The sequence below is a fragment of the Bradyrhizobium ivorense genome (genome assembly GCF_900696085.1).
Classification (GTDB): Bacteria; Pseudomonadota; Alphaproteobacteria; order Rhizobiales; family Xanthobacteraceae; genus Bradyrhizobium; species Bradyrhizobium ivorense.
Genome location: NZ_CAADFC020000030.1, coordinates 57,672 through 112,518, shown reverse-complemented (window position 1 = coordinate 112,518; position 54,847 = coordinate 57,672). Strand labels below are relative to the sequence as shown.

Sequence of the window (54,847 nt, the reverse complement as noted above, 5' to 3'; positions counted from 1 at the left end):
TCGAGCCGCCGGCATAGGCGGCATAGCTCGGGATCGTCACCGTCGCGAACACGAAGATGATGGTGAGGCCGGCCAAGAGGATGTTCAGCGCGATCTCGTTCGGCGTCTTCTGCCGCTCGGCGCCTTCAACCAGCTTGATCATGCGGTCGATGAAGGTCGAGCCTTGGGCTGCGGTGATGCGAACGCGGATCCAGTCCGACAGCACCTGGGTGCCCCCGGTGACCGCCGAACGGTCGCCGCCGGATTCGCGGATCACAGGCGCGGACTCGCCGGTGATGGCGGCCTCGTTGACCGAGGCGACGCCTTCGATCACCTCGCCGTCGGACGGGATGTTGTCGCCGGCCTCGACCAGCACGACGTCGCCGACCTTCAGCGAGGTGCCGGGCACCATGCGATAGGTCCGGTCGGTGCCGGTCAGGAGCTTGGCCTGGCTCTCGGTCCGGGTCTTCTTCAGCGATTCCGCCTGCGCCTTGCCGCGGCCTTCGGCGACCGCCTCGGCGAAGTTGGCGAACAGCACCGTGAACCAGAGCCAGATGATGATCTGGAAGGTGAAGCCGAGATTGGCGCCACCGGTCACGAGGTCGCGGACGAAGATCACCGTGGTCAGCGCGGCCACCACCTCGACGACGAACATCACGGGGTTCTTCGCCATCAGCCGCGGATCGAGCTTGACGAACGCCGACGCGATCGCCGGCACCAGGATCTTCGGGTCGAGCATGGTCGACGCCGTCACCTGCTTCTGCAGTTTCATGGTTTCCATGGATGTCACTCCGGACGTATCAGGTCAGAACAGGGTGTGGGCGTTCATCGCGAGGTGCTCGACGATCGGCCCGAGCGCCAGCGCCGGGAAGAAGGTCAGGCCGCCGATGATCAGGATCACGCCGATGACGAGGCCGACGAACAGCCCGCCGGTGGTCGGGAACGTCCCGACCGAGGCCGGGATCGACTTCTTCTCCACCAGCGAGCCCGCGATCGCCATCGCCGGCACGATCATGAAGAAGCGGCCGACGAACATCGCCATGGCAAGCGTCAGATTGTAGAAGAAGGTGTTGCCGGTCAGGCCGGCGAAGGCCGAGCCGTTGTTGGCGGTCGCCGAGGTATAAGCGTAGAGCACCTCGGTGAAGCCGTGCGGGCCGGGATTGGCGATCGAGGCCACCGCCGACGGCAGCACCACCGCGACGGCACTCCAGCCGAGATACATTAGCGGCAGCACCAGGATCGCGAGCATCGCCATCTTGACCTCGCGCGCCTCGATCTTCTTGCCGACATATTCCGGGGTGCGGCCGACCATCAGGCCGGCAACGAAGATCGCCAGCACGACGAACAGCAGCATGCCGTAAAGGCCGGCGCCGACGCCGCCGATGATCAGTTCGCCGAGCTGCATGTTGATCAGCGGGATCATGCCGCCGAGCGCGGTGAAGCTGTCATGCATGGCGTTGACCGCGCCGCAGGATGCCGCGGTGGTGATGACGGCGAACAGCGAGGACGCGACGATGCCGAAGCGGACCTCCTTGCCCTCCATGTTGCCGCCGGTCAGCCCAAGCGCCTGCAGGGTCGAGGTGCCGTTGGCTTCGGCCCAATAGGTGACGGCGACGCCGGCGATGAACAGGATGCCCATCACGGCGAAGATCGCCCAGCCCTGGCGCTCGTTGCCGACCATGCGGCCGAACACGTTGGTGAGCGCAGCGCCGATCGCGAAGATCGAGACCATCTGCACGAGGTTCGACAGCGCGGTCGGGTTCTCGAACGGGTGCGCGGCGTTGGCGTTGAAGAAACCGCCGCCATTGGTGCCGAGCATCTTGATCGCGACCTGGGAGGCCACCGGGCCGAGCGCGATGGTCTGCTTGCCGCCCTCCAGCGTGGTGGCGTCGACATAAGCGCCGAGCGTCTGCGGCATGCCCTGCGAAACCAGGAACAGCGCATAGACGATGCAGATCGGCAGCAGCACGTAGAGCGTGCAGCGCGTCACGTCGACCCAGAAACTGCCGACGGTGCGCATCGAGGAGCGCGAAAAGCCGCGGATCAGCGCCACCGCGAGCGCGATGCCGGTCGCGCTCGACAGGAAGTTCTGCGGGGTCAGGCCGAGCATCTGGACCAGATAAGACAGCGTGCTCTCGCCGCCGTAGTTCTGCCAGTTGGTGTTGGTAAGGAACGAGATCGCGGTGTTGAAGGAGAGGTCCTCGGCGACCGCGGACTGTCCGGCCGGGTTGAACGGCAGCACGGCTTGCAGCCGCATCAAGCCGTAGATCAGGAAGAACGCGCCGACATGGAACAGCAGCATGGCGACCGCGTAGGTCAGCCAGTGCTGCTCGCGCCGCTCGTCGACGCCGCCGACCCAGTAGATGCCGCGCTCGACCGGCCGCAGCACCGGCGAGAGGAAGGTGCGCTCGCCGCTGAACACGCGGGTCATGTAGCCGCCGAGCGGTTTGACCAGCGCGGCGACGATGGCGCAGAACAGAATAATTTGAATCCAGCCGATGACGGTCATCGAAGTCAAACCTTTCGAATGGGCGCGTGACGCAGCAGCGACGCGAACACGCCGAGCAACAGCCCGGTCAGCACCGCGTCGGCGACGAGGATCTGGCAAAGTGCGAGCATGGCTGATGCCTAGAAGCGTTCGGGGCGCAGCAATGCGTAGGTGAGGTAGAACAGCAGGCCGAGCGAGACGAGGCCGGCGAGCGAATAGTCGAAGATCATCGCCGCCTCCCTTACAGCCGTTCGCAGGCGTAGGCGTAGCCGATGCCGGCCGCGAACAGGCCGATCGCAAGCGCCGCCATGACAATGTCCATCATGAGAGACTCCTATGCGTCACAGGCCACGGGAGGCGCATAAGCACCCCGTGCCGGATTGCCGTGAAGTGCCATCCGGGGCATAGGTTTTCGAGAGGGCGCGCATAAGCACGTTATAGGAATCCTATAAGTGCCAGCCCTGCGCAGGCCGCAACGGTAGCGTCATGCGACGCGCAATTGCAGATGACATCGCTTGACCGATATCCCTTGACCAATTCCGGGATTGGACGGAATTGGCCGGAAACGCTCACCTAGCGGAGGATATGCGCTATGGCGCGAGCTCCCAGAGCTTCACCTTGTTGTCATGCCCGCCGGTGAGCGCGAGCTTTCCGTTGGGCAAGAAGGCGACGCACGACACGAATCCGTGACCATGGTCGAGCGTATCGAGTTCCCTTCCGGTATTCACGTCCCAAAGCTTCGCGGAGAAGTCCTCGCTGCCAGACAATGCCAGGCTGCCGTCGGGCGAGAACACGACGCTGGTCACGTTCCTTGAATGACCCGGGAGGTCGAACTTGCGGATCGAGTCACCGGTCTGCGCGTTCAGGGTCTCCAGCTTGCCGTGGATGTTGCCCGTCAGCACGACACCGTCATCCGGGCCCATCGCAACGGCGGAGTAGACCCCATTCTGAGACGTCTTCAACGACGCCCGGTCATTGAGGAGATCGTAGACGATGATGTTGGGTTGGCCGGGCTCGTGGATCGAAGCCGCGAACCGTCCGCCCGCCGACAGCGATGGTGAGGATATCGGCCCGCTCTGCAGATCGTGCTCCATCTTCAGCGCGAGCGCCGTGTCGAAGCGCGAATAGCGATGACCATGCGTGAAGAGAATGAAGGATCCATCACGGGAAAAGACGACACTGGTGCCGCCGAAGGGCGTTTCGACTGTGCCGATCTGCCGGCCGGCCTCGATGTCCCACAGCAGCAAATAGTGATGGGTGGCTGCCGCAAGGAAAAATCCTTCCGGAGACAACGCCACCCCGCTGATTTCATCCTGGTCATCGACCGGGGAAAACGTGTGGAGCAGCCCGCCGGATTGCACGTTCCAAAACCGCACACCGTCAGTCATGCGGCCGGTCGTCGACGCCATTCGCTGACCGTTGCCCGAGACCGAGATCGAACGAACCGGATCTGATCCCGCGATAAACTCTTGGACAAGTCGGGCCATTTCAGACACCTCCATTGACTGAGCCGCAAATGACCGGGGCGGCAGATCCCACGGGATTGCGTAACCACGAAACGACGGTACGCATGCGTTCTCGAGCGGCGACGGTTCGCGGGAGATGCCACCTGGCGTCGGCCTCCCCAGCTCGTGAAACCATAGCGCCGCGTCAGCGTGGCATCAATCTCAGGTAGAACCATATGACTGATAGTCGCATGGGGTTGACACCGTCTTGGCGACGCTAGAGGGCGGCGTGCTCGGATGCTGGCGCAGACAGCTGCCCACGAGCCCGGCGAATCGCAGCCGAAACTGGCGGTGCTCGATCCGGCCCGCGCACGGACGACGGAACCTTTATGGAATCCCTATATCTCGGCCCCTGCCCTCATCTCGTATTCAAATGGCGGCCCAGTCATTTTGGGCGTGCGGCCAACGTGTTGGGCCGCGCGTGAACGAGATCAAGTCATGTCACTGTATGCACAACACACCTCCACCGCGCTCGCCGAGCGGCTGCGCGACGCCTATGCGGTCACGGCCGAGTTCATGGCCGACATCGTCAGGCAAAGCTGCCGGCGCTTTCCCTCGGCCGGACAGAGCGTCAAGAGCTCGCGGGTCGAGCGCCTGATTCTATCCGGCGCATGGACCGATGCGGCGCTGGCGCTGATCGATCTCGAGCTGCCGCAATGGCAAGTCCGCCGCCTGGTCTATGACGAGGGCGAGTGGCACTGCGCGCTGTCGCGGCAACGCGAGCTGCCGGACTGGCTCGACCAGTCGGTCGAAACGAACCACGCGGATCTCGCGCTCGCGATCCTGAGCGCCTTTGTCGAGGCGCAGCGGATCAGCGCGCCCGAGAGCCGGCCCAGCGTGCCCAGCGTCCGCCGCGACGCCGGCGCGCTCTACGAGCCGCTGCTCACCGACAATTTCGGCTGACGGCGGCACCGCCATGGGCGCCAAGGATCTGTCGCGCGCGCTGCGCCCGGTGCAGGTGCTGGTCAGGTTCGGATTCCGCCTCGCCATCATGACCGGCCTTGCCATGTTCGCCAATGTCGGCTTCGGCAAGGGCCTGGTCGTGCTGTTGTGGATGTCGGCGCTGATCTGCGCCGTGGTCGCCGTTGTCAGGCGCGAGCCGCCGTTTACCGCCCAGCTCAATCACTGGGACGAGATGGCGGGCTATGCCGCGCTGTGCGCGCTCACCACCGGCATCGTGCAGCGGCTCTGAATTCCTCCCTCAAAATCCTATGCCGTTCCTATGAAGTCGCTCGGCTGTCGCGCTCGATTTCATATCCCTGACATCACACACTGATCGCGTGAATGTCATTACAAGGACTAACCAACGTGAAACTCGTCGAACCTCCTTCGTGTAGTACAGCGTCTTCCATTGTCTTCATCGGCCGCAACCGTCGCGGCCAGTGGGTCGCCCAGCAACAGAACGGCCTGTTTGGCGGCCTGTTCGTCAACCGCGCCCAGGCCGTCAAATACGCGCTGTTCGAGAACGGCCAACACCCCGAAATGATCATCGAGCTGTCGCGTGAGATCGAGCTCGATATGGCCGGCGAAGCCGCCACCTTCCCCGCACGCCGCGTGGCTTGAGCCACCGATGACATCGCGCGCGGCCTCGGCCGAATGGCTGTCGGGTTTCATTCCCGATCTTCCGACCCCTTTCAACGATCGCGGCGAGATCGACATCGCCGCCTTTGGCCGGCTGTGCGAGCGCCAGGTCGCGGCCGGAGCCACCGCGCTGGTGGTCGGCGAAACCGCCGGCGAGAATGCGACGCTGGAATTTCTCGAGCGCGAGCAGCTGGTCCGCATCGCCGCCGGCATTGCGCGGGGGCGCGCGCGCATCATCGCCGGCGCCGGCTCGAATGCGACCGACCGCGCCGTCGCGTTCACCCGCGCCGTGGAGCAAGCCGGCGCCGACGCCATCATGACCGTCGTGCCCTATTACGTCAGGCCGATGCCGCAGGGCATGGCGGCGCATTTCCGCGCCGTCGCCGCTGCGACGACGCTGCCGGTCATCCTGCACGATATTCCCTCGCGCACCGTCAAGGGCCTGCCCGACGACACGCTGGTCGAGCGCGGCCTCGCCGCAATTCGCCGGCCTGCGCGACGGCAGCGGCGACCTCGCCCGGCTGCTGCGGCTGCAGCCGCGGCTGCCGGCGGCGTTCCGGCTGCTGACCGGCGACGACGCGACGTCGCTCGCCTGGCTCGCCGCCGGCGGCCATGGCTGCGTCTCGGCGATGACCAATGTCGCGCCCGATTTGTGCGTGGCCGTGTACCGCAATCTTCGCGAAGGCCGTCTGCAGCCGGCGCGTTATCTGCACCGGCGGCTGGTGCCGCTCGCCACGCTGCTCGAGCGCGAGCATCCCGCCGCCCTGAAATTCGCGCTGGCGCTGCTCGGCTTCATCGAGCCGGCAACGCGGCTGCCGATCGCGCCGCTCGACGCCGCGGCGAAGGCCGAGGTCGCGGACGCGATGTCCTGCCTTGCCGACGAGTACCTCGCCGCCGCGCAGTGAGACCGGCCAACGCTGCCATCGCAACGCACAATGGCCCGCTTGCACAGTGCCGTGACATCACGCCCATATTGAGCTTGGCCCGCGGCGCCCCATATCCTCGGCAAGGGAGTGCTTGCCGTGCAAACGCTAAGGGCGGCCCTCGTTGCGGCGATAGCGATCGTTGCTCTGTCTGTATCGATCCGCCCCTGCGGCGCGGAGGAGAACAGCCGCCTTGCCCTGACCATTGCGATCGACGGCGCGATCGGGCCAGCGTCGGCCAGCTATGTGAAGAGCGCATTGGCAAAAGCCGCCGAACGCCGCGCCGAAGTCGTCGTGCTGCGCCTCAACACGCCGGGCGGCCTCAACACCAGCATGCGCGAGATCATCGCCGACGTGCTCGCCTCGCCCGTTCCTGTCATCGGCTATGTCGCGCCGTCCGGCGCCCACGCGGCGAGCGCCGGCACCTACATCCTCTATGCGACGCATCTCGCGGCGATGGCGCCGGGCACCAATATCGGCGCCGCGACGCCGGTGCAGATCGGCGGCGCATTTCCGGGCCTGCCCGGCGCGCCCGACAAGGACGGCAAGGACAAGAAGGACGAGCCGAAAGATGCCATGTCGGCGAAGGCGACCAACGACGCCGTCGCCTTCATCCGCAGCCTCGCCGAGCTGCGCGGCCGCAACGCCGACTGGGCCGAGAAGGCGGTGCGCGAGGCCGCCACGCTGACCGCCAACGGCGCGCTGCAGGCCAAGGCGATCGAATTCATCGCACGTGACGAGGCGGAGCTGCTCAAGCAGGTCGACGGCCGCGAGGTCGAGGTCGCCGGCGGCAAGACGCAGCGCCTCGCGACCAAGGATGCCACGCGCGAGGCGATCGATCCTGGCTGGATTGCGCGCTTCCTTGCTGTCATCACCGACCCCAACGTCGCCTTCATCCTGCTGATGGTCGGCATCTACGGGTTGATCTTCGAGTTCATGTCGCCCGGCTTGATCGGCCCCGGTGTGGTCGGCACGATCTGCCTGCTGCTCGGCCTCTATGCGCTCAATCTGCTGCCGGTCAACTATGCCGGCTTCGCGCTGATGCTGGTCGGCATCGGCCTGCTTGCCGTGGAGGCCTTCACCCCGACGGTCGTGGTCGGCGTCGGCGGGCTGATCGCGTTCGTGCTCGGCGCGCTGATGCTGTTTCGGATCGAGGCGCCCGGCTACACCCTGTCATGGTGGGTGATCGGCATCACCACCGCGGCCTTCGCCGCCTTCCTGGTGGCCGTGCTCGGCGCGCTGCGCCGCGCCGCCAAGGGACCGGTGCTGACCGGCGCGCAGGCAATGCAGGGCCTGTCCGCCGAGGTGCTCGACTGGTCCGGCACCTCAGGCCACGTCTTCGCCAATGGCGAGCGCTGGCAGGCGCGCGGCGCCGAGGCGTTCAGCTCAGGCGACAGGGTCGAGGTCGCCAATATCATCGATTTGACGCTGGTGGTGCGGCGCGCCCCGGTCACCGGCGAGGGAGGCTCAGTATGATGCTCGATTATTTCACCTATGCGGCGATCGCGCTGCTGGTCGTGATCTTTCTGTCGCAGGCGATCCGCGTGCTGCGCGAATATGAGCGCGGCGTCGTGTTCACGCTCGGCCGCTTCACCGGCGTCAAGGGCCCGGGCCTGTTCCTGCTGATTCCGGTGGTGCAGCAGCTGGTGAAAGTCGATCTGCGCGTGGTGGTGCAGGTGGTGCCGCCGCAGGACGTGATCTCGCGCGACAACGTCTCGGTCAAGGTCAACGCCGTGCTGTATTTCCGCATCGTCGACCCCGAGCGCGCCATCATCAAGGTCAGCGACTACATGGCCGCGACCAGCCAGCTCGCCCAGACCACGCTGCGCTCGGTGCTCGGCAAGCACGAGCTCGACGAGATGCTGGCCGAACGCGACCGGCTGAACGCCGATATTCAGGAGATCCTCGACAAGCAGACCGACGTCTGGGGCATCAAGGTCACCGGCATCGAGATCAAGGATGTCGATATCAATGAGACCATGGTGCGGGCGATCGCCAAGCAGGCCGAGGCGGAGCGGCTGCGGCGCGCCAAGGTGATCAACGCGATGGGCGAGCAGCAGGCCGCCGAGAAGCTGGTCGAGGCCGGACGGATCCTCGCCCAGGAGCCGCAGGCGATGCAGCTGCGCTATTTCGCGGCGCTGCACGACATCGCCAATGAGCGTTCATCGACCGTGGTGTTTCCGCTGCCGATGAACCTGCTCGATCACCTGACGCGGCGAAGCGAGGCGACCTGACCGCCTTGATGCTTGGCCCGCCAGGCCGGTCCGGGTCCGCGCATGTAACGGGCCTCGGGCCGGTAGACGGTGATCGGCTCCTCGCCGATCCAGGCGAGGAATTTGAACAGCTGCTCGCCCGCGCGGCGCAGCACGGTGACGGCAGCGGTCGACAGAGCGGCGCGCATCTCAGTAATCCCACTTCTCGCCGAGCACGACCGGCGGCCGCGGATATTTCTCGGCGTCGCTGCCGAGCATGCCGATATTCAGGTTCATCTTGGCCCAGTCCTCGTGGCCGCGATGCAGCAACAGCTCGTTGCGCAGCCGGTGGATCTTCGCCGCCGCGATCGAGCGGTGGATGGTCCGAAACACGGCACGGATCCGCCTGAACATCCGCCGCAACGGCAAGCGAGTGGATGCCGAGGCCTCGACCATTCGGACATCGTGTGAATACAGCAAGGTCATGTCCCACCTTCCTTCCTGCGGTGCGCATCTCGGCGCACCGCGTCACCCCGGAAGATGCTGAGACGGACGTAGGAATTCGAGATGGCCCCGGAACAAGCCGCATAGCCGCGGCATAAAGGGGCGCACCTGCCGGTTTCGCCAAATCGGAACATTATGACGGTTTTTACGGCCGATCCGGCCCGCCCCGACGGGCGGTTTACGGTCGGCGGCAAGACCGGTAACCTCACCCCCAATACGACATGGAGAGTGCCATGCGGTCCAAGGACCCGATCAACTGGATGCTGTCTGACGCGATCGAGACGCTGGCCCGGGCCGAGCGCATGCACCAGCGGTTCCTCAACCTGCATCCCCAGACCGGCAACCGCGAGCCGAGCTGGGAACCGCCGATGGACGTCATCGAGACCGACGACGAAATCCTGATTTTCATCGCGCTGCCCGGGGTCGACCCCGATGACGTGGAGACCGCGCTCGACGGCGCGACGCTGGTGATCAGCGGCCGCCGCACCTTGCCCCCCGAGCTGCGCGATGCCCGCATCCTGCGTCTCGAGCTGCCGCAGGGCCGGTTCGAGCGCCGTATCGCGCTACCGACCGGCCGCTACACGATCAACCGCTTCACCGCGCATGGCTGCGTCGGCCTGCGGCTTGGCAAATCGCGTTGAGGATTTCGACATGGCTGCTTCCGACATCTCAACCGCTGGATCCGCATCGTCGCCCGACCGCGCGACGTCGATACCGATCGATGCGCTGATCCTCGTGCCGGCGCGCAACACCGTGCTGTTCCCGAACGTCATCATCCCGATCACCATCGGGCGGCCGAAATCCATTGCCGCCGCCCAGCAGGCGGTGCGCGAGCAGCGCCAGATCGGCATCCTGCTGCAGCGCGACCCCGAGATGAACGATCCCGGCCCAGACGACCTCTACCGCATCGGCACCGTCGCCAACATCGTGCGCTACATCACCGGGGCCGATGAGACCCATCATCTGGTCTGCCAGGGCGTGCAGCGCATGCGCGTGCTCGACTATCTGCCGGGCACGCCGTTCCCGGTGGCCCGCGTGCTGCAGATCCCCGAGCCGACCACGACCTCGCCCGAAATCGAGGCGCGCTTCCTCAATCTGCAGCGGCAGGCGCTGGAGGCCGCGCAGCTGCTGCCGCAGGTGCCGCAGGAATTGATCGCCGCGCTGCAGGGCACCACCTCGCCCGCGACGCTGGCCGATCTTGCGACCTCCTACATGGACATCAAGCCGCAGGAGAAGCAGGACATCCTCGAGACCATCGACCTTGCGGCCCGCATGGACAAGGTCTCGCGCCATCTCGCCGAGCGCATCGAGGTGCTGCGGCTGAGCCAGGAGATCGGCCAGAAGACCAAGGCCGCGTTCGACGAGCGGCAGCGCGAGGCGATCCTGCGCGAGCAGATGGCGACCATCCAGCGCCAGCTCGGCGAAGGCGACGGCAAGGCCGCCGAGGTGGCCGAGCTGACCAAGGCAATTGTGGAAGCGAAGATGCCGCCGGAGGCCGAGGGCCAGGCGCAAAAGGAGCTGCGCCGCTACGAGCGGATGCCGGAGGCCGCGGCCGAATCCGGCATGGTGCGCAGCTATCTCGACTGGCTGATCGACCTGCCGTGGGCACTGCCCGCGGAGAAGCCGATCGACATCGCCGAGGCGCGCAAGATCCTCGACGAGGATCATTATGGGCTGGAGAAGATCAAGAGCCGGATCATCGAGTATCTCGCGGTACGAAAGCTCGCGCCCGGCGGCAAGGCGCCGATCCTCTGCTTCCTCGGCCCGCCCGGCGTCGGCAAGACCTCGCTCGGCCAGTCGATCGCCCGCGCGATGGCGCGGCCGTTCGTCCGCGTCAGCCTCGGCGGCGTGCATGACGAGGCCGAGATCCGCGGCCACCGCCGCACCTATATCGGCGCGCTGCCCGGCAACATCATCCAGGCCATCAAGAAGGCCGGCGCGCGCAACTGCGTGATGATGCTGGACGAGATCGACAAGATGGGGCGCGGCATCCAGGGCGATCCCTCGGCCGCGATGCTCGAGGTGCTCGACCCCGAGCAGAACGGCACCTTCCGCGACAACTATCTCGGCGTGCCGTTCGACCTCTCGCACGTCGTCTTCATCGCCACCGCCAACATGCTCGACGGCGTCCCGGGGCCGCTGCTCGACCGCATGGAGCTGATCAGCCTCGCCGGCTACACCGAGGAGGAGAAGCTCGAGATCGCAAATCGCTATCTGGTGCGCCGCCAGCTCGAGGCCAACGGGCTGAAGGCCGAGCAGGTCGAGCTCGATCCGGAGGCGCTGCGGCTGGTGATCAAGAGCTACACCCGCGAGGCCGGCGTGCGCAATCTGGAGCGCGAGATCGGCAAGGTATTGCGCAACGTCGCGGTGCAGATCGCCGAAGGCAGCACCAGCCACGTCAGCATCGCGCCAAAGGACATCGTGCCGCTGCTCGGCCAGCCCAGGTTCGAGAACGAGATCGCGATGCGCACCAGCATTCCGGGCGTCGCCACCGGCCTCGCCTGGACCCCGGTCGGCGGCGACATCCTGTTCATCGAGGCGTCACGCACGCCGGGCCGCGGTGGGCTGATGATCACCGGACAGCTCGGTGACGTGATGCGCGAGAGCGTGCAGGCCGCGCTGACGCTGGTGAAGAACCGCGCCACCCAGCTCGGCATCGATCCTGCCGTGTTCGAGAAGAACGACATCCACGTTCACGTCCCGGCGGGCGCGACGCCGAAGGACGGGCCCAGTGCTGGCGTTGCGATGTTCACCGCCCTCACCTCGCTGTTGACCGATCGCACCGTGCGCAGCGACACCGCGATGACCGGCGAGATCTCGCTGCGCGGCCTGGTGCTGCCGGTCGGCGGCATCAAGGAGAAGGTGGTCGCCGCCGCCGCGGCAGGGCTGACCCGCGTGATGCTACCGGCGCGCAACAGGCGCGACTACGACGACATCCCGGCGAGCGCCCGCGAGAAGCTGGAGTTCATCTGGCTCGAACGGGTCGACGACGCGATCGCGGCGGCGCTCGAGACAGCCAAGACGACGCCTGCCGCCGCGGAGTAATCGCTGCGGCAAGGCCATGGTGAAGTTCACAGAAGGTGTTGATTGCCGTCGGCGTTGCCACGGATATTCCATGAAGCCTCATGCGAGAGATGGCAGGGAGGGCCCGCATGCCAGACGAAGCCGCCAATGCAATCGAAGCCGGAATCCGGTCGGCGTTCACCGCCTATTCCCGAGACGATGACCCGGATTGGCGGAGCTCGTGCTGGATCAAGCCGGATGAATGCTCCCATCTGGCAGCGAGCATTTTGAAGGAGCTGGCGGCCAGAGGCTTTGAGATCGTCAAGAAGCCGGCTTGAGCCGCTGATCCGGCAATATGTTGGCGCCCGGTGCGCCGCGTGAACCATCACAAAAAAATCGCGGCTGTTGCCGAAGCCGTTTCGCGGCCGGCGTCGGCGACGCAGTGACTTGTTTTGTGGGGCCAAACATTTGATGTTTGCGGCCAAAGCGGCCATGCCGAGAACGATCCGATTGAAATTCATACTAAAGAGACACAATTGCACGTGTCGACAAGGCGGCATCATCGCCTCATAATTGCGGCCGCGCATCGCGACAACCGGATGATCCAGCGCCAGCCGCCTTGCTTTTCTGGCGGGCGCCCGCCCGGCCGCATTTTGGAGTATTTGGAATAATGTACATTGAAGGAACCGACGGTCCCGACGTCTTCACCCCGTCCTATGGCGATGTCGTCTACGGGCGTCTGGGCAATGATACGGTCCAGGTGGGCGGTGGCGTCTGGATGGCGTACTCGAACTATAGTTACGCGCTCGATCCGCCACGTTACAACCTCTTTGCGGATATCGATGGATCAGCGGTATTCACCATCTCTTCGGTTTTTTATGACTACGTCACTCTACCTCCGCCCGGTCCGCAGACGCATGTCTCGGCTGTGATGATGTACGGGGTTGAGAACTTCAGCTTCGTGGGCACGCATGATCCGGCGCCGCCGGGCCAACCTTACTTTCCCTACTATACGGTTTATGGAACAGATGATGTTCTGACGATCGGAGACCTGTCGTCGACAGCGCTGACAGGGCAAATCTATTTCGACGGCGGATCCGGAAACGATCTTCTCGACGCGCATGCGACGGGGACCGCGATCTTCGCGTTGGGTGGAACGGGTGGCGACACGCTGATCGGCGGATCGGGCAACGACACGCTACTCGGCCAGGATGGCGTCGACGTGCTCTATGGCGGAGCGGGTAACGACACGCTCTATGGTGGGGATGGCAACGACACCCTGTTCGACAGCGGCGGGTTGAACACGCTGGTCGGGGGCGTCGGCGACGACTATTATTCCAGCAGCAACGGCTCGGACACGATTTTCGAGCAGCCAGACGAGGGCTACGACACCCTCACGACCACGGCGACGTTTGTCGTGCTGGCGCCCAATGTCGAGAAGCTTTTCTATCTAGGGCCAGCAGACTTCATCGGCATCGGCACCGCCGGCGACGACTGGATTCAAGGGAATACCGGCAACGACTATCTGATCGGTCTCGACGGCAACGACACGCTGTACGGCGGCGGCGGTTCGGCAAATACGCTGCAGGGCGGCAAGGGAGACGACACCTATCTCGTCGAGAGCCCCGGCGACACGCTGGTGGAATTCGCCAATGAAGGCCATGACACGGTCCAGACCACCCTCACCCAGTTCACGTTGCCGACCAACTTCGAGGATTTGCTCTATTCCGGTTCGTTCAATTTCACCGGGACCGGCAATGCTGCCGATAACCTCATTCGGGGAGGTACTGGCAACGACCTCCTCTACGGCGGTGCCGGTAACGACACGCTGATCGGCGGATGGGGCGGCGACGAACTGACCGGCGGCAGTGGCGCGGATCATTTCGTCTTCACGACCACGAACGACGGTGTCGACCTCATTCACGACTTCAACCGCGCCGAGGGCGACAAGATCGACGTCTCGAAGATCATGAGCTTGCTCGGCCCGGTCGGCGCCGATCCGTTCACGAACGGCGTGCTGACATTTGAGCCGATCGCTTCCTTCGGCAGCACCGGCGTGCCGGCGACGCGCGTCGTGCTCGATGTCGACGGATCAGCCGGCTTCTTGAAGCCAGGCACATTGTTCGTCGCAATCGGCAGCACCACGTTGTTCGACCACAGCGATTTCATCATCGCGTAGTACCGGCTTGCGGCAACGAACGCGTCTAAAAAACTGTAGGAATCGAGGCGTCTCCACAGCGAGGCGCCCCGCACGGCACGGACCGCAAAGCGGCCCGTGCGCGTTGACGGCCGCCTATTCGGTGCTAGCCTCGCCAGGAACAAATCGCCGCAGGGCGGGTTCAAAAAACCGTCGACAAGGGTGGACGCCATGAACCTCGTATCACCGACCGCCGTAACTCCGGAGCCGGTTTCCAGCGATGGCGTGATCGCAGCCGGCGTCTATGTCGAAGGACGGCGTATCGCCAACATCGCGATCGACGAGGCCGCGAGCTGGCGCAACAAGCCCGACCATGTGGTGTGGATCGGGCTGCACGAGCCGGAGACCGCGCTGCTGAAGAGCCTGCAGCGGCAGTTCGAGCTGCACGACCTTGCGATCGAGGACGCCGACCACGCCCATCAGCGGCCGAAGATCGAGCAATATGGCGATGCGCTGTTCATCGTGGCGCGGACCGCGCAGCTCGATGGCGAGAGCATCGCGTTCGGCGAGACGCATCTGTTCGTCGGCGAGGGATACCTCGTCTCGGTCCGGCATGGCGCGTCGACGTCCTACACGCCGGTGCGCGAGCGCTGCGAGAGCTGCCCGCGCGCGCTCGCCCGCGGCGAGGACTACATCCTCTATGCGATCCTCGATTTCATCGTCGACAACTACTCCCCGGTGATCGAGACCATCCAGGACGAGGTCGAGGCGATGGAGGCCGAGGTGCTGGCGAGCGCGATGACGCGGGCGCAGATCGAGCGGCTCTATCTGCTGCGGCGCGACCTGATGCGGTTGCGCAATGCGGTCGGGCCGCTGGTCGAGGTCTGCCGCAGGCTGGAGCGCGACAACCTGCCGATGATCCGTCCGACGATGCGTCCGCTGTTCCGCGACGTCACCGACCACGTGCGCACCATTCAGGAGCAGATCGACTCGCTGCGCGAGGTGCTGGCATTCGCCTTCGAGGCGAGCCTCTTGGTCGGCCAGGCGCAGGAGACCGCGATCTCGAAGAAGCTCGCCTCTTGGCTTGCGATCGTCGCGGTGCCGACCGCGATCGCCGGCATCTATGGCATGAACTTCAAGAACATGCCGGAGCTGCAATGGGAATACGGCTATTTCGCCGTGATCGGCGTGATCGTCGCGATCTGCACGATGCTGTTCTGGCGCTTCCGGCATTCAGGGTGGTTGTAGGCCGCGCCTGTTGCCGCGGTGCCTGCCTCCATCAATCATCTCGCCCGGGGCCACCCCTCTCCCCAACCCTCCCCCGCAAGGGGGGAGGGAGCCTGAGCATCGTGCTCGCCTTACGATGCGCAGGAGCAAAGAACGTTTTTGTCGGCCAAGATTCGTAAGGGAGGCAAGGGCGGAAGGGTTCCCTCCCCCCTTGCGGGGGAGGGTTAGGGAGAGGGGTGGCCACACGGCGTGTCTCTCGACGGCTCGCGTCAGCGACGCCAACCGCCGCCGTCCCCTACTCCGCCGCCGAGCGAAACTCCGCCTTCTCGGCGCGCACGGCGCAGAACTTGAACTCGGGGATCTTGCCGAACGGGTCGAGCGCCGGATTGGTCAGCAGGTTCGCGGCCGCCTCGGCGTAGCAGAACGGCATGAACACCATGTTCTCCGGCACGTCGCGGTCGGCACGCACCTTGACCTCGACGGCGCCGCGGCGGGTCTCGAGACGGATGAAGTCGCCGGGCGCGAGCCCTTTCTTGCGCATGTCCTTCGGCGTCATGAACGCGACCGCCTCGGGCTCGATCTGGTCGAGCACCTGGGCGCGACGGGTCATCGAGCCGGTGTGCCAGTGCTCGAGCACGCGGCCGGTCGACAGCACCATCGGATATTCGTCGTCGGGCAGTTCGTCCGGCGGGATCACCTTGGCCGGCACGATCTTGCCGCGGCCGCTTTCGGTCGGGAAACCGGTGGTGAAGATGATCTCGTTACCGGGCTTGTCGGGATCGTCGACTGGATAGGTCACCGCGCCCTCGCGCACCAGGCGCTCCCAGGTGATGTTCTTCAGCGACGGCATCAGCTCGGCCATCTCGGTGAAGACTTCGCCCGGCCCCGCATAATTCCAGGGCAGCCCCATCCGCTTGCCGATCTCCTGGATGATCCAGAGATCCTGCCGTGCATCGCCCGGCGGCTTGATCACCTCGCGCGCGAGCTGCACGCGGCGATCGGTATTGGTGAAGGAGCCGGACTTTTCGGCGAACGCCGAGGCCGGCAGGATGACGTCGGCGTGGAACGCGGTCTCGGTAACGAACAGGTCCTGCACCACAAGGTGATCCAGCCTGGCCAGCGCCTCGCGCGCATGCTGCAGATCCGGATCGGACATCGCGGGATTCTCGCCCTCGACATACATGCCGTGGATTTCGCCGGCATGGATCGCGTTCATGATCTCGACCACGGTCAGTCCGCGAACCGGATCGAGCTCCTGGCCCCACAGCTTCTCGAAGGCGCCGCGCATGTCGTCGCGGCCGACTGGCTGATAGTCCGGCAGGAACATCGGGATCAGGCCGGCGTCGGAAGCGCCCTGCACGTTGTTCTGGCCGCGCAGCGGATGCAGCCCGGTGCCGGGACGGCCGACCTGGCCGGTGATCAGCGCCAGCGCGATCAAACAGCGCGCATTGTCGGTGCCGTGGACATGCTGGCTGATGCCCATGCCCCAGAAGATGATCGACGATTTGGCACGGGCGTAGGCACGCGCCACCTCGCGCAGCGTCTCCGCGGGAATGCCGCAGATCGCTTCCATCTTCTCCGGCGGGAAGTCCTTGATCTTCTCCTTGAGCTCTTCAAAGCCCTCGGTGTAGCCGGCGATATACTGCTCGTCGGTGAGGCCTTCGGCGACGATGGTATGGATCATCGCGTTCAGCATCGCGACGTCGCTGCCCGGCTTGAACGCAAGGTGCTGCGTGGCGTGGCGCGACAGCGCCTGCCGGCGCGGATCCATCACATACAGCTTGGCGCCGCGCTTGGCGGCGTTCTTGATGAAGGTCGCGGCGACCGGATGGTTCACGGCCGGATTGGCGCCGATCACCCAGATCACCTCGGCGTCGGCCGCGGCGGCGAACGGCGCCGACACCGCGCCGGAGCTCAATCCCTCGAACAGCGCCGCCACCGACGAGGCGTGGCACAGCCGGGTGCAGTGGTCGACATTATTCGAGCCGAAGCCGGTGCGCACCAGCTTCTGGAACAGATAGGCTTCCTCGTTGGAGCCCTTGGCCGAACCGAAGCCGGCGAGTGCCTTGACGCCCTTCTCGTCGCGGATCTTCTTTAAGCCATTGGCCGCGAGATCCAGCGCCTCTTCCCAGGTCGCCTCGCGGAAATGGGTGTAGGGATTGGCCGGATCGACCTGGTCGTTGGCATCCTTCTTGACGCCCGGCAGCCGCACCAGCGGCTTGGTCAAGCGGTTGGGATGATGGATGTAGTCGAAGCCGAAGCGGCCCTTGACGCACAGCCGGTTGTGGTTGGCGGGACCGTCGCGGCCTTCCGCATAGATCACCTTCTCGTCCTTGACCTCGTAGGTGACCTGGCAGCCGACGCCGCAATACGGGCACAGCGAATCCACCTTGCGGTCGGGATAGGTGACGCGGGTCTGCTGATCGTCGAGCATCACCGAGGGCATCAGCGCGCCGGTCGGACAGGCCTGCACGCATTCGCCGCAGGCGACGCAGGTCGACTCGCCCATCGGGTCGTCGAAGTCGAACACGATCTTGGATTCATGGCTGCGATACGCCATGCCGATGACGTCGTTGACCTGCACCTCGCGGCAGGCGCGCACGCACAGGCCGCACTGGATGCAGGCGTCGAGATTGACCCGCATCGCCGGATGGCTGGCATCGGTGGTCCAGCGCTCCGCGGCCGGAAAGCGGCTCTCGGTGACGCCGGTCTTCTCCGCCCAGTGCCAGAACTTCGAATCCGGATCGTGCGAGGTCTCGCGCGCCGGCTGGTCGGCGACCAGAAGCTCCATCACCATCTTCTGCGCGGCGACGGCGCGGGCGCTCGCGGACTTGACCTTCATGCCGACCGACGGCGTGCGCTTGCAGGACGCCGCCAGCACGCGCTCGCCCTCGATCTCGACCATGCAGGCGCGGCAATTGCCGTCGGGCCTGTAGTCCGGCGCCGGCGAGTAGCAGAGATGCGGGATCTCGGTGCCCTGACGTTTCGCGACCTGCCAGATGGTTTCTCCGGCGTTGGCCTCGACCTGCTTGCCGTCGAGCTCGAACGTAATCTTGGTCATTCGGCAGCTTCCTTGAACTCGTCGGGGAAGTATTTAATCACCGATGTCAGCGGATTGGAGGCGGCCTGGCCGAGGCCGCAGATCGAGGCATCGCGCATCGCTTGGCTCAGTTCGTCGAGCAGGGCCCGGTTCCAGACCGGCCGTTCCATCAGCTGCGCCGCCTTCTGGGTGCCGGCGCGGCACGGCGTGCACTGGCCGCAGCTCTCATCCTCGAAGAAACGCATCAGGTTCAGCGCCGCGAGGCGGACGCTGTCCTGCTGCGACAGGATCACGATCGCGGCCGAGCCGATGAAGCAGCCGTATTTCTCCAGCGTGCCGAAATCGAGCGGGATGTCGTCCATCGACGCCGGCAGGATGCCGCCGGACGCGCCGCCTGGCAGATAGGCGCGAAAGCTGTGGCCGTCGGCCATGCCGCCGCAATATTCATCGATCAATTCGCGCACCGTGATGCCGGCCGGCGCGAGCTTCATGCCGGGATTTTTCACCCGGCCGGAAACCGAGAAGCTGCGCAGGCCGTGGCGCTCGTGGCGGCCGTGGCTCTTCCACCAATCGGCGCCCTTCTCGACGATGTCGCGCACCCACCACAGTGTCTCGACATTGTTGATCAAGGTCGGCAGGCCGAACAGGCCGACCTGGAACGGATAAGGCGGCTTGTGCCGCGGCAGGCCGCGCTTGCCCTCGATACTCTCGAGCAGCGAGGATTCCTCGCCGCAGATATAGGCGCCGGCGCCGCGGCGCATATGCAGCCGCGGACCGCCGGCCGGGAGCTTCGCAATCTCGCGCGTCAGAATCTCGCGCGACGCCGGATATTCGTCGCGGATGTAGATGTAGATGTCGGGCGCTTCGACGACATGGGCGCCGATCAGCATGCCCTCGAGGAAGCGATGCGGATCGGTCTCGAGATAGTAGCGGTCCTTGAAGGTGCCGGGCTCGCCCTCGTCGCCATTGATCGCCATTAGCCGCGGCCCAGGCTCGCCGAGCACCGCGCGCCATTTGCGCCCCGTGGGGAAGCCGGCGCCGCCGAGCCCGCGCAGGCTGGCATCATCGAGCGACTTCAGCAGGTCTTCTCTTGCCAGCTCGCCCGAGCGCAGGCGGTTGAGCAACGTGTAGCCGCCGTCGGCGACATAGGCGTCGTAGCCGATATAGCTCGGCAGATGCGTATGGGTGTCGCCGGCTTTCGCCGTGGCCAGCACATTGTCGACGGTGGCGTGGTCGACGAAATTGTGGCCGACCTCGGCGGCGGGCGCGGTGTCGCAGCGGCCGACACAGGGCGCGCGCACAACGCGGATGCCGGGACCGGCCTTGTCCTGCAGCTCGGCGAGCAGCCGCTCGGCGCCCAGCATCGCGCAGGTCAGCGAATCGCACACCCGGATCGTCAGCGGCGCGATGTCCGGCTCGCCCTCCTTCACGACATCGAAATGCGCGTAGAAGGTCGCGGTCTCGAACACCTCGGCGAACGACAGCTTCATCTCGTCGGCGAGCGCTGCGAGATGCGCGGCCGAGATCTGGCGATAGTGGTCCTGGATCAGGTGCAGGTACTCGATCAGCATGTCGCGCTGCCGCGGCCGGTCGCCGAGGAGCTGCTCGATCTCGTGCGCGGCGGTCGGATCGACCTGGCGGCCCTTCGGCGTGGCCTTGGCCCGCTTCCGCCCAGCGCCGGGGTGCTCGAAGCTGCGGACCTTGTGAACGTCATCGGTCGTCATCAGGGCGTCTCGTTTCCTGCTGCCAGATCAACAATCTAGCTGTTGGCATACCAGATGCCAAGTAAATTCGAACCGTTCCAAACAGGATTAAGGGGCGCCATTGTCACGCCCCTTGAACCAACGCGTTCCGGACCGGCCGGTTCTCGGGTTCCCGTCTCAGGTCTTCCTCAGGTCTTCCTCAGATCTTGGTCATGCATTCTTCGATGTAGAACCAGCGGTCGTCGCCGGTGAGGCCCTTGGACTTCACCTCGGCGCGGCAGGCCTTCAGCTTGGGCCTGTTGGCCCGCCACTGCGCTTTCATGGCCTTCAGCTTCTCCATGCTCAGCTTCATCTTCGACGGCTTGGCGGTGGTCGCGGCCGGCGCCGTGGTCTGGGCCGAGGCGGCGTGAAGGCCCAGGGCGAGCAGCGCGGCAGCAAGGCAAATGCGAAACATCGAGATCCCCAGTTCTATTTTTTGTTCGTTCGAGAAAAGCGCGAGAAAAATTCAAAGGCCGCAGGTTGCCGGTGATCGGCAACCTGCGGCGCATAGCGGTCAGAGAATTTTGACCGCGCTGAGCAGCGTCATGTAGATGCCCCAGGCCAGCGGAATGCCGACGAACAACCAGAACAGCGCTGCCTTGGCGTCCAAACCGCCCCTGCCGATGCCGAACGAGCCGGTCGCACCATTGCCGCCGGTCGCGGTGGCCTCCTGCAGCTTGGCCACCTCGGCGTCGCTCATGTGCCACTTCGCATCGACCGGCTTGATCAGATAGTTGCAGATGAAGCCGGCGATCAGCATCGCGCATAGAATGTACATCGTGGTGTTGTAGAGCTGGTCGCGCGGCACACCGGCGGCGAGCTGGAATTCACGGATATAATTCACCACCACCGGGCCGATGATGCCGGCGGTCGACCACGCCGTCAGCAGCCGGCCATGGATAGCGCCGACGAACTGGGTGCCGAACATGTCGGCGAGATAGGCCGGCACGGTGGCGAAGCCGCCGCCATACATCGACAGGATGATGCCGAAGCCGAGCACGAACAAAAGCTTCGAGCCCATCGCGGCGAAGGTCGGCGCCAGCGCATAGAGCACGATGCCGAGCACAAAGAAGGTGTAGTAGGTGTTCTTGCGGCCGATCTTGTCCGACAGCGAGGCCCAGAAGAAGCGGCCGCCGATGTTGAACAGCGACAGCAGGCCGGCGAAGCCCGCGGCGATCGCCGCGATCTGCGCCTTCTGCGCGGCGTCGAGCGCGTTGAAGCCGACATTGGGCAGCCCGATCAGCTTGCCGGCGAAAATCTCCTGCAGCATCGGCGAGGCCATGCCGATCACGCCGATGCCGGCCGACACGTTGAGGCACAGCACCCACCAGATCAGCCAGAACTGCGGCGTCTTGTGCGCATTGTCGAGATGGACGTTCTTGCTCGAGATCATCGCGTTCGCCTTGGCCGGCGGCGTCCAGCCCTCGGGCTGCCAGCCGGTCGGCGGGATTCGATAGCGGAATGCGCCGATCATCATGAACACAAAGTAGATCGCGCCCATGGCGAGGAAGGTTTCCCAGACGCCGGCCGTGGTCGGGGTCCTGAAATAGTTCATCAGCCTGTCGGCCAGCGGCGCGCCGATCATGGCGCCGCCGCCGAAGCCCATGATCGCCATGCCGGTCGCCATGCCGCGGCGGTCCGGGAACCATTTCACCAGTGTCGACACCGGCGAGATGTAGCCGAGGCCAAGCCCGACGCCACCGATCACGCCGGCGCCGAGCCACATCAGCCAGAGCTGATGGATGTAGACGCCGATCGCTGCCAGCACGAGACCGCCGCACCAGCACAGCGCGGCGACGAAGCCGGCCTTGCGCGGGCCGACCTTCTCGAGCCAGCCGCCCCAGATCGCGGCGGAGACACCGAGCAGCACGAAGAACAGCGTGTACATCCAGCCCAGGCTCGCGACCTTCCAGTCGCAGCTGGTCGTGAACAATTCCTGCACCAACGAAATGTCGGGGCAGGCCTTCGGCGCGGTGAGCCCGATCGCGCGCGACAGCGGCAGCCAGAACACCGAGAAGCCGTAGGCCATGCCGATGCAGAGATGGATGCACAGCGCCGCCGGCGGCACCAGCCAGCGGTTGAAGCCGGCGGCCGCGATCGTGCGTTCCTTGTCGAGGAAACCTGCGCCTGCTCCGGATACGGTCCCGGCGCTGCTCATCGTCGTCATTGAAATCCTCCCCTGCAGCCCGCTCTCATATGCAGCGGGTCTGCGTCATCGATCCCGTCTAAGCCCCTCGCGGCGTAACCGTCACGGTGTTGCGCCACGAGCTTCCCGGCATGCGCTGGGACCACCACGCGCATTCCGGGAGTCTAACCCTCGGCGCGACCGGCTATGCCCGATCACGCGGCCTAGTCTGGAAACTGGCCCACCCTCGACGACTGCGCACCTCTTCCGGGCGCGGCTGCATCTCCACAGCGTCGTGGAGATTATCAATTGGCGCAGAAGTGGAATAGGTGTCGATAGGTAAAAGGTCGGATCAACTGCGCGTATCAAGTACGCGGCGATGCATTATTTGACTTGTCTATCGTGCCATTCGTCTTCTCAATCAAGAACACGATGCGCGCGTCGCTGCGTTCGGTGATCTCGACCTTGTCGCCGGTCTCGCGAATGAGATTGGGGATATCGATCACCGAGAGCGGATCGGTGCAGTGCACTTCGAGGAAATCGCCTGGCGTCACGCTCTTGAGCGCCTTGCGCGTCTTCAATGCCGGCAACGGGCATTTCAGGCCGGTGAGATCGAGCTTTGTCGTGGTCATGGGCCGACCATGACGGAGCATTCCGGCATCGTCAACGCGAGGCCTTCACAACAGACTTGCATACGACAGGAAGCCGACCATCTGCCCGGGCTCGACCCGCGTTACCTGCTCGCCCAGTTCGACCAGCCCGTCGGTGTCGACCAGCGACGACAGCAGCCCGGCGCCTTCGCGCGGAAACTTGACCGCCTCGCGCGCGCCGTCGCCCGCCACGCGCAGGCTGACGCGGACATATTCGCGGCGCGCGATCTTCTTCTTGTAGCTGAAGGCCGCGCGCACCGGCAGCGGCGCCAGCGGCTCCTGCCGCGCGCCTGACAGCGCCAGCACGGTCGGGCGCACCACATGGACGAAGGTCACAAAGCTCGCCACTGGATTGCCCGGCAGCCCGATCAGCGGCGTGCCGTTGATGATGCCCATCGCGACCGGCCGCCCCGGCTTGATCGCCATCCGCCACAGCACCAGCTTTCCGACCGCCTCGACGCCGGCCTTGACGTGATCCTCCTCGCCGGTCGAGACGCCACCGGTGGTGAGAATCAGATCATGGCTACCTGCAACCCTCTGCAGCGCCGACGCCAGCGCTGCGCGCTCATCGCGCAAGATCCCGAGATCGCTGACCTCGCAGCCGAGCCGGCGCAGCATCGCCATCAGCATGAAGCGGTTGGAGTCGAACAGCTGCGGAGCCGCGCGTACCTCGCCGGGCGAGACCAGCTCGTTGCCGGTGGAGAACACCGCCACCCGCAGCCGCCTGACCACGGTCAGATCGGTCAGCCCGAACGCCGCCGCCAGCGCAACATGCTGCGGCCGCAGCCGTAGCCCTTCCTGCAGCGCAACATGCCCGAGCGGAATATCCTCGCCGGCCGGGCGAACATTGGCGCCCGCCTTTAGTCCGGCCGGCAGCACCACCTTGCCGCCCTCGAGCCGGACATCCTCCTGCATGAACACGGTGTCGGCGCCGTCGGGCATCGGCGCGCCGGTGAAGATCCGCATCGCCTCGCCGCGCTTCACCGCCGCCGGCGCGGAGGCGCCGGCCTGGATGCGGCCGGACAGCGGAAACGCCTGCGCGTCCGCCGCCGGCAGATCGCCGCTCGCGACCGCGTAGCCGTCGACCGCCGAGTTGGTGAAGGGCGGCAGCGGCAACGGTGCGGCGATATCGCCGGCGAGCACGCGGCCATCGGCCGCCGCGAGCGCAACGGTCTCGGTCTCGACCACGCGCGTAACGCGCTCGGCGATCAGGCGCACCGCCTCGTCCACCGACATCATCGGTCCGCCAAAGGCAAAGCAATCGTCGGACAGTTGCGCCATTCCGCCTCGTCAGCTCCCGGCCGAAGCCACGTCCAGCACGTCCTCGATGGCGATCGCGGAGCGCAGCATCAATTCCGCCACCTCCTCGATGTCGTCGAGATGGGCGATCGGCAGCGCCGTTTCAACCGCGACGTCGCTGGCGATGCCGACGATGCTCGCATCGTCGGGAAACAGCAGCGGCTTGCCGTTGCCGGTGCGATGCACCTCGATCTTGTTGATCGGCTCGCGCTTGAAGCCTTCGACCACGACGAGGTCGACCGGCGCCAGCTTGGCGAGCAGCTCCGGCAGCCGTGGCTCGGCGGCCCCGCGCAGCTCGTGCATCAGCGCCCAGCGCCGGGTCGAGGACACCAGCACCTCGGTCGCGCCGGACTGCCGGTGCACCCAGGAATCCTTGCCCGGCACGTCGACATCGAATTCGTGATGGGCGTGCTTGATCACGGAGACGCGCAGGCCGCGGCCGAGCAGATACGGGATCACCCGCGACAGCAAGGTGGTCTTGCCGGCGCCGCTCCATCCCGCGAGGCCAATCACTTTCATTCGAACTCGATCTCCATAACGGAACCCGCTCTCACCCCGTCATTGCGAGCGAAGCAAAGCAATCCACCTATCCGCCCGCGGAGGCATGGATTGCTTCGTCGCCTCGCTCCTCGCAATGACGGCCTCTGGCCGAGGTTTCATTCTATTCTTCACATGCTTATATCGGCTCTGAGCCCTTGTCATGCTAGCCTGACCAACATGATGAAGATCGAGAAAGCCCCCGTTCCCCTGATCGTCCCCAATCCGGACGATCCGCGCCTGACCGAGCGCGTCGCGGGCACCGACCAGACTGGCGCGGCGGTCGAGATCCGGGTGCCGGTGGAGCGGCCACTGACGCTGTATCTCAATGCCCAGGAGATCGTCACCATGATGACGATCGGCGACTATCCGGAATATCTGGCGCTCGGCTATCTGCTGAACCAGAACATGCTGAAATACGACGATGTCGTCACCGAGGTCGAGTATCACGACGACCTCGACGTCGTGGTGGTGCGCACGGAGCACCACACCAATTTCGAGGCCAAGCTGAAGAAGCGCACCCAGACCTCGGGCTGCGCGCAGGGCACTGCGTTCGGCGACCTCCTAGAGGCGGTCGAGAGCGTGGCGCTGCCGAAGGCCGAGCTGCGCACGTCGTGGCTGTACCAGATGACGCAGACCATCAACACCATGCCTTCGCTCTATCTGGAGGCCGGCGCGATCCATGGTTGCGTGCTGTGCAAGGAAGGCACGCCGCTGTGCTACACCGAGGACGTCGGCCGTCACAACGCCGTCGACAAGATCGCGGGCTGGATCTATCGCCACGGCGTCGATTCCGGCGACAAGATCCTCTACACCACAGGCCGGCTGACCTCGGAGATGGTGATCAAGACGGTGCGGATGGGCATTCCGATCCTGGTGTCGCGCTCGGGCTTCACCGCCTGGGGCGTCGAGCTGGCGCGGCAGGTCGGGCTGACCTTGATCGGCCGCACCCGCGGCAAGCGCTTCATCGCGCTGTCGGGACAAGAGCGCATCGTGTTCGACCAGAACCTCGACTATGTCGAGGAGGAGTCGGCGCGCCACAAACGCAAGGGCGAAGCGCGTGACGACTGAGGCGATGCGCGCGGATGCGATTCCCGGCGTCCTGCTGGCCGGCGGCCTGGCGCGGCGGATGGGCGGCGGCGACAAGCCGATGCGCACCATCGGCGGCCGCACCATTTTGGAGCGCGTCATCGCGCGGCTGAGGCCACAATGCAGCGAGCTGATCCTCAACGCCAATGGCGATCCCGCGCGCTTTGCGGCGTTCGGCCTGCCCGTCATCGCCGACACGGTTGCGGATTTTCCCGGCCCGCTCGCCGGCATCCTCGCCGCGCTCGACTGGGTCGCCGCCAATCGCCTCGATGTGGCGCTGGTGCTGAGCGCCGCCGCCGATTGCCCGTTCCTGCCGCGCGACCTGGTGGCGCGGCTGCATCAGGCATTGATCGAGCAAAACGCACAGCTTGCGGTCGCAGCCTCCGACGGCCAGTCGCATCCGGTGATCGGACTGTGGAGCGTCGCGCTGCGCAACGAGTTGCGCGACGCGCTGGTCGTCGAGGACGTCAGGAAGATCGACCGCTGGACCGCGCGCTACCGGCTCGCCACCGTGAATTGGCCGGCGGCGCCGCTCGATCCGTTCTTCAATGCCAACACCATGGACGACATCGCCGAGGCCGAACGGCTCGCGGCGCTGGACGAGAGGCGTTGATAGGTTTCGCGCGCTCTACCCGTCCGAACTGAATCCCATCCAAAACTGTCATCGCCCGGCTCGACCGGGCGATCCAGTACGCCGCGACCTCTCGGTTCAATCACTGGCGTCTCTGGAATACTGGATCACCCGCTTTCGCGGTTGATGACACCGAGTTAGCTGATTGACATCCGGCCAACACCAACCCCGTCATCCTGAGGCGCGAGCCTCTTCGGCGAGCCTCGAAGGATGCACGGCCCGGCTGGTGGCCGTCGATCCTTCGAGGCTCGCCAAGCGGCGCAATTGCGCCGCTGGGCTCGCACCTCCAGCGACAAAGGCTTCGCCTTTGCGCGGGGATGACGGGACTAACAGGGGCGAAACCCGTCGCACCTATGCCGGCCGGAACCCTGCCGCCGTCAACGCGGCGCGGCCTTCATCCGATGCCAACGCGTTGAGGAACGCCTGCACCGCCGGGCGCCGCTTGCTCGCTGCGACCAGGGCGAAATCGTAATGTTCTTCGGCGAGCGGAATGAAGCCGAGGCCCGAGGCATGCGCGACCGGCGCGATGGTCATGCCCCAGTCGGCGCGGTGTTGCGCGACCGCGGCTGCGACGGCGTTGTGCGAGCGCGGCTGGTTCCAGTAGCCGTCCGGCCGGCTGCCTGCCAGCAGCCGGTCGATCAGGATGCGGGTGCCGGCACCCTGGTTGCGGTTGACCATGATGCAGGCGGGATCGGCCAGCGCGGCGCGCACCGCCTGCTGCGCATCCAGGCCGGCGAAGCGCGGATCGTCCTTGCGGAACACGATGCCCTGCATGCGCCGCCAGCCCGGCACCAGCTCGAGGCCGTCGGTGAGATAGGGCGCGTTGTAGGTCTCGGTCTTGTCGTCGAACAGATGGATCGGCGCCAGATCGCACTCACCGCGCTTGGCGGCGGCGAGGCCGCCGAGGCTACCGACCGCGATCGAGCGCACGATCAGGCCGGCACGTGCCAGCGGCGCGGTGACCAGATCGAGCCCGGTGCAATGGCTGCCGACGATGACGAGATCGGGCACCCGCACATGCGGCGTGAACAACGTCACTTCCGTGTCGCTGCCGGCCGGCATCTGGTCGGCCAGCGCATCGATCTTCAAGAAACCGTCGGCCTGCGCGAACGACGTGATCGCGCCGGAGCCCTTGCCGCTCGGATAGGCGATCAGGGTGTCGCTGCCTTCGACCAGCGACACCATCACGAACTCGGTGCGGCCGAGCTCGGAGGCGATGCGCACCGGCACCTTCGCCGTCACCTTGGCGTCGGAGCGCGGTGGCAGTCCGGCCATCCGGCGCAGCACCGGCACGATCATGTCGTGGAAGGTGAACATCGCCGAGGTCGGAAAGCCCGGCAGGATGATCACGGGCTTGCCGTCGCAGACCGCAAGGCACAGCGGCTTGCCCGGCTTCAGCGCGACGCCGTGCGCGATGATGCCGGGCTTGCCGAGCCGCGCAATGATCCGGTGCGAAACATCGCCGGCGCCCTTGGAGGTACCGCCCGACAGCACCAGCATGTCGCTGCCCGCCAGCGCGTTGCGCATCGCGGCTTCGAGCTCGGCCTCGTCGTCGGCGATCGCGCCGAGGAAATGCGCCTCGCCGCCGTTCTCGGCGATGGCCGCGGTGACGATCGCGCCGTTGGTGTCGTAGATCGCCGCCGGTCGCAGCGCCTCGCCGGGCTGCACCAGCTCGTCGCCGGTCGAGAGGATCGCAACCCGCGGCCGGCGCGCCACCTGGACATCGGCGATGCCGCAGGCGGCCAGCATGCCGATCTCGCGCGAGCCGATCACGGTGCCGGCGCGCAGCAGCGCCTCGCCGCGCGCGATGTCGGAGCCGGCATAGGACACGAACTGGCCGGGCGAGGCCGCGCGCCGCACCTCGATCGCACGTTGGCCGGCGGGCTGGGTGTGCTCGACCATCACGATGGCATCGGCGCCGCGCGGCACCGGACCGCCGGTCGCGATCGCGGTTGCAGTGCCGGACAAAACCGGCCTCGTAGGCGCGGTGCCGCAGGCAATGGTCTCGTCGTTGAGCAGGAGCTGCACCGGCGCCGCTTCACCTGCGCTCGCGAGATCGGCGGAGCCCACCGCAAAGCCGTCGACATTGGAGCGGTCGAATGGCGGCACGTCGATCGGCGCCACCACGTCTTCCGCCAGCGCGCAGCCGAGCGCATCGTCGAGCCGCCGCGGCTCCGACGGCAGGTCGCGCGGGAACAGTGCGGCCTCGAACCGCGCCAGCGCGTCCTCGCGCGACAGGATGGTCAGGAACTGGTCCTGATCGAGGGACGGGCTGGGTTTCGGCGTAGACGTATTGCTCATCTCGGGAACTCACTCCCGCAACATATAGGCATCAACGACCGTCCCCGCAGCAAAGCCCTCGGCGGATCCGGGCACGATCAGCACCGCCTCGGCACGCGCGATCGCATCGAGCGATAGGTCGCCGATCGCGAGCGTCGTCCACGAGTCCTGCTGACACATCAGCAGCGCGACCTCGGCAATGCCGACGCTGGAGGCGATCTTGCGCGCTATCGGCAACGCCTGCGTCTCGCGCGGGCGCCGGCCCGACAGCCGATCAAGCACCGGAAGCGTCAGCGCCCACCATACGGCGAAAGCCTGATCCGGTGCGCCGGGCAAGGCGATCACCGGCGTCGTATCGATCCGGCCGACTGCCGCGGTGCGTCCGGGTTGCAGCGCGATGCCGTGCGCGATCACCTCGCCGCGCGCGGCCAGCGCCGCCGCCGCGGCATCGCTGCGGCCGACGCCGCTGCCGCCGATCGTGATGAGCAGATCGCAGCCGCGCGCATCGAGCGTCGTCGCGATCGCCGCCGCATCGCGCCCCGGCGCCTCCGTGCGCGTGACATCGGCACCGGCCAGACGCGCGGTCTCGGCAATGAACGGCGCTGTCACCCCGCCGCCGGGAATGTTGACCATGCGAAGCTGCGGCCGCCGCACGCGCAGCGTCGCAAGTCCAGCGGTGTGCGCGAGCAACAGGTCGCGCGGCCGCACCGGCTGTCCGGCTTCCGTCAGCGGGCGCCCTTCGGCGATATCGCTGCCAGCACGCCGGACGCCCTGCCCCGGGATCGCCTCCGTCAACACCTGTGCAAGCGGCCCGGAAATATCGACCGCATCGGCATCGACCACGCAGTCGGTGCCGGCGGGCATCGCGCTGCCGGCCTCGACCCAGACCGGCGGCGCGGCCAGCGGCAGCGGCGCGTAGGACGACGCCCCGACCAGATCGTTGGCGCGCATCGCCCAGCCGTCGAGGGTTGCGACGTCGTGCGGCGGATGCGCGCACAGCGGCGGCATCTCGGCGGCGATGCAATGCAGGGCCTCAGTCAGCGGCAGCTCGACCGCTGCCACCGGTGCGACATTGCGCAGCACGGCGGCCAGGGCCGCATCGAGCGGGGTGAGCGAGGCCGGCAGGCGCTGGGCGGTGATCATGGCCCGCTATGGACTGAATCGGCGCGGAAAGAAACCGCTTTGCAACATGCCGGACGACCGCAATTAGACCGAAGGCGCGTTGACGCGGACCCCGAACTAGTTGCAAAAGAAACCAATATGGCCGGGTCCCCAAGAGCCCGGCACAAGCAATAATGGGCCAATGCGCCAATTCACGGAGGGAGACGGAATGATCACCAAGAAACTTGCCTTGTTCGGGACGCTGGCGGCAGCGCTGCTGGCCTCCCCGGCCGCGTTGGCGCAGGTGTCCGACGATCTGGTCAAGATCGGCGTGCTGACCGACATGAACGGCCCGGCCTCGACGCCGACCGGACAGGGCTCGGTGACTGCCGCGCAGATGGCGGTCGACGATTTCGGCGGCAAGGTGCTGGGCAAACCGATCACCGTGGTCGTCGGCGATCACCAGCTCAAACCGGACATCGGCGCGAGCCTCGCGCGGCGCTGGTATGACGTCGATCAGGTCGACCTGATCGTCGACGTGCCGGTCTCCGCGGTCGGACTCGCGGTGCAGAACATCGCCAACGAGAAGAAGAAGCTGTTCATCACGCATTCGACCGGTGCGACCGATTTCCACGGCAAGTTCTGCTCGCCCTACACCATGCAGTGGGTGTTCGACACCCGGGCTCTCGCGGTCGGCACCGCGCAGGAAGTGGTGAAGCGCGGCGGCGACAGCTGGTTCTTCATCACCGACGACTACGCCTTCGGCCACTCGCTGGAGAAGGACGCCTCCGCCGTGGTGACCAAGAACGGCGGCAAGGTGCTCGGCGCGGTGCGCCCGCCGTTTGCGACGCCGGACCTGTCGTCCTTCATCCTGCAGGCGCAGGCCTCGAAGGCCAAGATCATCGGCATCGCCGGCGGACCGCCGAACAACACCAACGAGATCAAGACCGCCGGCGAGTTCGGCGTCTTCGCCGGCGGCCAGCAGATGGCCGCGCTGCTGGCGCTGATCACCGACGTGCACTCGATCGGGCTATCGGCCGCGCAGGGATTGCTGCTGACCACCTCGTTCTACTGGGACATGGACGACAAGACCCGGGAATGGTCAAAACGCTATTTCGCCAAGATGAACCGGATGCCGACGATGTGGCAGGCCGGCGTCTATTCCTCGGTGACGGCGTATCTCAACGCAGTCAAGGAGGCCGGCACCGACGAGCCGCTCAAGGTCGCGGCTAAGATGCGCGAGAAGCCGGTCGAGGATTTCTTCGCCCGCAACGGCAAGCTGCGCGAGGACAATCTGATGATCCACGACCTCTGGCTGGTGCAGGTCAAGACCCCGGCGGAGTCGAAATATCCGTGGGACTATTACAAGATCCTGGCCAAGATCTCCGGCGAGGACGCGTTCGGTCCGCCGGATCCAGCCTGTCCGTTGATCAAGAAGTAGGCGAATGGCGAGTAGCGAATGGCGAATAGTGGGTGGCAAGTGACGAGCGGATACGACCATTCGCTATTCGCTACTCACTATTCGCCCGCTTCATTTGGCCACGCCGATCTCTCTGAAGTACCGGAGCACCCCAGGATGGATCAGATCGGCGGCCGGCGCCGCGGCAACGGTGTTCGCCGCCGTGGTCTCGCAGGCCTGCGCGAGCTTGTTGCAGAACGCCGCCTCGGCGCCGTGCAGCGTTTTCGCCAGCCGATAGGCGACGTCGTCGGGCAGGCTCTCGCGCACCAGGATGTAGCTCCAGGAGCCGACCGAGGCGATCGCTTCGGTCTGCTTCGGATAGCTGCCGGCTGGCACCGTCAGCGGTTTCAGAAAGGTGTGCTTGGCGCGGATTTTCGCGATCTCGCCGGCGTCAGGCACGATGAAACGGGCACCGCTCGCGCTCTCGGCCATCGCCGTGAATCCGGGCCAGCCGATGCCGCCGCCCCACAGCGCCGCGGCGCGGCCGTCCTGCACCATTGCCGGGCCGTCGCCGGCGCGATCGAGATAGATCGACTTGAAGTCCTCGTCCTGCTTCAGCCCGATGCCGTCGAGGATGTAGCGCGACAGGATCGGCAGGCCCGAGCCCTTGGCCCCGAACGCGACTGATAGCCCGACCAGATCCTGGATCGTCCGGTAGGGGCTGTCGGCGCGGACCACGAACATGCCCGGGCTGGAATACATCGCGGTGAGGATCTTCAGCTTGGTCGCCTTCGGCCGGCCGATGCCCATGAAGGCCTCGTAGGACGGTTCGCCCGCGACGGTTGCGATATCGATGGTGCCGGCCTCGAGCAGCGGGATGTTCTCGTTGGAGCCCTTGGTGTTGCGCGGCTCGATCGACAGCGTCGGGTCGGCCGCGTTCATGACCTCGGCGAAGGCATTGCCATAGAGCGGAAAGCCGCCGCCCGGCGTCGCCGTGCCGAAACTGATCGTGGTCTTCGACATGGCGTTATTCCCCTCTTGACTTTTCTCTTGCGCCATCGCGCCGCCCGCGAGCAGCAACGCGCCGGCGCACATCATAACAGTGAATTTCATCTCGAGCCTCAAGCAGCATTGCACACAGGCCAGACGATGGTTGCACGGCTGATGCCATAGGCAAAGCCGGCGTTTTGTGAAACCATGCCGACAATGGTTCAAAAGAAAATGACGGGGGAACGATGATCCGGTTTATGCGCGTGGCCTTGCTTGGTTTGCTCTGCTGCCTTGGTACTGTCGCCCCCACCTCCGCCGCCGACTATCCGAACCGTCCGGTGCGCTGGCTGATCGGCTTTGCCGCCGGCGGGCCGGTCGACATCGTGGCGCGCATCATGGCGCAGTATCTGTCGGATCATCTCGGCCAGCAATTCGTGGTCGAGAACCGCACCGGCTCCGGCGGCAACATCGCGGCGGCCGCCGCGATCAACGCGCCGGCCGACGGCTATACGCTGCTGTTCGTCGCGCCCAACAATGCGATCTCGACCTCGCTCTACAAGAAGCTGCCGTTCGACTTCCTGCGCGACACCACGCCGGTCGCCAGCATCATGCAGCTCACCAACATGCTGGTGGTCTCCAACGCGATGCCGGTGAAGACCGTCAAGGAGTTCATCGACTACTGCAAGGCCAACCCGGGCAAGATCTCCTACGCGTCGTCCGGTAACGGCACCTCGGTGCACATGTCGGCCGAGCTGTTCAAGGCGATGACCAAATGCGAGATGCAGCACGTGCCGTACCGCGGCTCGGCGATCGCCTTTCCCGACATCATCTCCGACAAGGTGCAGCTGATCTTCGACAATCTGCCCTCGGCGCTGGAGCAATCGCGCGGGGGCAATGTCCGCGCGCTCGGCGTGACCTCGCCGCAGCGTTGGCCCAGCGTGCCCGACGTGCCGGCGATCGCCGAGACCGTGCCGGGCTTCGAGTCGGTGGGCTTCTACGGCATCTCGGCGCCGAAGGGCACGCCACCCGAGATCATCGAGGCCCTCAACAAGGCGGTCGGCGAGGCCCTGAAGGACCCCAAGCTGGTGGCGCGCCTCGCCGAGGTCGGCGGCATTCCCAAGCCGATGAGCCCGGCCGAATTCGGCAAACTGGTGGCCGACGAGACCGAGAAATGGCGCAAAGTGGTGGAGTTCGCCGGCGTTTCGGTGGACTGACCCTCGCACCATTGCCGAAACGCCGGTCGCCCTGTAAACGGAGCCGGCACCGTTGCCCGCCGTCTCCTGGCGGCCCGCAAGGCGGCGGGGCCTGTAGCTCAATGGTTAGAGCCGGCCGCTCATAACGGTCTGGTTGCAGGTTCGAGTCCTGCCGGGCCCACCAAGGATTTCAGTGGCGTGCGGACACTTTGAGAACGACTCGGTTTTCCGTCTCCCCGACGAACTGACGAATTTCCCCTTGATGTTTGCGCCGATCTTTGACTGTGAAAAATGACGAAACCCGACGGGCAGCGCGGCGTCTGAGGGCCTCCGGCTGGGCGAGTTTCTGCGCGGACCATCTGCTAAGCGGCAATAGTCAGATGGTCAGATATCGCGCGATATCCTTGACCGGAAAGCCGGTCAGATCCTTCGCAATTTCCGCGACGATGCGCCGTTCTATCGCGGGAGAAAATGATCGGCGCAGATCCGCCAGTGTCCGCGGCGGTGCCACGATGACGACCCGCTCCGCATGCGACTGTCGTAGAAGGCGGTCCAGATCACCTGCAACCGCGCGGGCGAAGCGATGTTTCTCGATCTCGTGCCAATCGGTCTGCTGCATCGCGCTTCGCTTGGACTCGATGCGAGAGAGCGCTCGACCCGGTCGATCAGCGCCCTGCTCACGGGTCGGCGGGTTCTCATCTTCGAGAGCCCGTTGGACCTTCAGGCGCGGCTCCCGGCTGCTACCCTCGTTCAACAGGAATAGTGCCTTACGTCCGTCTCCGACGAAGACGAGCGTGCGATGGGGCAACCTCGTGTATGGCGCTCGGTCAGGCATAGACGACTCTTGAGCTTGAATTGAGCTGCGGTCGCAATCACTTCCTTATCTTTGCGTCTAGCATTCAAGACATATCGTCGCCGACAAGACGGGCGACCTGTCGAACCGCGTCAGAATAAACTACCCGGCCGTAAATCTCGGACAGGGGTGGAGGTGTGGTCCTCACCATCGCCTATAGCCGATCTGGGCTGTCCACCGCGTTCAATTCCGCGTCGATTTTGCCGAGGAGTTGCTCGATCTCCGCCCTCTCGTTCGGACCGGGAAACTCCTCCAGACGGCTGAGCAAGTTCTGCTTTTGTGTCAAGAGATGTGCAACGCTCATCATCGGAGGCGTGGTTTCATGATTCTTGAACATAGCTCGTCCCCGTGCTCTCCATCGTGCTAGACGGTCTGGTCTCGGTGAACCGGGTATTGATCTTCCGATCTATCAGCCAACTCACTGCTCGGGCATCGGTTCCCCGTTGGTAAATCGGCCAACGCTGCGACCGCTGCGCGATGGACCGGTCGCCGTGCTCAAGCCCGCGCTAGCAACCGAAGGGCCTTGAACCGTAGAGCTGCTCTCCTATGATTCAGTGTGCGCCACGATTAACTGTACTTGCCAGAGGTGTCGACAAGTGGTCGCGCGTCAAAACGTGTTCCGTAGACGACGGGATAACTCGATTTTCTCCGGCTGAGAATTCTTTGTCTGGGGACATCCGGGCAAAGATCGGGAGTGAGTTCGATGAATGACCCGAAGCGCCGATCCAGCTTTGCGGGTGCCCACGACCTTGTCGAGCAAGCTGAAGCTGCGATCCGCAACCTGAAATACATGTGCGCGGCTTGTGCGAATGGTGACAAGGATGCGGCGCGAACGGCGTTACGCCAAGCGATAAGCGAACTCGAAGTGGCGCGAGCCATGCTGCGGCCTGGCGTTGAATGACGGGAACGTTTGTTTTCTCTTCACCGCGGTGATCCTTATGAGGTCCTGAGTAGCTCGTACGTAACCGCTGCACTGCGGATCGTATCCCGGAGGATCATGCGCCGGCGCAAAATCCGTTGCGACGTCGCGATCACCGAAGCTGGCGCGGCTCACTTCGCCGCGCACCGCGCGACGAAGGGTCGGGAACGAAGGATGCCCTGATCGGCCCATCGCTTCGCTGCGGTGCCACATGCTGTCGCAGCTCCGAACTATCCGAGTTGCCGCCGCAAACTTTTTTGCCAGGCGGCTCTTGACGCCGCAAATCCGTTCCCTAATTTTTTCGACGCTATCCCCGCTTGGCGGGGAAGCGTCTGGGCGCCATCGGGTCCAGACCAGACGGGCACCGGTCGTGTCCGGTGCCGTTCATATCCATCTTGCTCTGTGGAGGATTTGGTTATGCGCACTTACGACTTCTCTCCCCTCTTCCGGTCGAGCATTGGGTTCGACTATCTTTTCAACCTCGCCGAGATGGCCCAGCGGGGCGCTGAGGACAATTACCCCCCTTACAATATCGAACGGCTGGCCGATGACCGCTATCAAATCGCCCTTGCGGTCGCTGGCTTCTCGCCGGACGAGATTTCGGTGACGGCCGAGCAGAATGTTCTGACGATCGAAGGCAACAAGCTCGAAAAAGCCGAACGCGACTACCTCTATCAGGGCATTTCGACCCGGAGGTTCAAGCGGCAGTTCAGCTTGGCCGATTACGTCCAGGTCAAGGGTGCGGCGTTCGACAATGGGCTGCTCAAGGTCGAGCTTGCGCGGGAGATTCCCGAGGCCATGAAGCCACGGCGGATCGCGATCAACGCAGCGCAACCGAAGACACTCCGGCAGATCGAGTCTGCTGCGGCCTGATCCGGCGCCAGCCGCGTTCCGAAAACCGGGAACGCGGCTCTCACATCGATATTCGTCTACAGAACGGAGGCAACCATGCGGCCGACGACCGCGTACGCAAACCTGCATGCCCTGCAATCATCGTCCCAATACGAACGCCGGTTCGAGCACCCGCGGGATGTACTGTTGGAGCCGTCTCTGGCCAAGAAGCGCGCCATCCTGGCATCCCGGGCTTCCGACGACACCGCCGCCATTCGATCCACCCCGCTTCGCACGCTCTTGCCGCGTAGGAGGATCGCATGATCGACGACGTCAAGCTTCCCAAGCAGGTGATGGACAGGATTGACGCCCGCTGGATTTCGCGGCAGCGCCGGACCGACCAGCGACGCTCCAGAATGATCGACCAGCGGCTCGAGCAGCTGCGGGCACACCGCAACAACATCCAGCGCTATCGACGACTGCTGAAGACCAAGCTTACCGACCTGGAGCGCCAATTCATCGAAAGGCGCCTCGCCAAGGAGCATGCCGCCGCCCAACGTACGGCGTCCGACATCCCGCCCCTCGGCGTGCTCCCGACACCGGTGTCGGCACATGACAGCTCGGGAGAAAGCCTATGATCGAGCTTCAAAGAACACTCATTCGCGGCAGCGAGAAGATCATCGGCCACTACCGATATCTTCTTGCGACCGCAACCTCGGAACGAGAGCGCGAGCGCTTTCGCCAACGCATCGACGAAGAGCAGTTGCTGTTGGACAGGTTGCGGCAGACTGACGCGCGCTCGCGCGCGGCATGAAGGGAGCGCAGTTGGGCTGCATGAGTCGGTTGAAGAGCTTGCCCCTGGATGAGGCCATCAGACTTCGGTGGGTCTTGCGGGATATCCGAGCCAGACGCTTCATCATCAGCCCGCTTGATCCGGCCGATGTTCAAAAGCTCAGCCAGATGGGCTGCATCGAGATCCATAACTCGCTTCCCGTTCTGACGGCCGCGGGCATGGACGAAATTTGAAGCAATGTCGGCCTCCACGATGATGGATTGCCGAGGTCGGCAATACGGATCGAAGGATGTGCCGGCGATCGCAAGTTAGCAGCGGCCGGAGCATTCACCGTTCCGGCACGGCGTCTTTGAGTTCGGAGATGGAGAAATGTGCAACTACCTGCGTATGCAAGTGCGCAACATGAGGCCGGCGGAGATCGACCGCATAGTAACGGCCTACGAACGAACCCTTCACGCGCTCTGCGTCAGGGACGGCGACGACCCGCTCACGGAAACAATCGCCAAGTCAGTCATCAAGATCGCCAAAACCGACATCGCCGACCCTGCGGAGATTTCTGCCCAGGCGATCAGAGAACTGAGAATCCGATAGGCCCGCGCATGCCCGAACGCCACTTCCGAGAATACAAAGGAGGCGGGAACAGATCGACAATAACGGGCGTCAGTTCACCTACCGGCTCGGCCGAGGTCGGATATCTACTGATTTTCGGAAGGAACTGCCGCGCCGGCGCCGGTGTTAACGTCTCAATTTCGTGGGCAGAGATGACAACGAGGGACTACAGATGCGACGACGACGGCGAGTGAAGCAAATTCATTCGCTTGAAACGCGCCTTGCCAACGAAGCCAAGGAATTGCGCGAGCAGGCGAGATGTCTTCCACCGGGCGCCAAACGAGAGGTTCTTCTTCGCAAGGCGCGCAACGATGAAAACACGGCTTATCTGGCGGAGTGGCTATGTTCGCCGGGTGTCCGGTCGAAGCTCGAACATCGCAATGACTGATCGGATCAAAGACCCGGGACATTGTCGGGGATAGCGAGAACTGGTCGAATCCCTCGACCCCCGGCCGAACGACGATGAGAACGCCGATAAAGCCGGCCGCGATCGCGAGCCAACGCCGCCAGCCAACGGATTCGCCGAACGTCAGGGCTGCGCCAAGTGTAATGGCGAGTGGCAGCACCTGAATGATTGCCGTCGCATTGGCCAGAGGCAGGTTCACGATGGCCGCCAGCAACAATATCGTTCCGCCGACTTCGCCAGCTACCCGGAGCACGACCGGTATTATCATCAGTGCGCCTAGCGGCCGCAGCGCCCCCTAATGCAAAGCAAGCGCTGCGATCAGCACAATCGCGAGCCAGCCGCGCACCATCATGACCTGGCCGAAATTCATCTCGGCCGACACCGCCTTGGTGATCGCATCGTTGATGTTGAACGTCGCCATGGCAGAAGTCATCAGCAGGCTTCCGCGAATATTCGGGGCAAGGTCCAAATCAGTTTTCCATGTCGGATTTCTTCATGATTGACTTTATAGACGACCGGTCGTATTTATCAATCCGACCGGTCGTCTTGAGTTCAGAAACGCAGTTGCGAGGAGAGTTCCTATGAAGCTGATCGGCACCTATCTGTCGCCCTATGCGAGGCGGGTCGCAGCGGCCCTGATCTCTCGGGGTCTGCCGTTCGAGCATGAGGCCGTGAACGGCTACCGGGAATTCGAGATCGCGAGCCGCTATAATCCCGTGGCGAAGGTACCTTCGCTCGTGCTCGATGATGGCGAGATCCTGATCGACAGTACGGCCATCCTCGACTACCTCAATGAACTGACGCCTTCGGCGCCGCTGATCCCCGCCGGATCGAGAGCCCGCCGCACCACTCTCAAACTCGCGGCGATTGGTTACGGCGTCTATGAACAGGCCGCCAGCCTCTCGTTCCGCGGACGCGAGGTCGCTGCCACCGAGGCCGGGCGCTGGAAGGCGCAGATCCTTGGAGGCTTGCGCGCGCTCGACGAGGCCGCGCGCGATGGCGGACCGCTCAGGGCAACGCCGCTGGACGCGGCAGCGATCACCGCTATCGTGGCGGTGGAATACCTCGCGCGGACGAATCCGGATTTGGAGACCCTTCCGGCAATCCCCGCCTTGGCCGAGCTTGTGGCCGAATATCGAGATGCACCGCCCTTCGCGCTGACCAGGGCAGCGGCTTGAGGCGCATGGAGGAAAGCATGACTGATCGGATCGCTCTCATCGCCGGCGTCGGCGGCGCGACCGGCGCGGCGCTTTCTCGGCGCTTCGCACAAGGCGGATATCGCGTGGCGATGATCGCCCGCAACGCCGAGCGGCTCGCGGAGCTCGAGAGGCAGATACCCCGGACGCGCGGCTACCCTTGCGACGTAGCCAACCTTGACCGGCTCGGTGAAATCGTCGAGCGCGTGCAGACCGAGCTAGGGGCACCCCATGTCCTCGTCCATAACGCCGTCGCGGCAACATTCGCCAAGATCCTGGATGCGTCGGTCGAGGATCTGGAACGAAATTTTCAGGTGAACACCACCTCCCTGTTCTATCTGGCGCAGAAGCTCGCGCCGGCGATGATCGACCGCGGCGAGGGAGCCATCATGGTCACCGGAAACACGTCGTCGTTCCGCGGCATTCCGCTGCGTCCGGCCTTCGCGCCGACCAAGGCCGCCCAGCGCATCCTCGCGCAGTCGCTCGCGAAGGATTTGGGTCCGAAGCGCGTGCATGTTGGATATATCACCATCGATGCCGCGATCGACGCCCCGTGGAGGAGGGACACCTTTCCGCTGCCCAATTGGCAAGACAAGCCGGCTGACCATTTCGCGCATCCCGACGCGATTGCCGACGAGGTTTATCACATCGCGCATCAACATCCCTCCACCTGGTCGTTCGATCACGTCATCCGGCCTTTCGCCGAGAACTGGACGCTGAACTGACCATGCCGAAACCTAGTCATAAGGAAGCACTTCTCGATGCGGGTCTCGCGGCGTTTCATCACCGCGGCTACCATGCGACCGGTGTTCAGGAGATCGTCTCGTCGGCCGGTGTGCCGAAGGGCTCTTTCTACAGCCATTTCGCAAGCAAGGACGCCCTCGGCCAGGCGGCGCTGGCGCGTTACTGGGAGGATCGCGCCAAGGCGCGTGCACTGCTGCGGGACGCCAGCCTTCCCGGGATCGAGCGGCTTGACCGCTACCTCGCGTCGCTCGGCTATAGCGAGGATGGCTGCCTGATCGGCAATTTCACGGCCGAACTCGCGCAACTCGACGCCTTCCGCCCGGAGTTGTCGCGCCTGTGGCGCCAGTGGACGGATGCACTTTCCCACTGCCTGGCGGACGGGCAGCGCGACGGCAGCGTGCGGGCCGACGTGCCCGCGACCGAGCTTGCACGCACGGTTCTGGCGCTTTGGGAAGGCGCGGTGCTCTCAGCGAAGGTCGAGCGCAGCCCCAAGCCACTCAACATGGCACGTCGAACGCTGCGGCATTTGCTGGCGCCGTGACGCATATCCAATTCCTCGGGGGGAACACGGCTCATTCATCGATTGCTTAAGCTGCGCTCCGCGTCCTGAACGAAACGCGTCGGCTAACGGATGAGCCATTTCATAACGGTCTGGTTGCAGGTTCGAGTCCTCCGGGCCCACCAATGAGAGCAACCACTTGGCACTCGCGATCATCGATCGCTGGAGATGCTGTCTGCACCACCCAAAAAGATGCCGTGCCCGAAGGACACGGCAAGTTTCAGGGAGGGTGAACCGGCAGACTTCCGGTGCATGCGTGAGACCCCGGCCGATCGTCGGCCGGGGCGCGATCTGACAATCAGCGGCCGCCCGTCGCAGCGGTCACCATTTCAATGCGGCCGTGCGCACGGGATGATCCCAGAGCGCCGTGGCCTCGCTATCGAGCAGGCTCACGGTGAGCGAGCACCCGGCCATGTCCAGCGAGGTGACGAAGCTGCCGACCAGCGAGCGGGCGATGCGCAAGCCGCGCTTTTCCAGCATCCGGCGCGCCGCATTGTACATCAGGTAGAGCTCGATTGTCGGCGTCCCGCCAAATCCGTTAACGAACAGGAGGGCCTCGGCCCCGGCGCGCGCGTCGAGATCCTGCACGATGGCTGCGGCAATTTCATCCGCGATCGCGTCGGCACGCTCCAGCTTGACGCGCCGACGTCCCGGTTCGCCGTGAATACCGACCCCCATCTCCATCTCGTCCTCGCCAAGCGAAAAGGTCGGCGTGCCCGCGGCCGGGACCGTGCAGCTCGTCAGCGCCACGCCCATCGAGCGGGTTCGCGTGTTGACGCGCTCGCCGAGCGCAACGCAGCCCTCGAGGTTGAGGCCCTTCTCGGCAGCGGCGCCGACGATCTTCTCGACGATCAGCGTGCCCGCAACGCCGCGCCGCCCGCTGCTGTGGGTCGAGTTCTCGACCGCGACGTCGTCATCCGTCACGACGGTGGCGATGCGGCCCTCGGCGATCTCGGCAGCCATCTCGAAATTCATGCGGTCGCCCGCATAGTTCTTCACGATGAACAGCACGCCGGCATCGCCGGCGACAGCCTGCGCGGCCTCGACGATCTGGTCCGGCGTCGGCGACGTGAACACCTGGCCCGGACAGGCCGCATCCAGCATGCCGTAGCCGACGAAGCCCGCATGCAGCGGCTCGTGCCCGCTGCCGCCGCCCGACACCAGCGCGACCTTCCGCGGATTGAGTTCGCAGCGCCGCACGAATTTGCGCTCCGCGCCGAGCGCGACGAGATCGGCATGCGCGGCCGCGAACCCATCGAGGCTTTCCGCCAGCACGCTATCGACCGAATTGATGAATTTTTTCATTGTCTCCTCCCCGCTTCGTCCTTTTGAACCTCGCGGCTATTTTTCCCGCATGATGGCAACGAGGCGCCGCGCGAATTCCTGGAGCAGCGCGTCCAGCTCGGCATTCCGCTTCGCGCTGCCGAGGTCCGGCAAATGCAGCGTCAGGGTCCGCTCATGCGTGCCTTCGGTCAGCCGCCCGATCCGGCGCGGATGCGCACGCGCATAGGCGCGCAGAAACGCAGCCTTGGCCTGCGGCGGAAAGTGGCAGACGTCGAAGATCGTGTTGAGATGCTGCACGGGGATCGGCACCGGGTAGGCCGGATTGCTGATCTGGCTGACGAAGCTGCGGTTCTTGCCCATGGCATGCGCAAGGCGAAGCCGCATACCCGACGGACGGCTCTCCAGCACCTCCTTGAAAACGCGCTTGTAGACCGCAACTGCGCCGGCTTCGGCCGGTTCATCGGTCGCCGTATCAGCCAAGGCTGCCTCCGCTGCTCAAGCGGTCGATGGTCTGCTTGATCTGGGCCAGTGCCGACGTGGTCACGGACAGCTCGCGCAGGCCGCAGTTCAACAGCGCGGGCAGGCAGCGCGGGTCGCTCGCGATGTCGCCGCACAGGCTGACGCTGACGCCGGCGCGCCGCCCGTGTTCCGCGGTCCGCGCGATCAGTTCGAACACAGCCGGATGCAGGGGATCCATCAAGGGGGTAAGAGCTCCGTTGGAACGATCGCAGGCAAGAACATATTGCGCAAGATCGTTCGAGCCGATTGAGAAGAAGGCGGCCTTGAAGCTGTTGATCGCCAGGGCCGCCGCCGGAACCTCAACCATGATTCCCAGCTCAGGAAGCGTCGCGGCAATGCCGTCGGCCTGCAAGCGCCGCACGACTTCAGCAAACAGTTTCCGCCCCGCCTCGAGCTCGTCGGCCGAGGTAACCATCGGGAACATGACCTTGAGGTTGCCCCGCACGGCCGCACGCGCCAGCGCGCGGAGCTGGACGGCAAAGATCTCGGGCCGCGCCAGGCAGAGCCGCAAGCCGCGAACGCCGAGGAAGGGATTGGCTTCGCTATCCAGCGTAAATCCCGGCACCGGCTTGTCGCCGCCCGCATCGAAGGTGCGAATCGTGACCGGCCGCTGCCCGGCCCAGCGCAAGACCGCGTCGTAGGCTTCGAACTGGGCCTCCTCGTCGGGCAGGCCGCCCCGCCCGGTGAGCAGAAACTCGGTGCGCATCAACCCGATGCCGTCGGCATATTGCGCATCGGCATGGGCGAGATCATCGACATGCTGGATATTGATGAACAGCTTGATCCGCTCGCCGCGCCACAACGCCGTCGGGCGCCTGAGGATCGCGCGGGCAGAGGCCCTGCTCTTGCGATGGATATCGCGCCGCTTCTCGAACAGGCGGAGTTGCTCCGCGCTGGGATCGAGCTCGAGCGTGGCGCCTTCACCGTCGAGCAGCGCGGTGGCGCCGAGCTCAGGGACGGCGCCGAGTTGCACCACCATGGGAATGCCGCGCGCGCGCGCCAGCATCGCGACGTGGCTGGTCGGGCTGCCGCGCAGCAGCGCCAGGCCGCCGCCGCCGGACCAGTCGATCTCAAGGAACCGCGACGGCGGCAGGTCGTCGGCGCAGACCACGGCGCCGCTCGGAACCGTCAGGGCCTGGCCGACCCCGCCCCGCAGGATCGCCATCACGCGATCGCGCAGATCAGCGAGATCGGAGGAGCGCGCCTTCAGATATTCGTCTTCCGCCGCATTGTAATCCGCGATCTGCGCTTCGAGCGCCGAACACCATGCCACGTCAGCAGCATCCCCCTCGCCGATCGCGGCGAAGATCGCTTCGATGAAATCCTCATCCTCCAGCAGCGCGACCTGGAATTCGAGGATCTGCGCGGCTTCGCCGCCGGCGATCGCGGCGAGCTCCGCGATCTGGCCGCTGGCCGCGTCGATCGCCTTGCGAAGCGCGAGCGCTTCCTCGACCAGTGAGCCGGCGACCCGCTCGCCGCTGGTGCCAGCATTGACACGAACGAATGGACCATGGGCGAAGCCGATCGAGGCGGTCCTGCCGCGGTAGGCCAGTGCTGCAGCGCCGCCCTGCATCTTACGACACCTCGTCAGGAAAATCGGTTTCGACCAGCTTGACCAGCGCGGCAACCGCAGCTTCGGCGTCGCTGCCGGAGGCCTTGATCTCGATGTTGCTGCCGTGCGCCGCGCGCATCGCCATGATCTTGGCGACGCTCTTGGCATTGATCCACTCGGCGGCGCCTTCGACCCGGACGGAAATCTGGGCCTGGAACTTCTTGGCAAGCTTGGTCAGCTTGACCGCGGGACGCGCATGCATGCCCACCGCGTGCACCAGCCGCACATTGCCCGTGAAGATTTGTCCGTCCGCTTTGTCCAGCATCGTCATATTCCATCGCTTCGCCGACAGTTCAGTCGGCAGAGAGTTCCTCGGCCACGGCCTTCACCTGGGCCAATGTGCTGCCACCCGCCGCCTCGGTCGCCGCCATCACGGCGCCCTCGACGATCGGCGCGTTGCATACGACAACGTGATCGCGCCGCGCGGGCTCCAGCATTTCCACCGCCATCTCGCTGTTGGTTTCAGCGCCGCCGAGGTCGACCAGGATCGCGACGCCCTTGGCGGACCACGCATCATTGATGGCATCGATGATCGAGGGAACGCTGGTGCCGAGCCCGCCGTCGGGATTGCCGCCGCAGAAGGCGACCTTGACCTCGCTGCCGACCATCTGCCGCACCATGTCGGCGGTGCCCTTGGCGATGTCCCTCGAATGCGAGACGATCACGATTCCCACGGTATCGTTCATTGCTTTCCCTCCAGGCTCGCGCAGACCGCCTGCACGAGAACGCAGCTCGAACGGGCGCCGGGATCGACGTGCCCGACGCTGCGCGCTCCGAGGAACGACGCACGCCCCTTGGTGGCCTGCATCGGCGCGGTCCGCTCGACCGCTTCGGCCGCCGTGCTTCGCACCCGCGCGATCAGGTCCGGCTGGCCGGCCGCTGTCTTCAGCGTCTCTAGGACAGGAACAAGCACGTCGAGCATCGTCTTCTCGCCGGCCTGCGAGCGGCCTCGCGCACTCACCGCGCTCACGCCGCTGCCGAAGACGTCGGCAAGATCCTCGGGCAGATGCTTGTCGTGGGAAAGCGCTTCCCCGGCCGCCAGAAAGAAGCTGCCATAAAGCGGCCCGGAGGCGCCGCCGACCGTCATCACCAGCGTCTTGCCGATCATCTTCAGCGCCTCGTCGAGCGGCTGTGCCGAGATCGCATCGAGCTTGCCGAGCACAGCCTCACAGCCGCGCTTCATGTTGGTTCCGTGGTCGCCGTCGCCGATCGCCTGATCCAGGCTGGTCAGCTCGGGGGCGCTGGCGATGACCTGCTCGGCGGCCCCCCTGACCAGCGACTTGAATGTCTCGGCTTGCATCGACATCGCAAACAATCCTCTCAATGGGCCGCCGCAGCAACGCGTTGCCCCGCGGAATCGAAGCAGAGCGGATGCATCAGATGCAATTCGACCTCCTGACCGGCCTGCAGCGGCTGATGCGGATCCGCAAGCGTCACCAGTGTCTCACCCTTATAGTCCAGATGAACGTGATTCTGCTCGCCGAGGTGCTCGACGCGGTGCACGCGGCCGACCATCGCCCCGCCGTTGCGCGCGCCGATCCGCAGATGCTCGGTGCGGATTCCGACCGTCTCCGTTCCAGGCGGTACCGCGACCTCGGACAGCAGTCGGGCCGGCAGGAAATTGATCTGGGGCGTGCCGAGACGCGAGGCGACATAGCGCGAGGACGGGCTTTCGTAAATCTCGCGCGGCGTGCCGCACTGAAGCAGTTCGCCGTCCTTGATCACGCCGATCCGGGAGGCCATGGTCATGGCCTCGACCTGGTCGTGAGTCACGTAGAGAATGGTGGCCCCGAGCTCGAGCTGGATCCGCTTGAGCTCGAGGCGGAGTTCGGAACGGAGTTTGGCGTCCAGCGACGACAGCGGCTCGTCCATCAGATAGATCGAGGGATCGCGCACCAGTGCGCGACCGATCGCGACCCGCTGCATCTCGCCGCCGGACAGGCGCGTCGCACGGTTGTTCAGCTTGCTTGCGATATGCAGCAGTTCCGCCGTCTGCTCGACGCGCTTGCGGATGACGGGCTCTGGCACGCGCCGCGCGGGCGAACGCAGCGGGAAGGCCAGATTGTCGTAGACCGTCAAATGCGGGTAGAGCGAATATTGCTGGAAGACGAACGCAATATCGCGCGATCCGGGCGGGTCGCGGGTGACATCGCGCCCGTCGATCATGACCGAGCCTGTGTCCGGCGTCTCGAGTCCGGTGATCAGCCGCAATGTCGTGGTCTTGCCGGCGCCGCTCGGCCCGAGCAGCACCAGGAACTCGCCGTCATTCACCGTCAGCGAGAGCTCGCGCACCGCCGCCACCGCGCCGAAGCGCTTGGTGATGTTGCGTAGGGCGACGTCAGCCATGTTGGGCGCTCCCCTCATTGGCGGTCGGTATGGCAAGGCCCGAGCTCACGTCGAACAACACAAGCCTCTCCGAGCGGAATTCGAGCCCCACTGTCTCGCCGATCCGCACCATGGCGCTGGACGGCAGCCGCGCCGCGACGCGGCCGTGCGCCGTATCGACGGTGACGATCTGCGTGGTACCGAGATATTCCGCGCCGAACACCTCGCCGCGGACGGGGGCCGCATCGCTGAAGCGGATATGCTCAGGACGAACCCCGAGCGCCAGCGGCGCGGGCGCGCAGTCCTGGCCAATCTCCGGCACCGCGAAGCTCGTGTCATGGAAGACAATGGCCCGATCGCCGGTTCTCAGGCCGCCCTCGAAGCGCAGGAAGTTCATGGGCGGCGAGCCGATGAAGTCGGCGACAAACATGCTCGCCGGCCGGTCATAGATCTCCTGCGGCGAGCCGGTCTGCTCGACGCATCCCTTGTTCATGACGGCAATCTGATCGGCCATCGACATCGCCTCGAGCTGGTCATGCGTCACGTAGACCGTGGTGGCGCCGATGCGGTCATGAAGTTCGCGGAGTTCGCTGCACATCAGGTGGCGAAACTCCGCATCGAGCGCGCCGAGCGGCTCGTCCATCAGAAAGGCCTTCGGCCGCCTCACCATGGCACGCCCAAGCGCGACGCGCTGCCGGTCGCCGCCTGAAAGCTTCGACGTCTTGCTCGACAGCAGGTGCTCGATCCGCAGCAGCCGCGCGGTCTCCTGCACCCGTCCGGAAATCTCGCGCTTCGCCATGCCCTGGCACTTCAGGGGAAACGCGATGTTCTCCGCGACATTCATATGCGGATAGAGCGCGAACAGCTGGAACACGAAGGCGATATCGCGGGCAGCGGCACGGCGGAACGTCACGTCCTCGCCATCGAGCAGGATCTTGCCCTCAGTCGGCAGCTCGAGGCCGGCGATCATGCGCAACGTGGTGGTCTTGCCGCAGCCGGAGGGGCCGAGCATTGCAAAGAAGGCACCGTCGTCGATCGTGAAGGTCGAGCCGTGCACCGCAGTGAACTGATCGAACGACTTGCGCAGGTTTTCGACGCGGATCTGTGCCATGTTGACCGCCCTATTCAGGAAAATGGCTGACGACGACGTAGCCGACCGTACCGGTGAGGATCGTGACGAAGGAGTAGCTGTACAGATCCATGGACAATGGCTGCACCAGCATGATGATGCCGCCCCCGATCAGGGTCATTGTGACCGCCTCCCAGGGTCCGCGACGGAACCAGCGGGACACTGCACCTTTGCTAACCGCAGAACCGCTCATTTGCGCACAGCTCCGAAGGTGATGCCGCGGAGCAGATGCTTGCGGAGCAGCACGGTGAACAGGACGATCGGGACGACGAACAGCGTGGTCGCGGCAGCAACGGCCGGCCAATCCTGTCCGCCTTCGCCGATGATGAAGGGAATGAAGGGCGGCATGGTCTGCGCCTCGCCGCTCGTCAGGAGGACCGCGAAGGCGTATTCGTTCCACGAGAAAATCAGGCAGAAGATTGCGGTGGCCGCAATTCCCGTGACCGCCTGCGGCAACACCACCTTGCGCAACGCCTGCAGCCGCGTGTAACCGTCGACCAGCGCAGCCTCCTCGTATTCGCGCGGAATCTCGTCGATGAACCCCTTGAGCAGCCACACCGCGAGCGAGACGTTGACGGCGGTGTAGAGCAGGATCATGCCGAGTCTGGTGTCGGTCAGATTGAGCTGCCGGTACATCAGATAGATCGGGATCGCGACCGCGACCGGCGGCATCATGCGCGTCGAGAGGATGAAGAACAGGAGATCGTCGGCCAGCGGAATGCGGAAGCGCGAGAAGGCATAGGCCGCAAGTGTGCCGAGAAAGACGGCCAGGAAGGTCGAGCCGAACCCGATGATCAGCGAGTTGACGAAGCGCGGCACGACCTTGGACGGTCCGGCAATCACCATGTCGCGCTGACGCACCAGCTTGTCATACCAGGTTTCGGGCGGCGGCAGCTTGGCGATGAAATCCGGGGTCTGGCGGGTGCGCACGGTAAACAGGTTGACATAGCCTTCCAGCGTCGGCTCGAAGATCACCTTGGGCGGATAGGCGATGGCGTCGCTCTGCGATTTGAAGGCGGTAGCGACGATCCAGAGCAGCGGCAGGATCGTGATCACGGCGTAGAGGATGACGAGACCGCCGGCCACGGCCTTCGAACGGGGCGACGCCTCGACGATGGAGTGCGCGGTGGACTTGGCGAGAACGGCGGTCATCGTTGCTTCACCTTGTTGAGCGCTTTGACATAGATATTCGCGGCACCGAACACGGTGACGAACAGGATGATCGCGAGCGCGGAGGAATAGCCGGTGCGCCACTTCTCGAACGCCGCACGCTTCAGCGTGATCGAGACCAGCTCGGTGGTCGATCCCGGACCTCCCGAGGTCAGGAGGTTGACCATATCGAACATCTTGAAGTTCTCGATCGCGCGGAACAGCACCGCCAGCATCAGGAACGGGACCGTCATCGGCAGCGTGATCGACCAAAACTGCCGCCATGCCGAGGCACGATCGACTTCGGCCGCCTCGTAGATGTAGTCGGGAATGGAGCGAAGCCCGGCCAGGCAGATCAGCATCACGTAGGGCGCCCACATCCAGGTGTCGACGAGCACGATGGTCCAGGGTGCGAGTGAGACCTGCCCGGTCATGCTGAACGCGCTCGGTGGCACGCCGGTGAACAGGCTGATCAGGTAGTTGAACGGCCCGATCTGCGGCTGCAGCAGCAGGGTCCAGAAGTTGCCGACCACCGCCGGCGACAGCATCATTGGCAGCAGGATGATCGTGGTCCAGAAGCTGTGGCCGCGGAACTGGCGATTGATCAGCAGCGCGAGGCCAAACCCGATGATCACCTGAAACGTGACTGACCAGATCACGAATTGTGCTGTGGTCTGCAGCCGGAGCCAGACGTCCTCGTCGCCGAGAATATCGGCGAAATTGTCGAGCCCGACGAACCGCAACGGCAGATAGGACATGCTCAGATTCAGGCTGGTGAAGGACAGCCGGATCATCCACGCCAACGGAAAGATGTTGATCGCCAGCAATAGCGCGATCGTCGGCGCCACGAACAGCCAGGCGATCGCCCGGTCCGACAGGGCCCAGACGCGTCGCGTGGTTCGAGACCTCGCGGGCTCGCGCATGCCGGCGACCGTGGCATCATCAGGTTGAGAGATCGTGGTCATCTTGTCCATCGGCTGGCTGGAATGGTTTCCCCGAGACACGCCCCGGGGAAACCGGTTCGGTTAGAAGCCGTCCCGCGTCTACTGCGAGGCAACCTGCTTGCCCTGCTCCTTGAAGACCTTGGTCCAGTCCTTGACCAGGAGATCGAGCGCCTGTTGCGCCGTGCCCTTGTCGGCGACGACGTAATCATGCACGCGCTTCTGCATGTCGAGCAGCAGCTGCGCGTAAGACGGCTCGGCCCAGAAGTCCTTGACGATGCCCATCGACTCCAGGAATTGCGGGGCGAATGCCGCGCTCTTCGGGAAGTCGGGTGCGTCGACCACGGCCTTCAGCGCCGAGTAGCCGCCGAGCTGCCACCATCGCTGCTGCACCGCCGGCTGCGCGAACCATTTGATGTAGGCGAGTGCATCATCCTTGCGCTCGGAGGTCGCGACCACCGAGATGCCCTGCCCGCCGAGCTGGGTGAAGTGTCCGCCTGGACCGGCCGGATTGACGAAGAAGCCGATCTTGTCGCCGCCGACATTCGGATCCTTGTAGAGGCCGGGGAAGAAGGCGAACCAGTTCATCTGCATCGCGACCTGGCCGGACTTGAAGGCATCCAGTCCTTCCTGCATGTAGGCGTTGGTCATGCCCGGCGCGGTGCAGCACTTGTAGAGCTCCTTGTAGAACTCGAGCCCCTTGGCCGCCTCAGGAGAGTTGACGATGCCCTGCATCTGGTACGGCTTCTTCGGATTGTCGTAGCTGAAGCCGTAATTGTAGAGCACGTTGGTCACGCCCATGGTGATGCCTTCGGAGCCGCGCTCGGTGAAGATGTAGGCGCCGTAGACCTTCTTGCCGTCGATCTCGCGGCCCTGGAAGAATTCCGCGATCTGTTTCAGCTCGTCATAGGTCTTCGGCGGCGCCAGGTCGCGGCCGTACTTGGCCTTGAACGCCGACTGGATTTCGGGCCGCGAGAACCAGTCCTTGCGATAGGTCCAGCCCACCGCATCGGCCATCGCCGGCAGCGCCCAATAGTTCGTCGAGTTCTTCGGCCACTGCGAATAGCCGACCACCGTCGCCGGGACGAAGTCGTCCATCGAGATCTTCTCCTTGACGAAGAAGTCGTTGAGCTTGACGTACCATTTGTTTTCGGCGGCGCCGCCAATCCACTGGCTGTCGCCGATGATGAGATCGCAAAGCTTGCCGTGGGAATTAAGCTCGTTGAGGAAGCGATCCGCATAGCTCGTCCAAGGGACGAACTCGTATTTCATCTCGATGCCGGATTGCTTGGTGAAGTCCTTGCCGAGCTCGACCAGCGCGTTGGCCGGATCCCAAGCCGCCCAGCACAGCGTGAGCTGCTTACCCTGGGCCGCAGCTTCGCCGCCGCCAAATACCCCCAGCATCGCCGCCCCGAGAACCGTGGTGGCCGCTGAGCTTCTCAACCAATTGAATGCCCGCATATCCGTTTCCTCTCTCGTTGAAGCATCTAACCCGCTCGGCGGCTCCTGCTGGAGCGACGCCAAGACCCTGAAACCGAGTTTGAGGAGCGATGAGTGAAGGACGAGACGGACCGCTTCCGGAGACGGGCTCCGGAATGGCTTGGGCTCCTCCCGCACATCGGCCCGATGCGCGATGTTTAGTTTTTTGTGGCACTAAACGTATTACTAAATTTTTCGAACCGTCAAGCCGGTTTCTCGCGACCGTGGCGAAAATACTTGCGACGCGCGCACACAGGACCGGGAGGTTCGCAGTGCAGCAAAATGCACGAAGATCGTTAGAAAGCACGATCGCCGATCTGCCCGGCGCAAGCAATTCGGTCCATCTGAATAGCAGAAGGTTCAGACGGTTAGTCGCAAACAACATGTTTAGCAAAGTTACTTTACTGAACGTTCAATGAAGCGGTCGAGAGCGCGAGACTCGCGGCGTCCGATCACCGCACCAGAAATGCCTCAGCGTCGTGCTCGCTTGATCTCGACGGCCGGCAAACCAGCGCACTGCTTTCGATTTCATGACGGTTTGCCCGCTCCAACGTGGCGGCGCAGCTGCAACGCAATGACATTGTCGGATCGCGCGGGTCTTTGCCCGACCGCAATCGGCGCTACGGCGCGGCGTTCAACGGGCGCGTCCCGCCTGCTCGCCAACAGCAGGCGAGCCGTCAATCAGGCTGCGGAGCCCGAGGGATCCTGGAGTCGACATGGTGACCGCACGCCGCAATCCAGCGTCCTGGAATGATCGGCAGGAGAGCGGCCGTCAGGACGAACCGGGCAGGACCATCCTGGCATTGCCGAGCAGCACCGCTTCAAAGTCTTCCGCATCGCCGCTGACATTGACCTGCTCGAAGTAATCGTACCAGCCTGATGCCGCGACCTGCCGCTCGAACTCGCGCTGAAACTCCGCATTCGGCACACGATAGACGCAAAAGAAATCGTACGGCGCACGACAATCGGTCGCGGGCGAGTTCATGCCGTAGGCAATGACGTCGACGCCAGCGGACTTCAGACCCTTGACCGCTTCGGCGATGGTTCTTGCAAATTCGGTTCGCTCGCCTTCCGAACGTTCGGCCCAAGCGGGGCGGTAGTTATAGAGCTCGATGAAGATCTGTTGCATGACGCGACCTCGCAAGACGCTGAAGGAATGTTCGCCGCATTCGCCGGCGCGGATTGGCTCCGGTCCCTAGAGCTTTCCCATCTTGAGGCGGCGGGCTCTCACCCCCTCCAGTTGCTCGACCGGCATCAGGTGCTTCAACATCTCTGTCGTTTGAGCCAGCGTCGCAGGGTCGGCCAGTTCGGGCCGACCGGTCCCGAACGGCGGCGCCGGCGCGTACTCAAAGGACAACTCGGCCACGCGGCCGACCGCTTCTCCGGCAATCTGCCCGACCATGGCGAGACCGAAATCGATCCCCGCCGTCATGCCGCCGCCCGTCGCGCGGTTGCGGTCGATTACGTATCTGGCGTCGGTCGGAATGGCGCCGAACAAACCGAGATGCTCGCACGTGTACCAGTAGGAGGCCGCCTTGTATCCCTGCAAAAGTCCCGCCGCGCCGAGCAGCAGCGAGCCGTTGCAGACGCTGGTGATCCACTTGGCGCGGCTGCCGAGCTCGGCGATGCAGTCGAGCGTCCGGTCGTCCTGCAATTGCTTGAACAGCGACACGGTGTTGCCGGGCACGAACAGGATGTCGGGATCCTTCCAGCAGCTGCCGAATTCCTCCGTCGCCTGCACGCTGACGCCGGCGTCGGAATCGATGGCGTCCCTGCTGTGCCACACCACCTGCGAGGAAAATCCAGGGAGCATCATGAACGCCTGCATCGGCCCGGCTAGGTCGTTGAAGGTGAAGCCAGGAAAAGCCACTGCCACGACTTTCATGTTTGCCTCGTTGGTCCGGCGTTGAAATTCGCCGCAACCTATCCGAACATTCGGTTGGCAGAAATGACGTATAAGCGACAAATTCGGACACGTGTGACGAGGTCCGCTCCGGTTCGTTTTTTCCGGCGGCGGCAACAGGAGGAAGGGCCATGGCTTCGGACGTTTGCCGGCGTGTTCGCCTGGTCGTATTCCCGGGCTTCGAGTTGCTCGACCTGAGCGGCCCGCTCTGCGCCTTCAATCTGGCGTCGGAGTTCTATCAGGCCGCCTATCTGGTCGAGGCGATCTCCGCTCACGGCGGCGCGGTCGCGAGCGGTTCGGGCGTTCCCGTCCACACGGCGAAGGTCTCGCGGCTCACGCCCTTTGATACCCTCGTCGTCGTCGGAGGCGCCGCCGGCGGCGCGATCGATCCCGATGCAGTCACCGTCGCCCTGATCCGAAAACTGGCGCCGCGCGCAAGGCGCGTGGCGAGCGTGTGCACCGGCGCCTTTTCGCTGGCCGCCGCCGGCCTGCTCGACCAGCGATCGGCGACGACGCATTGGCGATACGCCGCCGCGATGCAGCGGCGCTTTCCGAACGTGCGCATCGACGCGGACAAGATCTTCGTCAGGGACGGCAACGTCTGGACGTCGGCAGGGATCACCTCCGGCATCGACCTGGCACTCGCGTTGATCGAGGACGATTTCGGGATCGAGATGTCGAAGGCCGTCGCCAAGGACATGGTGGTCTACCACCGCAGATCGGGCGGACAATCGCAGTTCTCGACGCTGCTTGAACTGGAGCCGTGGTCCGACCGCGTCAGGGATGCATTGAACTTCGCGCGCGAGCACCTGCACGAGCCGCTTCCCGTCGAGCGGATGGCCGCGGCGGCCCGCATCAGCGCGCGGCAATTTGCCCGGCTGTTTCTCAAAGAGACCGGCGATACGCCTGCCCGCGCCGTCGAGCGGCTGCGCGCGGAGGCGGCGCTGCTGCGAATTCAGGATGGAACGGAGCCGATCGAGATCATCGCGCGCAAGGTCGGCTTTGGCGACAAGGACCGCATGCGGCGCGCCTTCCTGCGGATCTACGGCCAATCTCCCCGCGCGCTGCGGCGGGCGATGACGCGATCCGGCGCCGCAAGCTCGCCGCCCAAGCGGGTGCACCAAACGGGAACAAAATCGATCGGGCGGGCTGGAAAATAGCGAATTCGGCTCAACGCGATGTGGCTTTCCGGCACCGATAACGTCCGGTTGCAAGCTCACGGCCGCGCCCCGTATTTGCACGGCCCTTTACGTGCAACTTTCGGGGCAGTTGACCGCCCATCTATCTGCTGGACTATTGTAGGATGTTGAAAGACCCTAGCCGGGGTGGTGGGAAGCATCATGGACGTCGGAGAGTGGCTGCGCGGCCTGGGTCTTGAGCAGTACGAGACCGCGTTTCGCGAAGCGGAGGTCGGGGCTGACGTTCTGCCTGACCTCACCGATGCCGACCTCGTCGAATTGGGCGTATCGCTCGGCAACCGCAAGCGTCTGCTGAAGGCCGTCGCGGCGCTTCGCGGACCTGCACCACAAGTGCCGGACGAGGCCGAGCGCCGGCAATTGACCGTGATGTTCTGCGATCTCGTCGGATCGACCGAGATTTCGGCGCGGCTCGACCCGGAAGACATGCGCGATGTGATCCGCGCCTATCAGGATGCCTGTTCGGGCGTGATCGCCCGCTACGACGGTTTCGTCGCGCGGTTCATGGGCGACGGCATCCTCGCCTATTTCGGCTTCCCGCGCGCGCACGAGGACGAGGCCGAGCGCGCGATCCGCTCCGGTCTCGACATCGCCGAGGCGGTCGCGAAGCTGGAGACTGCGGCGCGGCGCAAGCTCGCGGTCCGGGTCGGCATCGCCACCGGCATCGTCGTGGTCGGCGATCTGATCGGCCAAGGTCCTGCGCAGGAGCGCGACGTCGTCGGCGAGACGCCCAATCTGGCGGCGCGGCTGCAGGGCCTGGCGGCACCCGGCACTGTCGTGATCGC

60 protein-coding genes, 1 tRNA gene and 1 pseudogene (2 of these 62 only partly in view) are annotated in these 54,847 nt (G+C 64.9%); 28 read left to right on the top strand and 34 right to left on the bottom strand.

Going from position 1 to position 54,847, the window contains the following annotated elements:
- The 4 genes from kdpB to CI41S_RS36600 all read right to left on the bottom strand — a co-directional run.
- On the bottom strand, nt 1-760 hold the 5' portion of the coding sequence (gene kdpB / locus CI41S_RS36615; RefSeq protein WP_139863919.1) for a potassium-transporting ATPase subunit KdpB. Its footprint begins 1,352 nt before the window's first position; 760 of the gene's 2,112 nt are visible here — the first part of the coding sequence; it begins with the start codon at nt 758-760; its stop codon lies off the left edge, out of view.
- Between the two features lie 24 nt (nt 761-784).
- On the bottom strand, nt 785-2,488 hold the full coding sequence (gene kdpA / locus CI41S_RS36610; protein ID WP_139863918.1) for a potassium-transporting ATPase subunit KdpA: 1,704 nt from the start codon (nt 2,486-2,488) through the stop codon (nt 785-787).
- Nucleotides 2,489-2,607: 119 nt separating this feature from the next.
- Nucleotides 2,608-2,697, bottom strand: coding sequence for a K(+)-transporting ATPase subunit F (locus CI41S_RS36605; RefSeq protein ID WP_016846764.1), 90 nt, complete (start codon nt 2,695-2,697; stop codon nt 2,608-2,610).
- 360 nt (nt 2,698-3,057) lie between these two features.
- Complete coding sequence (locus tag CI41S_RS36600; protein ID WP_172628341.1) at nt 3,058-3,954, bottom strand: WD40 repeat domain-containing protein; 897 nt, start codon at nt 3,952-3,954, stop codon at nt 3,058-3,060.
- A gap of 456 nt (nt 3,955-4,410) precedes the next feature.
- On the opposite strand from CI41S_RS36600, the gene CI41S_RS36595 reads away from it, so the two are divergent.
- The 7 genes and pseudogenes from CI41S_RS36595 (at nt 4,411) to CI41S_RS36570 (ending at nt 8,710) form a co-directional block, all read left to right on the top strand.
- Entirely contained in the window at nt 4,411-4,875 is a 465-nt protein-coding gene (locus CI41S_RS36595; protein WP_139863916.1) for a hypothetical protein, read from the top strand.
- Nucleotides 4,876-4,888: 13 nt separating this feature from the next.
- Nucleotides 4,889-5,164: a hypothetical protein gene (locus CI41S_RS36590; protein WP_139863915.1), complete on the top strand. Its 276-nt coding sequence runs from the start codon at nt 4,889-4,891 to the stop codon at nt 5,162-5,164.
- A gap of 116 nt (nt 5,165-5,280) precedes the next feature.
- Nucleotides 5,281-5,535 carry a hypothetical protein gene (locus CI41S_RS36585; protein WP_172628340.1) on the top strand — a complete coding sequence of 85 codons (255 nt, stop codon included), beginning with the start codon at nt 5,281-5,283 and terminating at the stop codon, nt 5,533-5,535.
- Between the two features lie 7 nt (nt 5,536-5,542).
- A pseudogene (locus tag CI41S_RS45235) lies at nt 5,543-5,950 on the top strand (dihydrodipicolinate synthase family protein); the annotation flags it as partial.
- Nucleotides 5,886-6,458 carry a dihydrodipicolinate synthase family protein gene (locus CI41S_RS45230; RefSeq protein WP_347339286.1) on the top strand — a complete coding sequence of 191 codons (573 nt, stop codon included), beginning with the start codon at nt 5,886-5,888 and terminating at the stop codon, nt 6,456-6,458. The pseudogene CI41S_RS45235 and the gene CI41S_RS45230, both read left to right, overlap by 65 nt.
- Before the next feature lie 117 nt (nt 6,459-6,575).
- Nucleotides 6,576-7,952 carry an NfeD family protein gene (locus tag CI41S_RS36575; RefSeq protein WP_139863913.1) on the top strand — a complete coding sequence of 459 codons (1,377 nt, stop codon included), beginning with the start codon at nt 6,576-6,578 and terminating at the stop codon, nt 7,950-7,952.
- Nucleotides 7,949-8,710: a slipin family protein gene (locus CI41S_RS36570; RefSeq protein WP_139485919.1), complete on the top strand. Its 762-nt coding sequence runs from the start codon at nt 7,949-7,951 to the stop codon at nt 8,708-8,710. Before CI41S_RS36575 ends, CI41S_RS36570 begins: the two co-directional genes overlap by 4 nt.
- Here CI41S_RS36570 and CI41S_RS36565 read toward each other — a convergent pair.
- Nucleotides 8,680-8,877, bottom strand: a complete 198-nt coding sequence (locus CI41S_RS36565; protein ID WP_139863912.1) for a hypothetical protein — start codon at nt 8,875-8,877, stop codon at nt 8,680-8,682. The two genes, CI41S_RS36570 and CI41S_RS36565, sit on opposite strands and share 31 nt — an antisense overlap.
- 1 nt (nt 8,878) lies before the next feature.
- A complete protein-coding gene (locus CI41S_RS36560) occupies nt 8,879-9,154 on the bottom strand; it encodes a hypothetical protein (RefSeq protein WP_139863911.1) in 276 nt (91 codons plus the stop codon).
- 251 nt (nt 9,155-9,405) lie between these two features.
- Between CI41S_RS36560 and CI41S_RS36555 the strand changes: the two genes are divergently transcribed.
- The 5 genes from CI41S_RS36555 to corA all read left to right on the top strand — a co-directional run bounded on the left by CI41S_RS36555 (nt 9,406) and on the right by corA (nt 15,560).
- Nucleotides 9,406-9,813, top strand: coding sequence for an Hsp20/alpha crystallin family protein (locus CI41S_RS36555; protein ID WP_139863910.1), 408 nt, complete (start codon nt 9,406-9,408; stop codon nt 9,811-9,813).
- Nucleotides 9,814-9,823: 10 nt separating this feature from the next.
- Complete coding sequence (gene lon / locus CI41S_RS36550) at nt 9,824-12,217, top strand: endopeptidase La (RefSeq protein WP_139863909.1); 2,394 nt, start codon at nt 9,824-9,826, stop codon at nt 12,215-12,217.
- A 107-nt stretch (nt 12,218-12,324) separates the two neighbouring features.
- Nucleotides 12,325-12,513: a hypothetical protein gene (locus CI41S_RS36545; protein ID WP_139485914.1), complete on the top strand. Its 189-nt coding sequence runs from the start codon at nt 12,325-12,327 to the stop codon at nt 12,511-12,513.
- A 332-nt stretch (nt 12,514-12,845) separates the two neighbouring features.
- Nucleotides 12,846-14,354, top strand: a complete 1,509-nt coding sequence (locus CI41S_RS36540) for a calcium-binding protein (RefSeq protein ID WP_139863908.1) — start codon at nt 12,846-12,848, stop codon at nt 14,352-14,354.
- Nucleotides 14,355-14,543: 189 nt separating this feature from the next.
- The gene (corA, locus tag CI41S_RS36535; RefSeq protein WP_139863907.1) at nt 14,544-15,560 is read left to right on the top strand and encodes a magnesium/cobalt transporter CorA; all 1,017 of its coding nucleotides are present in this window, start codon (nt 14,544-14,546) and stop codon (nt 15,558-15,560) included.
- Nucleotides 15,561-15,834: 274 nt separating this feature from the next.
- Here the strand turns inward: corA and fdhF are convergent, their stop codons facing one another.
- From fdhF to mobB, 7 genes are all read right to left on the bottom strand, one after another.
- On the bottom strand, nt 15,835-18,600 hold the full coding sequence (gene fdhF, locus CI41S_RS36530; protein ID WP_139863906.1) for a formate dehydrogenase subunit alpha: 2,766 nt from the start codon (nt 18,598-18,600) through the stop codon (nt 15,835-15,837).
- Nucleotides 18,597-20,303, bottom strand: coding sequence for an NADH-ubiquinone oxidoreductase-F iron-sulfur binding region domain-containing protein (locus CI41S_RS36525; RefSeq protein ID WP_139863905.1), 1,707 nt, complete (start codon nt 20,301-20,303; stop codon nt 18,597-18,599). The genes fdhF and CI41S_RS36525 overlap by 4 nt, the downstream gene beginning before the upstream one ends.
- Nucleotides 20,304-20,481: 178 nt before the next feature.
- Nucleotides 20,482-20,736: a hypothetical protein gene (locus CI41S_RS36520; RefSeq protein ID WP_172627088.1), complete on the bottom strand. Its 255-nt coding sequence runs from the start codon at nt 20,734-20,736 to the stop codon at nt 20,482-20,484.
- Between the two features lie 99 nt (nt 20,737-20,835).
- Nucleotides 20,836-22,488: an OFA family MFS transporter gene (locus tag CI41S_RS36515; protein ID WP_139863903.1), complete on the bottom strand. Its 1,653-nt coding sequence runs from the start codon at nt 22,486-22,488 to the stop codon at nt 20,836-20,838.
- Nucleotides 22,489-22,811: 323 nt separating this feature from the next.
- Complete coding sequence (locus CI41S_RS36510; RefSeq protein WP_139863901.1) at nt 22,812-23,078, bottom strand: sulfurtransferase TusA family protein; 267 nt, start codon at nt 23,076-23,078, stop codon at nt 22,812-22,814.
- Between the two features lie 45 nt (nt 23,079-23,123).
- Complete coding sequence (locus CI41S_RS36505) at nt 23,124-24,377, bottom strand: molybdopterin molybdotransferase MoeA (protein WP_139863899.1); 1,254 nt, start codon at nt 24,375-24,377, stop codon at nt 23,124-23,126.
- A 9-nt stretch (nt 24,378-24,386) separates the two neighbouring features.
- Nucleotides 24,387-24,914, bottom strand: a complete 528-nt coding sequence (mobB, locus tag CI41S_RS36500) for a molybdopterin-guanine dinucleotide biosynthesis protein B (RefSeq protein WP_139485905.1) — start codon at nt 24,912-24,914, stop codon at nt 24,387-24,389.
- A gap of 198 nt (nt 24,915-25,112) precedes the next feature.
- Here mobB and CI41S_RS36495 point away from each other — a divergent pair, with 198 nt between their 5' ends.
- Nucleotides 25,113-26,003, top strand: a complete 891-nt coding sequence (locus tag CI41S_RS36495; protein ID WP_139863896.1) for a formate dehydrogenase accessory sulfurtransferase FdhD — start codon at nt 25,113-25,115, stop codon at nt 26,001-26,003.
- A gap of 4 nt (nt 26,004-26,007) precedes the next feature.
- Nucleotides 26,008-26,634: a molybdenum cofactor guanylyltransferase MobA gene (gene mobA / locus CI41S_RS36490; RefSeq protein ID WP_139863988.1), complete on the top strand. Its 627-nt coding sequence runs from the start codon at nt 26,008-26,010 to the stop codon at nt 26,632-26,634.
- A gap of 369 nt (nt 26,635-27,003) precedes the next feature.
- Here the strand turns inward: mobA and CI41S_RS36485 are convergent, their stop codons facing one another.
- Nucleotides 27,004-28,953 carry a molybdopterin biosynthesis protein gene (locus tag CI41S_RS36485; protein ID WP_139863894.1) on the bottom strand — a complete coding sequence of 650 codons (1,950 nt, stop codon included), beginning with the start codon at nt 28,951-28,953 and terminating at the stop codon, nt 27,004-27,006.
- Nucleotides 28,954-28,962: 9 nt separating this feature from the next.
- Nucleotides 28,963-30,075 carry a molybdopterin-binding protein gene (locus CI41S_RS36480; RefSeq protein ID WP_139863892.1) on the bottom strand — a complete coding sequence of 371 codons (1,113 nt, stop codon included), beginning with the start codon at nt 30,073-30,075 and terminating at the stop codon, nt 28,963-28,965.
- 187 nt (nt 30,076-30,262) lie between these two features.
- Here CI41S_RS36480 and CI41S_RS36475 point away from each other — a divergent pair, with 187 nt between their 5' ends.
- The gene (locus CI41S_RS36475) at nt 30,263-31,474 is read left to right on the top strand and encodes an ABC transporter substrate-binding protein (RefSeq protein WP_139863890.1); all 1,212 of its coding nucleotides are present in this window, start codon (nt 30,263-30,265) and stop codon (nt 31,472-31,474) included.
- 90 nt (nt 31,475-31,564) lie between these two features.
- On the opposite strand, the gene CI41S_RS36470 is transcribed toward CI41S_RS36475, so the two are convergent.
- Nucleotides 31,565-32,545, bottom strand: a complete 981-nt coding sequence (locus CI41S_RS36470) for a TAXI family TRAP transporter solute-binding subunit (protein ID WP_139863888.1) — start codon at nt 32,543-32,545, stop codon at nt 31,565-31,567.
- A 134-nt stretch (nt 32,546-32,679) separates the two neighbouring features.
- Between CI41S_RS36470 and CI41S_RS36465 the strand changes: the two genes are divergently transcribed.
- Both CI41S_RS36465 and CI41S_RS36460 read left to right on the top strand, forming a co-directional pair.
- Nucleotides 32,680-33,636, top strand: coding sequence for a Bug family tripartite tricarboxylate transporter substrate binding protein (locus CI41S_RS36465; RefSeq protein ID WP_430650064.1), 957 nt, complete (start codon nt 32,680-32,682; stop codon nt 33,634-33,636).
- Between the two features lie 87 nt (nt 33,637-33,723).
- A tRNA-Ile gene (locus tag CI41S_RS36460) sits at nt 33,724-33,799 on the top strand.
- A gap of 192 nt (nt 33,800-33,991) precedes the next feature.
- Here the strand turns inward: CI41S_RS36460 and CI41S_RS36455 are convergent.
- Both CI41S_RS36455 and CI41S_RS36450 read right to left on the bottom strand, forming a co-directional pair.
- Nucleotides 33,992-34,450: a baeRF12 domain-containing protein gene (locus tag CI41S_RS36455; protein ID WP_139863884.1), complete on the bottom strand. Its 459-nt coding sequence runs from the start codon at nt 34,448-34,450 to the stop codon at nt 33,992-33,994.
- A 172-nt stretch (nt 34,451-34,622) separates the two neighbouring features.
- Nucleotides 34,623-34,805, bottom strand: a complete 183-nt coding sequence (locus tag CI41S_RS36450; protein WP_139485898.1) for a hypothetical protein — start codon at nt 34,803-34,805, stop codon at nt 34,623-34,625.
- 366 nt (nt 34,806-35,171) lie between these two features.
- Between CI41S_RS36450 and CI41S_RS36445 the strand changes: the two genes are divergently transcribed.
- From CI41S_RS36445 to CI41S_RS36420, 6 genes are all read left to right on the top strand, one after another.
- Nucleotides 35,172-35,369, top strand: a complete 198-nt coding sequence (locus CI41S_RS36445; RefSeq protein ID WP_139863881.1) for a hypothetical protein — start codon at nt 35,172-35,174, stop codon at nt 35,367-35,369.
- A 435-nt stretch (nt 35,370-35,804) separates the two neighbouring features.
- The gene (locus CI41S_RS36440) at nt 35,805-36,260 is read left to right on the top strand and encodes an Hsp20 family protein (protein WP_172628338.1); all 456 of its coding nucleotides are present in this window, start codon (nt 35,805-35,807) and stop codon (nt 36,258-36,260) included.
- A gap of 278 nt (nt 36,261-36,538) precedes the next feature.
- Nucleotides 36,539-36,856: a hypothetical protein gene (locus CI41S_RS36435; protein ID WP_244626799.1), complete on the top strand. Its 318-nt coding sequence runs from the start codon at nt 36,539-36,541 to the stop codon at nt 36,854-36,856.
- Nucleotides 36,853-37,032, top strand: a complete 180-nt coding sequence (locus CI41S_RS36430) for a hypothetical protein (RefSeq protein WP_139863877.1) — start codon at nt 36,853-36,855, stop codon at nt 37,030-37,032. The genes CI41S_RS36435 and CI41S_RS36430 overlap by 4 nt, the downstream gene beginning before the upstream one ends.
- Nucleotides 37,029-37,244, top strand: a complete 216-nt coding sequence (locus CI41S_RS36425) for a hypothetical protein (RefSeq protein WP_244626798.1) — start codon at nt 37,029-37,031, stop codon at nt 37,242-37,244. Before CI41S_RS36430 ends, CI41S_RS36425 begins: the two co-directional genes overlap by 4 nt.
- A 136-nt stretch (nt 37,245-37,380) precedes the next feature.
- Entirely contained in the window at nt 37,381-37,602 is a 222-nt protein-coding gene (locus CI41S_RS36420; RefSeq protein WP_139485894.1) for a hypothetical protein, read from the top strand.
- Between the two features lie 152 nt (nt 37,603-37,754).
- On the opposite strand, the gene CI41S_RS45225 is transcribed toward CI41S_RS36420, so the two are convergent.
- On the bottom strand, nt 37,755-38,240 hold the full coding sequence (locus CI41S_RS45225) for a DMT family transporter (RefSeq protein WP_488230470.1): 486 nt from the start codon (nt 38,238-38,240) through the stop codon (nt 37,755-37,757).
- An 81-nt stretch (nt 38,241-38,321) separates the two neighbouring features.
- Nucleotides 38,322-38,495, bottom strand: a complete 174-nt coding sequence (locus tag CI41S_RS43885) for a hypothetical protein (RefSeq protein WP_172628337.1) — start codon at nt 38,493-38,495, stop codon at nt 38,322-38,324.
- A gap of 112 nt (nt 38,496-38,607) precedes the next feature.
- On the opposite strand from CI41S_RS43885, the gene CI41S_RS36410 reads away from it, so the two are divergent.
- From CI41S_RS36410 to CI41S_RS36400, 3 genes are read left to right on the top strand one after another with little or no spacing between them, the layout of a single operon-like run.
- Nucleotides 38,608-39,204: a glutathione S-transferase N-terminal domain-containing protein gene (locus CI41S_RS36410; protein WP_139863873.1), complete on the top strand. Its 597-nt coding sequence runs from the start codon at nt 38,608-38,610 to the stop codon at nt 39,202-39,204.
- Nucleotides 39,205-39,221: 17 nt separating this feature from the next.
- Nucleotides 39,222-39,947: an SDR family NAD(P)-dependent oxidoreductase gene (locus CI41S_RS36405; RefSeq protein WP_139863871.1), complete on the top strand. Its 726-nt coding sequence runs from the start codon at nt 39,222-39,224 to the stop codon at nt 39,945-39,947.
- Between the two features lie 2 nt (nt 39,948-39,949).
- Nucleotides 39,950-40,507, top strand: coding sequence for a TetR/AcrR family transcriptional regulator (locus CI41S_RS36400; protein ID WP_139863869.1), 558 nt, complete (start codon nt 39,950-39,952; stop codon nt 40,505-40,507).
- Nucleotides 40,508-40,846: 339 nt separating this feature from the next.
- Here the strand turns inward: CI41S_RS36400 and dhaK are convergent, their stop codons facing one another.
- From dhaK to CI41S_RS36330, 14 genes are all read right to left on the bottom strand, one after another.
- Complete coding sequence (gene dhaK / locus CI41S_RS36395) at nt 40,847-41,830, bottom strand: dihydroxyacetone kinase subunit DhaK (protein WP_139863867.1); 984 nt, start codon at nt 41,828-41,830, stop codon at nt 40,847-40,849.
- Nucleotides 41,831-41,866: 36 nt separating this feature from the next.
- Complete coding sequence (locus CI41S_RS36390) at nt 41,867-42,289, bottom strand: hypothetical protein (protein ID WP_139863865.1); 423 nt, start codon at nt 42,287-42,289, stop codon at nt 41,867-41,869.
- Entirely contained in the window at nt 42,282-43,901 is a 1,620-nt protein-coding gene (gene ptsP, locus CI41S_RS36385; RefSeq protein WP_139863863.1) for a phosphoenolpyruvate--protein phosphotransferase, read from the bottom strand. Before ptsP ends, CI41S_RS36390 begins: the two co-directional genes overlap by 8 nt.
- 1 nt (nt 43,902) lies before the next feature.
- Complete coding sequence (locus CI41S_RS36380; protein WP_244626797.1) at nt 43,903-44,205, bottom strand: HPr family phosphocarrier protein; 303 nt, start codon at nt 44,203-44,205, stop codon at nt 43,903-43,905.
- 28 nt (nt 44,206-44,233) lie between these two features.
- Nucleotides 44,234-44,626: a dihydroxyacetone kinase phosphoryl donor subunit DhaM gene (gene dhaM / locus CI41S_RS36375; RefSeq protein ID WP_139863858.1), complete on the bottom strand. Its 393-nt coding sequence runs from the start codon at nt 44,624-44,626 to the stop codon at nt 44,234-44,236.
- A complete protein-coding gene (dhaL, locus tag CI41S_RS36370) occupies nt 44,623-45,246 on the bottom strand; it encodes a dihydroxyacetone kinase subunit DhaL (protein ID WP_139863856.1) in 624 nt (207 codons plus the stop codon). Before dhaL ends, dhaM begins: the two co-directional genes overlap by 4 nt.
- Nucleotides 45,247-45,260: 14 nt before the next feature.
- Nucleotides 45,261-46,286, bottom strand: coding sequence for an ABC transporter ATP-binding protein (locus CI41S_RS36365; RefSeq protein ID WP_139863853.1), 1,026 nt, complete (start codon nt 46,284-46,286; stop codon nt 45,261-45,263).
- Nucleotides 46,279-47,376: an ABC transporter ATP-binding protein gene (locus tag CI41S_RS36360; protein WP_139863851.1), complete on the bottom strand. Its 1,098-nt coding sequence runs from the start codon at nt 47,374-47,376 to the stop codon at nt 46,279-46,281. The genes CI41S_RS36365 and CI41S_RS36360 overlap by 8 nt, the downstream gene beginning before the upstream one ends.
- A gap of 10 nt (nt 47,377-47,386) precedes the next feature.
- Nucleotides 47,387-47,515 carry a hypothetical protein gene (locus tag CI41S_RS45425; RefSeq protein ID WP_308284908.1) on the bottom strand — a complete coding sequence of 43 codons (129 nt, stop codon included), beginning with the start codon at nt 47,513-47,515 and terminating at the stop codon, nt 47,387-47,389.
- 68 nt (nt 47,516-47,583) lie between these two features.
- Nucleotides 47,584-48,546, bottom strand: coding sequence for a carbohydrate ABC transporter permease (locus CI41S_RS36350; protein ID WP_139485879.1), 963 nt, complete (start codon nt 48,544-48,546; stop codon nt 47,584-47,586).
- Nucleotides 48,543-49,466: a carbohydrate ABC transporter permease gene (locus CI41S_RS36345; RefSeq protein WP_244626803.1), complete on the bottom strand. Its 924-nt coding sequence runs from the start codon at nt 49,464-49,466 to the stop codon at nt 48,543-48,545. Before CI41S_RS36345 ends, CI41S_RS36350 begins: the two co-directional genes overlap by 4 nt.
- 120 nt (nt 49,467-49,586) lie before the next feature.
- The gene (locus CI41S_RS36340; protein ID WP_244626802.1) at nt 49,587-50,888 is read right to left on the bottom strand and encodes an ABC transporter substrate-binding protein; all 1,302 of its coding nucleotides are present in this window, start codon (nt 50,886-50,888) and stop codon (nt 49,587-49,589) included.
- 847 nt (nt 50,889-51,735) lie between these two features.
- Nucleotides 51,736-52,092 (bottom strand): DUF6616 family protein, encoded by a 357-nt coding sequence (locus CI41S_RS36335; RefSeq protein ID WP_139863842.1) that lies wholly within the window; start codon nt 52,090-52,092, stop codon nt 51,736-51,738.
- Between the two features lie 66 nt (nt 52,093-52,158).
- Complete coding sequence (locus CI41S_RS36330; protein WP_139863840.1) at nt 52,159-52,848, bottom strand: DJ-1/PfpI family protein; 690 nt, start codon at nt 52,846-52,848, stop codon at nt 52,159-52,161.
- 149 nt (nt 52,849-52,997) lie between these two features.
- Here CI41S_RS36330 and CI41S_RS36325 point away from each other — a divergent pair, with 149 nt between their 5' ends.
- Together CI41S_RS36325 and CI41S_RS36320 are read left to right on the top strand one after the other, a co-directional pair.
- Nucleotides 52,998-54,026 (top strand): GlxA family transcriptional regulator, encoded by a 1,029-nt coding sequence (locus CI41S_RS36325; RefSeq protein WP_139863838.1) that lies wholly within the window; start codon nt 52,998-53,000, stop codon nt 54,024-54,026.
- 180 nt (nt 54,027-54,206) lie between these two features.
- Nucleotides 54,207-54,847: the start of an adenylate/guanylate cyclase domain-containing protein gene (locus CI41S_RS36320; protein ID WP_139863836.1), read on the top strand. It continues 2,689 nt past the right edge of the window; only the first 641 of its 3,330 coding nucleotides appear in the window; its start codon is at nt 54,207-54,209; its stop codon lies off the right edge, out of view.

Excerpts from the sequence above, each read along its gene's own strand:
- CI41S_RS36450 (WP_139485898.1), bottom strand. The coding sequence starts at position 34,805 with ATGTTCAAGAATCATGAAACCACGCCTCCGATGATGAGCGTTGCACAT.
- fdhF (WP_139863906.1), bottom strand. The coding sequence starts at position 18,600 with ATGACCAAGATTACGTTCGAGCTCGACGGCAAGCAGGTCGAGGCCAAC.
- CI41S_RS36505 (WP_139863899.1), bottom strand. The coding sequence starts at position 24,377 with ATGGCGCAACTGTCCGACGATTGCTTTGCCTTTGGCGGACCGATGATG.
- CI41S_RS36555 (WP_139863910.1), top strand. The coding sequence starts at position 9,406 with ATGCGGTCCAAGGACCCGATCAACTGGATGCTGTCTGACGCGATCGAG.
- CI41S_RS36455 (WP_139863884.1), bottom strand. The coding sequence starts at position 34,450 with ATGCCTGACCGAGCGCCATACACGAGGTTGCCCCATCGCACGCTCGTC.
- CI41S_RS36405 (WP_139863871.1), top strand. The coding sequence starts at position 39,222 with ATGACTGATCGGATCGCTCTCATCGCCGGCGTCGGCGGCGCGACCGGC.
- dhaK (WP_139863867.1), bottom strand. The coding sequence starts at position 41,830 with ATGAAAAAATTCATCAATTCGGTCGATAGCGTGCTGGCGGAAAGCCTC.
- CI41S_RS36540 (WP_139863908.1), top strand. The coding sequence starts at position 12,846 with ATGTACATTGAAGGAACCGACGGTCCCGACGTCTTCACCCCGTCCTAT.
- lon (WP_139863909.1), top strand. The coding sequence starts at position 9,824 with ATGGCTGCTTCCGACATCTCAACCGCTGGATCCGCATCGTCGCCCGAC.
- CI41S_RS36545 (WP_139485914.1), top strand. The coding sequence starts at position 12,325 with ATGCCAGACGAAGCCGCCAATGCAATCGAAGCCGGAATCCGGTCGGCG.
- CI41S_RS36520 (WP_172627088.1), bottom strand. The coding sequence starts at position 20,736 with ATGTTTCGCATTTGCCTTGCTGCCGCGCTGCTCGCCCTGGGCCTTCAC.
- CI41S_RS36425 (WP_244626798.1), top strand. The coding sequence starts at position 37,029 with ATGAAGGGAGCGCAGTTGGGCTGCATGAGTCGGTTGAAGAGCTTGCCC.
- CI41S_RS36335 (WP_139863842.1), bottom strand. The coding sequence starts at position 52,092 with ATGCAACAGATCTTCATCGAGCTCTATAACTACCGCCCCGCTTGGGCC.
- CI41S_RS36475 (WP_139863890.1), top strand. The coding sequence starts at position 30,263 with ATGATCACCAAGAAACTTGCCTTGTTCGGGACGCTGGCGGCAGCGCTG.
- CI41S_RS36440 (WP_172628338.1), top strand. The coding sequence starts at position 35,805 with ATGCGCACTTACGACTTCTCTCCCCTCTTCCGGTCGAGCATTGGGTTC.
- CI41S_RS36435 (WP_244626799.1), top strand. The coding sequence starts at position 36,539 with ATGATCGACGACGTCAAGCTTCCCAAGCAGGTGATGGACAGGATTGAC.
- corA (WP_139863907.1), top strand. The coding sequence starts at position 14,544 with ATGAACCTCGTATCACCGACCGCCGTAACTCCGGAGCCGGTTTCCAGC.
- dhaM (WP_139863858.1), bottom strand. The coding sequence starts at position 44,626 with ATGAACGATACCGTGGGAATCGTGATCGTCTCGCATTCGAGGGACATC.
- CI41S_RS36380 (WP_244626797.1), bottom strand. The coding sequence starts at position 44,205 with ATGCTGGACAAAGCGGACGGACAAATCTTCACGGGCAATGTGCGGCTG.
- CI41S_RS36590 (WP_139863915.1), top strand. The coding sequence starts at position 4,889 with ATGGGCGCCAAGGATCTGTCGCGCGCGCTGCGCCCGGTGCAGGTGCTG.
- CI41S_RS36570 (WP_139485919.1), top strand. The coding sequence starts at position 7,949 with ATGATGCTCGATTATTTCACCTATGCGGCGATCGCGCTGCTGGTCGTG.
- CI41S_RS36445 (WP_139863881.1), top strand. The coding sequence starts at position 35,172 with ATGAATGACCCGAAGCGCCGATCCAGCTTTGCGGGTGCCCACGACCTT.
- CI41S_RS36510 (WP_139863901.1), bottom strand. The coding sequence starts at position 23,078 with ATGACCACGACAAAGCTCGATCTCACCGGCCTGAAATGCCCGTTGCCG.
- CI41S_RS36400 (WP_139863869.1), top strand. The coding sequence starts at position 39,950 with ATGCCGAAACCTAGTCATAAGGAAGCACTTCTCGATGCGGGTCTCGCG.
- CI41S_RS36515 (WP_139863903.1), bottom strand. The coding sequence starts at position 22,488 with ATGACGACGATGAGCAGCGCCGGGACCGTATCCGGAGCAGGCGCAGGT.
- CI41S_RS36430 (WP_139863877.1), top strand. The coding sequence starts at position 36,853 with ATGATCGAGCTTCAAAGAACACTCATTCGCGGCAGCGAGAAGATCATC.
- CI41S_RS36600 (WP_172628341.1), bottom strand. The coding sequence starts at position 3,954 with ATGGCCCGACTTGTCCAAGAGTTTATCGCGGGATCAGATCCGGTTCGT.
- CI41S_RS36565 (WP_139863912.1), bottom strand. The coding sequence starts at position 8,877 with ATGCGCGCCGCTCTGTCGACCGCTGCCGTCACCGTGCTGCGCCGCGCG.
- CI41S_RS36485 (WP_139863894.1), bottom strand. The coding sequence starts at position 28,953 with ATGAGCAATACGTCTACGCCGAAACCCAGCCCGTCCCTCGATCAGGAC.
- CI41S_RS36365 (WP_139863853.1), bottom strand. The coding sequence starts at position 46,286 with ATGGCTGACGTCGCCCTACGCAACATCACCAAGCGCTTCGGCGCGGTG.
- CI41S_RS36495 (WP_139863896.1), top strand. The coding sequence starts at position 25,113 with ATGATGAAGATCGAGAAAGCCCCCGTTCCCCTGATCGTCCCCAATCCG.
- CI41S_RS36480 (WP_139863892.1), bottom strand. The coding sequence starts at position 30,075 with ATGATCACCGCCCAGCGCCTGCCGGCCTCGCTCACCCCGCTCGATGCG.
- CI41S_RS36345 (WP_244626803.1), bottom strand. The coding sequence starts at position 49,466 with ATGCGCGAGCCCGCGAGGTCTCGAACCACGCGACGCGTCTGGGCCCTG.
- ptsP (WP_139863863.1), bottom strand. The coding sequence starts at position 43,901 with ATGCAGGGCGGCGCTGCAGCACTGGCCTACCGCGGCAGGACCGCCTCG.
- CI41S_RS36410 (WP_139863873.1), top strand. The coding sequence starts at position 38,608 with ATGAAGCTGATCGGCACCTATCTGTCGCCCTATGCGAGGCGGGTCGCA.
- CI41S_RS36325 (WP_139863838.1), top strand. The coding sequence starts at position 52,998 with ATGGCTTCGGACGTTTGCCGGCGTGTTCGCCTGGTCGTATTCCCGGGC.
- CI41S_RS36420 (WP_139485894.1), top strand. The coding sequence starts at position 37,381 with ATGTGCAACTACCTGCGTATGCAAGTGCGCAACATGAGGCCGGCGGAG.
- CI41S_RS36470 (WP_139863888.1), bottom strand. The coding sequence starts at position 32,545 with ATGAAATTCACTGTTATGATGTGCGCCGGCGCGTTGCTGCTCGCGGGC.
- CI41S_RS36350 (WP_139485879.1), bottom strand. The coding sequence starts at position 48,546 with ATGACCGCCGTTCTCGCCAAGTCCACCGCGCACTCCATCGTCGAGGCG.
- CI41S_RS36605 (WP_016846764.1), bottom strand. The coding sequence starts at position 2,697 with ATGATCTTCGACTATTCGCTCGCCGGCCTCGTCTCGCTCGGCCTGCTG.
- CI41S_RS36330 (WP_139863840.1), bottom strand. The coding sequence starts at position 52,848 with ATGAAAGTCGTGGCAGTGGCTTTTCCTGGCTTCACCTTCAACGACCTA.
- mobB (WP_139485905.1), bottom strand. The coding sequence starts at position 24,914 with ATGAAAGTGATTGGCCTCGCGGGATGGAGCGGCGCCGGCAAGACCACC.
- CI41S_RS36560 (WP_139863911.1), bottom strand. The coding sequence starts at position 9,154 with ATGACCTTGCTGTATTCACACGATGTCCGAATGGTCGAGGCCTCGGCA.
- CI41S_RS36360 (WP_139863851.1), bottom strand. The coding sequence starts at position 47,376 with ATGGCACAGATCCGCGTCGAAAACCTGCGCAAGTCGTTCGATCAGTTC.
- mobA (WP_139863988.1), top strand. The coding sequence starts at position 26,008 with ATGCGCGCGGATGCGATTCCCGGCGTCCTGCTGGCCGGCGGCCTGGCG.
- CI41S_RS36525 (WP_139863905.1), bottom strand. The coding sequence starts at position 20,303 with ATGACGACCGATGACGTTCACAAGGTCCGCAGCTTCGAGCACCCCGGC.
- CI41S_RS36465 (WP_430650064.1), top strand. The coding sequence starts at position 32,680 with ATGCGCGTGGCCTTGCTTGGTTTGCTCTGCTGCCTTGGTACTGTCGCC.
- CI41S_RS36340 (WP_244626802.1), bottom strand. The coding sequence starts at position 50,888 with ATGCTGGGGGTATTTGGCGGCGGCGAAGCTGCGGCCCAGGGTAAGCAG.
- dhaL (WP_139863856.1), bottom strand. The coding sequence starts at position 45,246 with ATGTCGATGCAAGCCGAGACATTCAAGTCGCTGGTCAGGGGGGCCGCC.
- CI41S_RS36595 (WP_139863916.1), top strand. The coding sequence starts at position 4,411 with ATGTCACTGTATGCACAACACACCTCCACCGCGCTCGCCGAGCGGCTG.
- CI41S_RS45425 (WP_308284908.1), bottom strand. The coding sequence starts at position 47,515 with ATGACCCTGATCGGGGGCGGCATCATCATGCTGGTGCAGCCATTGTCC.
- kdpA (WP_139863918.1), bottom strand. The coding sequence starts at position 2,488 with ATGACCGTCATCGGCTGGATTCAAATTATTCTGTTCTGCGCCATCGTC.